This window comes from Aeromonas sp. R3-1 (assembly GCF_040908345.1).
Classification (GTDB): domain Bacteria; phylum Pseudomonadota; class Gammaproteobacteria; order Enterobacterales; family Aeromonadaceae; genus Aeromonas; species Aeromonas veronii.
This window is the reverse complement of sequence record NZ_JBFODN010000273.1, coordinates 1-52,298: the sequence shown is the minus strand read 5'-3', so window position 1 is coordinate 52,298 and position 52,298 is coordinate 1. Positions and strand designations below refer to the sequence as shown.

Here is a 52,298-nt window from a genome sequence, read left to right as displayed (position 1 = left end):
GCGGTAGTTCAGTCGGTTAGAATACCGGCCTGTCACGCCGGGGGTCGCGGGTTCGAGTCCCGTCCGCTCCGCCACTAATTTGAAGGCCTTCCCGATTGGGAAGGCCTTTTTGCTATGGGCGGTTTTGTCCATAAGACCCACAGGTTTGCATACCAGAACGAATACAAAAGCCCGGCTTCATGACCTAATGCCAGTCAATTAAGCACTTTTATGACTAAATATTCGAGATGTTGAATATCAAAGGTAGCTCCATGATTAAAGAGTCAATTTGGCTCCAACCCTTGCCCTGACTGGCATGCAATAAAAAGAGGGAGGCATCATGCCTCCCTCACTCGTTAGCCCTTATACCACGCGGGTTGGGACTCAAATTCTCTTAACTGACTTGCATTAAGCTTCATGACCTAGCTTTGGTGTTTTTAGCCTGCTGGTAAGCTGCCGGCATCCCACCACGATGCCAATACCTTCCCCTATTGGCGTTCTTGCCACTGTTTCCACCTCTGTATCGCAGCACATCCCATCTTGCGACTGTACGTCATCGCTTCCGCTTGTTTGTGTAATCCTCTAGTTTGTTTATGGATTTATTCCATTAAAACAGTCCCTTATCAAGAGTGAGCTGTTCTGCGGCAGGAATACTACATGGATTAAATGATAATGATTATTGTTTGAAAGATCGGGGCTGGGTCGTTACAATGCGGGCTGATTAATAAAGTGCTTTTCAAATGAGCCTTTTCTAATACTGCGCGCGGCCGGATGCCAGGGCGTTGTAATAAGTGAAGTAAGGGAATACGTCACCTTCCTACTAAAAATGTTCAGGCTAAAACATGACAACAGTGAAACCGAACAAGCTTGCCTTGCTGGTCTGCTCCCTTCTTGCTACCCAAGCCCACGCTGCCAAACAAGAAGTGATGGTTGTTACCGCCTCGGGTTTTCAGCAAAAAATCGAGGATTCTGCAGCCTCCATCTCCGTGATTACCCGTGAGCAGCTGGAAAAACGGGCATATCGCGATGTGACCGATGCCCTGAAGGATGTTCCCGGTGTTGTGGTGACTGGCGGTGGCAGCAGCAGTGATATCAGCATTCGCGGTATGGGTTCGAAATACACCCTGATGCTGGTTGATGGCAAGAAGGTGGATAGCCGTGGCACTCGCCCGAACAGCGATGGTCCGGGTATCGAACAGGGCTGGCTGCCGCCACTGCAGGCGATCGAGCGAATTGAGGTCGTCCGTGGCCCCATGTCATCCCGTTATGGTTCAGATGCCATGGGGGGCGTGATTAACGTGATTACCCGCAAGACCACCGGTCTGGCTTGGCAGGGCTCGGTTCATGCTGATTCTACCTTCCAGGAGAACAAGGATGCTGGCAACAGTTTCCAGACCGATGCCTATACCGCAGGTTCACTGATCGATGGCGTGTTGGGGCTGCGTTTCAATGGTCAGCTCGCACATCGTGGTGAAGACAAATTTATCCAGGGTTTTGCCGAGCAGGAGACTCGCAGTGGCACGGCGGTGCTCAGCTTCAAGCCTGATGACCATAACCGCTTCGATCTGGAAGCCAGTCGCAGCCTACAGGATCGGAATCGCACGGCCGGCAATTCACTGGCTGCCAAGGCGAAAGATAACCTTTATCGCTACGAGCGCACCAACTATGCGCTGACTCATGATGGCCAGTATGATTTCGGCTCTTCCAGCAGCTATCTGCAGCAGGAGACCAACAGCAACCCCGCTCGTAAGATGGAGCTTACCAACACCATCGCCGATACCCATACCCAGTTTATTCTGGGGGATCACTACCTGAGTGTCGGTGGTCAGTATCGCTATGAGGATCTGCACGACCAGGGCAATAACCTGAAAGTCGCCAACCCTGCCGAGCAGCTGACCCGCTGGAGTTGGGCGATGTTTGTCGAGGATGAGTGGTCACTCACTGACAGTTTTGCCCTGACAGGGGGCGCACGCATGGATCGAGACCAGAACTACGGTTCTCACTGGAGCCCGCGCCTCTACGGCGTCTGGCATCTGGATGACAGTTGGACCCTGAAAGGGGGCGTATCAACCGGTTACCGCTCCCCTGACTTGCGGATGTCGGCGGCCAACTGGGGCCAGGTCACCGGTGGTGGCAGCCTGGATGGCATGCTGGTCGGTAACCCTGATCTCAAACCCGAGACTAGCGTGAGTGAAGAGATCGGCCTGCTGTGGAACGGTCATCAGGGCTTTAACGCCGGTGTTACCCTGTTCAACACCGACTTCAAGAACAAGATCTCCGAAGTGCGTCGCTGCACCAGCAAGAGTGATCCCGCCTGTACCCTCAATGGGTACAGTTATGACTTCATAAGTGATCGGGTCAACGTCGACAAGGCGAACATGCGCGGTGTCGAGGGGATGATGGATTGGGCCATCAATGAGGATTGGTCGGTCAGCTCCAGCTACACCTTTACCCAGTCCGAGCAGAAGAGTGGTCCACTGGCGGGTCATGCCCTCAACCAGATGCCTCGTCACATGTTCAACGGCAGTGTTGACTGGCAAACCACCGAGGATCTCAGCCTTTGGTCACGGGTAAACTTCCGTGGCGAGACCTCCGAGTACCTGAGCCGGGTCAAGATGGCGGAGGGGACTCCTTCCTACACCTTCTTTGACATGGGCCTGGTCTACAAGGCCAACAAGCATCTGGATCTGACCGCCGGGGTCTACAACCTGTTCGACAAGACGGTGGATTACAGCAGCTATGGCACTGTGCTGGATGGTCGCCGCTACAACCTGGGCGTGACCTACAACTTCTGATAGGGAACCTGTCATGCGGCCGCCATCTTCCGATGGCGGCCGTTTTTATTGCGTGTCCGTCAGGGGGGCTATGCCTGATAGGGGGCGGCTTGCCAGGTATTGCGCCCCAGTCCCTTGGCCTGATACATGAGGGCGTCAGCCTGCCGTAGTAGTTGGTCGGCATCAGCCTCTCTCTCTGCGGCTACCCAGACTGCCCCGGTGCTGATGGAGAGGGTCACTTCGCCGCTGCTGGTGTGCAGGGTCTGCCGGTTGCTCTCCAGGCAAATGCGCTCTGCCCATTGTTCTGTCTCGGCCAATGTGGCCAGCGGCAGCAGCAGGCAAAACTCTTCGCCGCCGATGCGAGCCAGCAGAGCCTCTTCGGGCAACAGGTTGCTCACAGTAGTGGCCAGCTTTTCCAGCAACAGATCCCCGATGCCATGACCAAAGCGGTCATTGGTCTCCTTGAAGTGATCCACATCGAACAGCAGTAGAGCACAGGGCTCCCCGCTTGCCAGTCGTTGCTCCATGGCGGGCATGAATGCCCGTCGGTTGAGCAGGCCGGTCAGGGGGTCGGTACTGGCTTGTTTCTCCAGTCTGGCGTTGGCGCGGCTCAACTCGGTGGTGCGGCTGGCAACAGCGCGACGCAGTTGCACTATATAGGCCACCATGATTAACACTCCGGCAAACAGTAGCCAGGGACCGAGATGGATAGGGTAGACGGTTTCGACATGCATCCATTTGCGGATGATCCGCTCCCGATCGCTCTCTTTGAGCTTGGCGAAGCCCTCTTCCAGTCGGTTTAACAGGGCAAGGTCGCCTTATTTCACCGCAAAGCGGATCTGGTCGGTATAGAGGTGGCGAACCGGAATAAAGCGGGTGGGATCGTCCGAGGTATAGATGTAGAAGTTGGCGACCTGCAGATCGGCGATAAAGGCCTTTATGTCGCCCCGAAAGGCCGCCGCCAGCAGGGTGTCATTGTCGTCGAAGGTCTGCAGTCTGGTGCCGGGGAAGTAGCGTCTGGCGTAATACTCCTCGTAGCCACCGGCTACCACACCGACCGTTTCATGGAGCAGGTAGTAATGTACATCGGTGCCGCGCAGTTCGCTCGAGAAGAAGAGTTGGGAGTCGAGCTGGGCGAGAGGCCGGCCATAGTCGAACAGTTTGTCCCGCTCCGGTGACCAGAGCAGTCCGGCGTGAACGTCCGCTTTCCCCTCATGGAGCAGGTCGAGGGAGCCTTGCCAGTCGACCAGCCTGAACTCGATCTTCTGGCCGGTGACCCGGGCATATTCACGCCACAAATCGATCAGCAGGCCATCCGGCTGGCCCGACTCATTGATATAGGAGAAGGGCTGCCAGGCTTTGGAGTTGGTAATGATGAGCGGCTCTTCCGGGGCTTTGGCCCAGGCAGGCAGGGCAAGGGAGAGCAGCAGGAGCCCCCACCCGATACTGACTATGACTCCTGTCCTGGAAGAGGCCATCCTTGCTCCAATCCGTTGCCGTATACCGTCCCGTGGTCACCGATTATCACCGTCTTTCTGATCGAAGAACAAGCGCTCAAATGATGAAGTTTGCATGATGCAAATGGCGCCATGACAAGGCTGGCGGATAGAGTAACTACTTACAGCGGCAGGCTGATCCGCGCCTCCAGTCCCCCCTGTGGCCGATTGAGCAGGGTCAACTCGCCGCCGTGCTGATGCACCAGAGTGCGGGCAATTGAGAGCCCGAGCCCCACGCTGCCGGACTCGGTGTTGCGCGCTTCATCGAGCCGCACGAACGGCTTGAACACATCCTCGAGCCGCGCCGGATCGATCCCCGGCCCGTTATCGCAGACCCGGATCAACAGCTCCTCCTTGCGCCGCTCCAGCGACACTTCGGCGCTGCCGGCATATTTGATGGCGTTGCCGATCAGGTTCTGCAGCACCCGGCGCAGGGTGTTGGCCCGGCAGGCGTAGACCTCTTTGCCCTCCGCCAGACAGGTGACCGGCTGGCCGGTATCGGCATAGTCATCGCACAGGCTGACCAGCAGGCTGACCAGATCCAGCTCGCGAGTGGCCTCCTGCTGCCCCTCCTCGCGGGCAAAGCTGAGGGTGGCCGCCAGCATCTGCTCCATCTGTTGCAGGGTCTGCTGGATGCGCTCCTTGTCCTCGCCATCGGCCAGAAACTCGGTGCGTAGCCGCAGGCTGGTGATGGGGGTGCGCAGGTCGTGGGAGATGGCCGCCAGCATCCGGGTTCTGTCCTGCACGAAGCGGTCGAGCCGGGTGTGCATCCGGTTGAATGCCTGAATCGATTCGCGGATCTCGGTCGGCCCCTCCTCTTTCAAGGGCTCGATATCCTCGCCCCGTCCTAGCCGCTCCGCATTGCCTGCCAGCTGCTTGAGCGGGCGGGTGGCACGACGAAACAGCAGCACCATCAGCCCGATCACCAGACTGGCGACCAGCATCAGGTTGAGGGTGGTCTGCCACGACCAGCTGCCAGCCTCCTTGTCGACCAGCGAGCTGAACTGCAGCCAGCCCCCCTGCGGCAGTTCGATGGAGCCGTAGAGCCGCATATCCCGCGGCGGGGGCGGTCCCTTGCGATCCCGCATCATGCGGGCATGATGTTCCCACGCCTTGCTGCGCTGGGTATCCTCCTTCAGTTCGGCACTGATCTCGACGGTGAGGCCGGGGGGATAGTTGAGGCGCGAGCGCACCAGCTGCTCGAAGCGGGGGCTGCGGTTATCCGGTTGCAGCGGCTCGTCAGAGAGGCGCAGCAGCAGGGTTTCGCTGCGGCTCGCCTTGAGGATCTCGTCATAGAGAGATGGGGGTGATAGAGAGAGCAGCCTGACCACCGAGATGATCCGCTGCATGGCGTTGCGGCTGTTGACGAAGCCAAGCGCCTCCTCCCGATCCGAGCGGTAGATCTGGATACTGAGCAGCTGGATCAGGATCAGCCCTGCCAGCGCCACCAGAATGATCTGGCCTGTCAGCCCCTTGGGCCATATTTTTGCCCACAGTCGTTTCAAAAAGGTCACCGCTTATGCCTGCGTCACGTCGGCGGAGAACATATAGCCGCCACCCCAGATGGTCTTGATCAGCTCCGGATTCTTGGGATCCCGCTCCAGCTTGCGGCGCAGTCGACTCACCAGAGTATCGATGGCGCGATCAAAGGCTACCGCCTCGCGGCCACGGGCCAGGTCCAGCAGTTGATCCCGGCTCAGCACTCGCTGCGGTCGCTCGAGAAACACCTTGAGCAGATCGAATTCGGCGGTGGAGAGGCTCAGGCCCACCCCATCCTCATCGACCAGCTCCCGGCGATTGACGTCGAGCAACCAGCGATCGAAGCGCAGATCCCGGGTCAGGGTTTCGGCGGCGGGCTGGGTCTCGGCCTGGGTGCGGCGCATCACCGCCTTGATGCGCGCCAGCAGCTCGCGCGGGTTGAAGGGCTTGGCCAGATAGTCATCGGCCCCCATCTCCAATCCGATGATGCGGTCGGTCTCTTCCCCCATGGCAGTGAGCATGATGATGGGCAGGTTCGATTTGACCCGCAGCTCGCGGCAGAGGGTCAGACCATCTTCACCCGGCATCATCAGATCCAGCACCAGCAGGTCGAACTCCCGCTCCTCCAGCAGTCGCTTCATCTCCTTGCCATCCCGGGCGCAGCTGACCCGCAGGCCGTGCTGTTCCAGAAAGCGTTTCAAGAGATCGCGGATCTCGCTGTGGTCGTCGACCACCAGAATGTGGGTGTTGCCCTGGTTCATGAATACCTCCCCTGCTTGGCGTTGGCACGAGTATACGAAAATCCGCCCGGCGGTTTGTGTCAAAGTGTGCCAGATCCGCACGATGCCACACTCTGCTACAAAAAAGGGCGATGCTGGCAAAGTTCAGACACCGATAGGGTGTTTACTTGAGGGCAAGGCAAGAGCGCCGAACCAGAATCATCCCTACAGGAGATAGACCATGAAAAAGCTGACCAAAACCCTGCTGACCGCCACCCTGATCCTTGGCCTGCCGCTGGGCGCCTATGCAGCCAGCGAAGCAGCCCCCACCGGCCAGCCCGGCGCCATGGTGGATTGCCCGATGGACGGTGGTGGCATGATGGGTGGTAAACACCACGGTGGTCGCCACGACAAGATGGCTCGTATGCAGAACATGACCCCGGAGCAGATCCAGGCCAACTTGCAGCAACGTTATGATCGCATCGAGGATCCTGCCAAGAAGGCGGAGTTCATCAAGAAGCTCAACGAGCGTGCCGCCGCTATGACCAAGCACGCCGAAGCGATGAAGCAGTTCGCCGAAGCGAACCAGTAACAGCTCCAGCTGTTATCAACCCAAGGGTGGCCGAGGCCACCCTTTTTGTGATCGTATCGATCCATTTTCGCTCGAATCCTTATCTTGCTGTCGCTTATGTGAGCGATGGCAAACGCGCCGTGAGCGAATTGCAAGATAATGCCCGCTCATATAACAAGCTGCAGTTAGCAGTGGCCGAAAACAGGAGAGGGTATGGGTTGGGATCTGGGGACAATCAAGGGGCGATATACCGCCGTTTTTCTGGGATTCATGGTGGCGGTCTGTGTGCTGACCGTAATCGGCATCCAGTTATGGGTCAAACCCGAGCTGCAACGGGCGGGTGAGCAGAATCTGGTGCTGCGGGTCAGCGAGATTGCGACCGACATTCGCGATCAGCTCAACGGGGTGCAGAGCCAGTCACGCAGTATCACTCAGCTGGTGGCCCAACTGCCGAGCGAGCAAATCGATGCCGTTCTCCCTGCTCTGATCGATCAATATGGCAATGCGATGGTGTTTGGTGGCGGCATCTGGCCGATGCCGGATCAGCGGGAAGTCGGTCGCATCAAGTTCAGTACCTTCTTTCATCGGGATGATGCCAACAAGCTGATCCCCAACACCTACTGGAACTCGGCCGAGGCGCCCAACTATTTCGAGCAGCCCTGGCACAGAGCCGGGCAGCAGGCGGAGAAAGGCATGTGTGTCTGGGCGGCGGCTTACAAGGATGGTGCCAGCCAACAGCCGCGCACCAACTGTGCCATGGGGATCTATCGTGACGGTTCCCTTTACGGGGTGTCCACCATCGATGTGACGCTGGGTTTCTTCAATGATCTGGTCGCCAAAAAAGAGCAGGAGGTCGGTGGTCAGGTGATGATCGTCGAGGCCGACGGCAAGATCCTCAGCAAGAATGGTCGTTTGAGCGGGGATGTGGTGCTGGGCAACCTCTCATCTCACGGGGACTATCCCTTTGCCAGCGCCATCGCCAGCCTGCTGGGGCCGGGTAATGGCGCCGCGTTGCAGCGCACTACCTTTCAGGATCTGGGTGAAGAGCAGACATTGCTGATGCAACCCATCGAAGGAACCCCCTGGCTGTTGGCGGCGGCGCTGCCGACCAGCACCCTGACCCACGACAGTCAGGAGGTGCTCAAGACGCTGGCAGCGATCCAGCTACCGCTAGTGGTGCTGCTGTTTGCGCTGATGTTGATGGCCATCAATCAGCTGGGCAGTCGACTCGACACCCTCAAGCAGAACATCGATGCGCTCTCGGCCGGAGATGCTGATCTGACTGCCCGGATCCGGGTCAAGGGGCACGATGAGCTGGACCATATCGCTCAATCGGTGAACCGCTTTATCGCCTATCTGCAGCAGATGATGTTGCAGGTGACCGAGACCACAGAGCTGATTACCCGTGAATTGGCCCAGCTGGATCAGCAGACGGGGCAGGCCAGACGCATTCTCGGTGAGCATGCCGCCGAGACCGATCAGATAGTGACAGCCCTGACCGAGCTCAGCTCCACTGCCGACAATGTGGCGCACCACGCGAGCGATTCCGCCAGCTTTACCGAGTCTGCAAATGGTCAGGCGATTCAGTCCCGTCAGGTAGTGGGTCAGGCCTCTGCCAGTGTGGCGGCGCTGATCGATGAAGTGGATCTTGCTGCGACCAAGGTATTGGGGATGCAGGAAGATGCTCGCCAGATCAGCAGTGTACTCAGCGTGATCGGCGATATTGCTGCCCAGACCAACCTATTGGCACTCAACGCGGCCATCGAGGCGGCGCGGGCCGGTGAGCAGGGGCGCGGTTTTGCCGTGGTTGCTGATGAGGTGCGCGCACTGGCGGCGAGAACCCAGAATAGCACTGCCGAGGTGGGGAGCATGCTCTCCCGGTTGACGCAGGGGGTGGCCGAAGCCGTGGTGGCCATGGAGCACACCAAGCAGAGCTGTCAGGCGGCGACCGAGAATACCGAGCAGGTGACAGGCGGGCTCGACAAGATGGCGGATGCCGTGGTGCAAATAAACGATCTGGGTACCCAGATTGCGACTGCGGCAGAGGAGCAGAGCCGGGTGACCGAAGAGATCAACCGCAACATGGTCACCATCCGCGACATGGTCAATCTGCTGGTGGATAACGGTCAGAATACCGAACAGAGTTCGGCCACCCTGCTGGAGTCCAATCGCCAGCTGGTGGCGTTGGTACATCGCTTCAAGGTGTAACAAACCGATAATGAAAGAGGGGGAGCCCGGTGCTCCCCCTCTTGCTATCTGTGCCGATACGGGCGTGCAGCCCACTCCACCGGACGATCGAACTTAGCCCTGAGCCTTGTCGGTCAGGTCTACTTTCTTGACGGTATCACCTTCGAACTTGATAACGACGTTCTTCTTGGCTGCGTCGGTATCTTTCAGCAGGGTTTTGGTGGTTTCTGCCAGCAGCGGAGAGGCCTTCTTCAGGGCATCCAGATCATAAGTCCACACTTCCAGACCGGATTCGGTCTTGGTGGTGGCAGGAGCACCCAGCTTCTCTTTAATAGCCTGCTTGTTGGAGCCGCCTTCCTTGATATCCAGTGCCTTCTTGATGGCTTCGTTGGATGCGCTGTCCACTGCACCGGATACGGCGGTATTAGCTGCATCCTTGACGCTGCTGGTGACGCTGTCGGTCAGCGAGTCCATCAGGCCAGCATTGGCAAACAGGGGCAGGGTGGTGAGGGCAACCAGCAAACTCTTTTTCATTTTTTACAGATTCCATTGGTTCAAATGAGGCGGCTATGGAACCAATAAAAGAGCTGGGTGTCAAGTGAGGCAGCTATTGAGAGGTCTGTTAACTGTGTCTCATTTTTCACCAGCCGCAAATAGTTTTGGTATCTCCCGCACCAGCCAGCTTTTGGCTTTGCCCATGGTGTCTCGCCGCCAGGCCAGCACCACCTGCAGCTGATGGCGGTACTCGGGGCTAATCACCTTGAGCCGACCGGCCCGGATGTCCTCCTCAATCCAGCTCTGCGGCATGGTGCCGATGCCGAGCCCGGCCAGCAGGGCGTCGCGCTTTTCCGCCATGGTGCTGACGGTGAGGCGCGGCTGCTTGTCGAGCAGGCGGTAGGTGAGCACCGGTTTGCGAAGGGCGGTATCGGCGACCGCGATAGCGCGGTAGCGGCGCAGAGTCTCGTCAGCCAGAGGCTCCGGCTCCTGATGCAGCGGATGATCGGGATGGGCGACGTAGAGCATCACCTCGTCCTTGATCACCTGATGCTTGATGCCGGTCATCATGATGTCCGGGTTGATGGAGGAGATCAGCAGGTCGGCGCGACCATCTTCCAGACACTCCCAGCTACCCGCCAGCACCTCGGCCCGCAGCCGCAGTCGGGTATCGGTCTGCTCGGCCAGCTTCTCCACCAAGGGGTAGAGGGCCTGCACCGGGACCAGCGCATCGACGGCGACTGTGATGTCGGTCTCCCAGCCACGGGCCAATGCCCGGGTCTCTCCCACCAGATGCTCGGCTGCCTCCAGCAGCACCCGGCCGCGCTCCAGCAGCATGCGTCCCGCCGGGGTGAACTTGGTGCGGTGGCCGCTGCGGTCAAACAGCATGGCATCCAGTTCGTCTTCCAGCTTCTGCACCGTATAGCTCAATGCCGAGGGCACCTTGCCTAGCTCGTCGGCCGCCGCCGCGAAGCTGCCACGGCGGTCGATGGCATCCAGTACCCGGATCGCTTCCAGGGTCAGCGCCCGCTCCTTGTTCGATTCCTTGGCCATTCCTCACCTTCAATTTTTTTGAATATGTTTGCCAGTTTATCTCGCTAACAAGTTAGGTCATGTCACTTTAATATTCAATCAACGCTTAGGCAGGAACGTCGAGCGGCCAAATATGCGGGTAGTTCCGCACTGTGACAGACCAAATCGGTTTGTATGATGTCGGTGAAAGAACAACACACTATTTGAATGATCTCTTGTATGGATGCATTGATTCTGACCGAGCTGACTGGCACGCGAACAAATTCGTATGCCGCTGCGTACTCAAGGCACAGTTACCGTCAGCCTGGCTGACCAGAGCAGCGAATACCGTATTCCGTTCGGTATCGGTAGCGGCAAACAGCGTTAATCAACCGTCCCGGTAGATGAGGAGCAGACCATGATGCAATTGAGAGCCGCAGAAGCGCGGGGCAAGGCCAACTTTGGCTGGCTGGACGCGCGCCACAGTTTCTCCTTCGGTCACTACTATGACCCGGAGTGGATGGGACACTCGGTACTGCGGGTGATCAATCAGGATCTGGTTGCGCCGGGTGGCGGATTCGCCACCCACCCTCACGCCAATATGGAGATCCTCACCTGCGTGCTGCAAGGCACCATAGAGCACAAGGACAGCCTCGGCCATGCCGAGCAGATCCCGGCAGGGGATTTCCAGCTGATGAGTGCAGGTAGCGGGATCCGCCACAGCGAGTACAACCCCTCGCAGACGGAACCCCTCTCCCTGTTGCAGATCTGGATCGAGCCGAACGAGTTCGGCACGCCACCCGGGTATCAGCAGAAGAAGATCGAGTCCAGACCGGGCATGACGCTGGTAGCGTCACCGGATGGCGAGGCGGGATCGCTGCGGATCCGCCAACAGGCCCGCGTATGGCGGCTGGAACTGGCCCCGGGCGAGACGCTCGAATGGGCACTGGCTGGCCGACACGGTTACCTGCAGATGATTTCAGGTACGCTTGCCGCCAACGGTCTGGCTGCCCGACCCGGCGACGGGGTACTCAGTCGTGATGAATACCGGTGGGAGCTGGTTGCGACCAGTGCCAGCCAAGCCCTGTTATTTGACCTACCCTGAAGCAGTCAGCGGTGATGTGACACAAACGAGGAATATGAAATGGACAAGATGAAAGATGTAGCGCTGCTGGCGGGTCGTGTACTGCTGGCGCTGATGTTCGTAATGGCGGGCTGGAGCAAGATCGGCGGCTATGCCGGTACTCAGGGCTATATGGAAGCGATGGGTGTGCCGGGCTTTATGTTGCCGCTGGTGATCCTGCTTGAGCTGGGTGGTGGCCTTGCCGTCGTGCTGGGTCTCTTTACCCGCAGCCTCTCCGTGCTGCTGGCCGGTTTCACCCTGATGGCTGCCTTTATTTTCCATTATCAGCCTGCAGAACAGATGCAGATGCTGATGTTTATGAAGAACGTCTCCGTTGCCGGTGGTTTCCTGGCGCTGGCGGCGGCCGGAGCAGGGGCTTTCAGTCTGGATGCCCGTCTCGGCAAAAACTGGTAATGCCCTGAAGAGTCAAGTTTTCCAATGCTTTTTGGCCGGTGCAACTGCACCGGCTTTTTTCTGTCTGCGTTTTCCGGATAGGTGAGGCGGCGCGTCAAATCTGCGGCGCCCCTCATGGTTCGGCGGTTTACCCGCCTGCTGGCCACAAGAGCCTTTTGCATCTTCCCCCTCGATCCCCGACAATTCTCACTCTTGTGAAGTGACGGAAATGGCTCGCCTTTTCCCTCGCCCCCTCTCATCCACAGGCGGGAATTGCTCATGTTTACCCTCTACCACTCCAATCAGCTGGATCTGCTCAAAGAACTGCTGGTGAGCCGCATCCGGCAGGCCCCTCTCTCTCACCCCTTCGATCGGGAGCAGATCCTGGTGCAGAGCCCGGGCATGGCCCAGTGGCTCAAGCTGGCGCTGGCCAAAGCGTTCGGCATCGCTGCCAATATCGACTTTCCGCTGCCCGCCAGCTTTATCTGGGAGATGTTCACCCGGGTGCTGGCGGATGTGCCGCGTCAGAGTCCCTACAACAAGGGTTCCATGAGCTGGCAGCTGATGACCATTCTGCCCGCCTTGCTGGAGCGCCCCGCCTTTGCCCCGCTCGCCGCCTATCTGGGCGGGGGAGATGAGGTGGATCCTGCCCAGGATCCCGAGCAGGTGCGGTTGTGGCAGCTCTGCCAGAAGGTGGCGGATCTCTTTGACCAGTATCTGGTCTACCGGCCGGACTGGATCGCCCGCTGGGAAGAGGGGGAAGGATTGAGTCAGGAGCTGGCCGGGGTGAGCGGTCAGGACTGGCAGCCGGAGCTGTGGCGCGAGCTGGTGGCTCGCACCCTGGCGCTCTCTCCGAGCGGTTACCACCGTGCCAACCTCTACGAGGAGTTTATCCACGAGCTGGCGCGTACCGCCGATCTGCCGGGCAAGCTGCCGCAGCGGGTCTTCGTGTTTGGCATCTCGGCGCTGCCGCCGCGCTATGTGGAGGCGCTGCTGGCCCTCGGTAGCCGACCGGAGGTGGAGGTACATCTGTTCGTCACCAACCCCTGCCGCTACTACTGGGGGGATCTGCTGGATCGCAAGACCTTGGCGCGCCTCGAAAACAAGCTCAAACCCGGCACCGATATCGAGACATTGCAGGGCCCCGCCAACCCGCTGCTCGCCTCCATGGGCAAGCTGGGGCGCGACTACCTGCACCAGCTGATGGAGCTGGAGGTGCCGCAAATCGAGGCCTTCGTCGATATCGACGAGGTGGATGGCAAAGGCAATGTCAGCCTGCTGCGCGCCATCCAGAAGGATGTGCTGGAGCTGGCCGAACGGGGCGCCGGTCAGTTCGATCTCGACAGCAGCCACCACAAGAGCCCCATCAGCCCGGCGGATGGATCCTTGCAGATCCACGCCTGCCACGGCCCGATGCGGGAGCTGGAGGTGCTGCACGACCGGCTGCTGGCGCTGTTCGAGCAGGACCCGTCCCTCACCCCGAAAGACGTGGTGGTGATGATGCCGGATGTGAACAGCTACGGCCCCTATATTCAGGCGGTGTTTGGCGCGCGCGGTCAGATCCCGTTTGCGGTCTCGGATCGGGCTGCGAGTCAGGAGAGCCCGCTGCTGCAAAGCTTCCTCGCCCTGCTCAGGCTGCCCAACGCCCGCTTCGGGGCGGGGGAGCTGCTCGCCATTCTCGAGGTGCCCGCCGTGCTGCGCCGCTTCGAGCTGGATGACGACGAGTTCAACCAGCTGCGGGTCTGGGTGCAGGAGACCGGCATCCGCTGGGGGCTGGATGACAGCTACCCCGTCCGTTTCGATCTGCCGCCCATGTCCGGCAACAGCTGGCTGTTCGGCCTGCGCCGCATGCTGCTCGGCTTCGCCATGGGGGATGGCGAGCCGGTGGCGGGCATCTTGCCCTACGCCGACATCGAGGGTCAGCAGGGGCTGGCACTCGGCAAGCTCGCCTGGTTTGTCGATTCGCTGGCAGAATTCCTGCCCCGCCTGCAACAGGCGCAGCCGCTGGCCGATTGGAACGCCTGCCTGCTGGCGCTGCTGGAGCGCTTCTATCTGGCCGACGAGGATGAAGAGCGTCAGCTCCAGCTCATTCGCAGCCAACTGGCCGAGTGGCAGACCCGGCTTGGCGAGGCCCGCTTCGAGCAGCCCATCACCGCCGATCTGTTGCAGGACTACCTCGGCAGCGTGCTGGGAGAGTCCCGCTCCAGCCAGCGCTTCCTCGCCGGTCAGGTCAACTTCTGCACCCTGATGCCGATGCGCTCCATCCCCTTCAAGCAGGTCTGTCTGCTCGGCATGAATGACGGCGTCTACCCGCGCACCCTGGCCCCCATGGGGTTCGACCTGATGGCGGTGGCGGGCCGGCGTGGGGATCGCTCCCGTCGCGATGATGACCGCTACCTCTTCCTTGAGGCGCTGCTCAGCGCCCAGCAGGGGCTCTATATCAGCTATCAGGGCTTCAGCGCGCAGGACAACAGCGACAAGGTGCCGTCGGTGCTGCTGGCGGAGCTGATCGACTATGTGCGGCAGGGCTTTGTGCTGGCGGGGGATGAGGATCTGGACGACGAAACTTCCGGCAAGCGGTTGCTTAACCACCTGATGGTGGCGCACCCGCTCACCCCCTACAGTCGCGACTACTTCTACCCGGCGGCGGGTTCACGCCTCTTTACCTATGCCGCCGACTGGCTGCCCGCTCTCAATCCGGTGCGCGGCGCGGCCAACTTCCAGAGCGGCGAGCTGCCTCTCCCGCCCGAATGGGGCAAGGAGCAGGGGCTGGAGCTGGCGGAGCTGCTGCGCTTCTATCGCCAGCCCACCAAATATTTCCTCAACCGTCGCCTCAAGGTGTGGTTTGAGCTGAACGAAGCCAACATCGAGGACAGCGAGCCGTTCGAGCTGGATGGCCTGCAACATTATCAGCTGAAAGATCTGCTGCTCGATGCCCATCTGGCGGAAGGTGAAAGTACCGAGCGTCGCGAGCGGTTGCAGCTCACCGGCCTGCTGCCGCAAGGGTGGTTCGGCAGCCTGCTGCTGGACGATCTGGATGCCGAGATGGGCAAGCTGGCGGATCGGCTGCGGCCATGGGTTGCGGCCAATGAGTCAGAAAAACAGGCGGTGGAGATCGATATCTCCCTCACTCAGGGCCAGCTGCAAGGGTGGATCGACACTCAGAAGGGGCGCTTGCTGGTGGTCAAACCCGGCAGCTTCAACGGCAAGGATCTGCTGCTGGGCTGGATCCAGCACCTCTGCCTCTCATTGAGTGGCGCCCCCGGCGACACCCTGTTGTTCGATGCCAAACAGAGTCTGCGACTGCCTGCTCTTGCTGCCGACGAGGCGCGCCCCAAGCTGGCGGCGCTGGTGGCGTGCTGGGCGCAGGGGATGAAGCGGCCGCTGCCGTTCTTCCCCAACACCGCATGGGATTGGCTCAAGGCGATCGAGAAGGATCCCGACAAGCCGGAGGCGGCCGACAAGGCGGCTCTCACCCGTTTCAACGGCGGCTGGATGATCAATGGGGAGGGGCAAGACGTTTACGTCGCCCGCTGCTTCCCCGAACTCGATGACGAGGTGCTGGGGCAGTTGCAGGCGCTGGCCCGCGAACACCTGACCCCGCTGCTTAAGACCCTGGAGGAGCTGAAATAATGGCTAACCCGCTCAATACATTGCGTTTTCCCCTCCATGGTGAACGACTGATCGAAGCCTCCGCCGGTACCGGCAAGACCTACACCATCGCTGGTCTCTACCTGCGCCTGCTGCTGGGCCACGGCCCGCTCATCGAAGAGGGGGCCGATTCTGGTCAGCCGAGCGCCCACGAGCGGCCGCTCTCGGTGACCGAAATTCTGGTGGTGACCTTTACCGAAGCGGCCACCGCCGAGCTGCGCGGACGGATCCGTGGCCGCATCCACGAGGCGCGCCTCGCCTTTATGCGCGGCCATAGCAATGATGCCCTGCTGGCCCAACTGTTGGCAGAGGTGGCGGATCACGAGCTGGCGGCCCGTCGCCTGCTGGCTGCCGAGCGGCAGATGGACGAGGCGGCGGTCTTTACCATCCACGGCTTCTGCCAGCGGATGCTCAAGCAGAACGCCTTCGAGTCGGGCGCCCTCTTTGAAACCGAATTTCTTACCGACGATAGCCAGCTCAGGTTGCAGGCGGTGAGCGACTACTGGCGAGCCGAGTTCTATCCGGTGGATAAAGCCCTCGCCAGCGCCGTGCGCGCGCTCTGGCCAAGCCCCGCCGCCCTGCTGCGGGAGATGGGCAGCTGGCTCGACAACAGCGAGCTGGAGATCCACCCCGCGCTGGGGGACGAGACCCTCGCCACCCGCCATCAGGCGGCCATGAGCCGCATCGCGGCGGTGAAGAGTGAATGGCTGGCGCAGGTGGACGAGATCCGCCGCCAGACAGACGGCCAGATCAGCCGCTACACCGGCAAGAACTACGAAGGGTGGCTTGCCAAGATAGCCGACTGGGCGCAGGACGAGAGCAGTGGCTACGCCATCCCCAAGGAGCTGGAGCGCTTCGGCCAGACGGTGCTGGAGGAGAACCTCAAGAAGGGGGGCGCCGTGCCGACCCTGCCGCTGTTCAGCCAGATCGACCAGCTGCTGGCGAGCCGCCCCGGCATTCGGGATCTGATCCTGCAACGGGCGGCCAAAGTGGTGCGCAGCCGGATGCAGGCCAGCAAGCGCCAAGCCCATCAGCTCTCGTTCGATGACCTGCTGAAAGACCTCGATGGGGCGCTTGGCTCCAGCCTTGGCGAGAGGCTCTGCGAGCGCATTCGCGCCACCTATCGGGTGGCGATGATCGACGAATTTCAGGATACCGATCCCCAGCAGTACCGCATCTTCCATCGCCTCTACGGCGGCCATAGCGACACGGCGCTGTTGATGATCGGTGACCCCAAGCAGGCCATCTACGGCTTTCGCGGCGCCGACATCTTTACCTACATTCAGGCGCGGCGAAATGTGAGCGCCCACTACACCCTCGGGCGCAACTGGCGCTCCAGCAGTGCGCTGGTGGGGGCGGTCAATGGCCTGTTCGAACGGGCCAAGGATCCCTTTATCTACGAAGCGGATATCCCCTTCCTGCCGGTAGAGGCGCAGGGCAAGAGCAAGGCGCTGCTGCTCGATGGTGCCACCGCGCCGGTGCTCCACTGCTGGCAGCTGACCGGCCAGCCCACCTTCAACCGGGGGGATTACCAGAGCAAGATGGCCCGCGCCACCGCCGCCGAGATCCACCGCCTGCTGACCCTGGCCCGCGAGGGCAAGGCATTGATCGGCGACAAGGCGGTGAAGGCCGGGGATATCGCCGTGCTGGTGCGCACCGGCGCCGAGGGCAAGCTGGTGCAGCAGGAGCTGGCGCGGCTCGCCATCGCCTCCGTCTATCTGTCGAACCGCGAGAGCGTGCTGGAGCAGACGGAGGCGCGGGAGATCTTGCTAATCCTGCACGCCTGCCAGAACCCGAGCGAAGAGCGCAGCCTGCGGGCGGCGCTCGCCACCGGGCTGTTTGATCTCGACGCCAAGGCGCTCGATGGGCTGGCCAGCGACGAGCGGGCGTGGGAGAGCGCGGTGCAGGAGTTTATGGAGTACCGCAAGATCTGGCATCGCCGTGGCGTGCTGGCGATGCTGCGGGCCCTGCTGCACCGGCGCAATCTTGCCTCTTCGCTGTTGGCGAGCCCCTATGGCGAGCGGCGGCTGACCAACTTCCTCCATCTCGGCGAGCTGCTGCAACAGGTGAGCAGCGAGCTGGACGGGGAGTACGCCCTGCTGCGCTGGCTGGGGGAGGCGGTGAGCCGCCCCAACGGGCAGGATGCGGAGCAGGTACTGCGGCTCGAATCCGAGCGCAAGCTGGTGCAGATCGTCACCATCCACAAATCCAAGGGGCTGGAGTATCCGCTGGTGTTCCTGCCCTTTATCTGCAGCCACAGAACCGCCGAGACCCCGCTCTATCACGAGGCGGACGAGGCGGGCAATCGCACCATTCTCGATCTGACCGGCGCCGACTCGTCGCTCGCCGAAGCGGACAGGGAGCGCCTTGCCGAAGATTTGCGGCTGCTCTACGTGGCGCTGACCCGGGGCGTCTACGCCACCTGGCTGGGGCTGGCGCCGGTGCGGGCCGGGGCGGGCAAATCGGAGAAGACCGACCTGCACCACACCGCCATCGGCTACCTGCTGCAAAAGGGCGAGGAGGGGGATGCGCAGACGCTGGCGACCGCCTTGACCGAGCTGGCACAGGCGCTGCCCGGGGTGGCCGTCGGTGAGCCCTCGCTCACCCGCCCGGCCCCGCTGCCGCCAGAGGAGGAGCAGTTGGGCGAGCCGCAGGTGCGCCACTTTAGCGGCACCCTTGAACGGGACTGGTGGATCAGCTCCTACTCCGGGCTGGCAGCGCAGGGTCACGGTCACAGCAAGGGTGTCTTGGCCAATCCCGGCTTCGATGACGAGGTCGTCACCGAGGCGGCTGCATTGGCTGCCGAGCAACCGGAGGAGGCACCCCAGCCCTCCATCTTCACCTTCCCGAAGGGGGCGCGCCCCGGCACCCTGCTGCACAGCCTGTTCGAGACCATCGATTTTCAGAGCGCTGCGGGTGAGCCGCTGGCAGAGCATATCGCCACCCTGTTGGCTCAGGACGGCTTCGACGAAAGCTGGGCTCCGGTGCTGCAACAGCAGGTGGAGGCTGTGCTGGATACCCCGCTGGAAACAGGCTTTGGCGAGCCGGTACGGCTGCGGGATCTGGCGCCCGAGCGCAAACAGGTGGAGCTGGAGTTCTTCCTGCCCATGGGGCGGGTGACGGCACCGGCGCTGACCGCCCTCTGCCAGCAGCACGACCCGCTGTCGCGGGGCAACAAGCCGCTCAGCTTTGCCACCGTGCAGGGGATGCTCAAGGGCTTTATCGATCTGGTGTTCGAGTGGCAGGGGCGCTGGTATCTGCTCGACTACAAATCCAACCACCTCGGCATGAGCCCCGCCGATTACAGCCGTCCGGCGCTGGAGCGGGCGATGGCCGAGCACCGCTACGACCTGCAATACCAGCTCTACTCGCTGGCGCTGCACCGGCTGCTCACTTTGCGCCTGCTGGGCTACGACTTCGAGCAGCATTTTGGCGGCGTTTTCTATCTGTTCCTGCGCGGCATGCCGCAGGGGGGCATTTTCCATACCCGCCCGAGCCGTGAACTGGTGCTGGGGCTGGATAAGTTGTTTAGCGAAGGCAGTGAGCTGCCAGCAGCGGGATCCCAAGCATTAAACGAGGTAGAGGCATGAGCGGCACCATGATCAGCACCGCGACCAGCGCAATGATGGTTGAACGGTTGAAAACACTGGCGCTGGCTGGCCGCATCCGCCAGCTGGATCTGCAATTTGCCCGGCTGGTGGCCGACCTTGGCGGCAGCCCCGAGCTGGTGCTGGGGGCGGCGCTCACCTGCTTCGAGCTGGGCCGCGGCCATGTCTGTTTGCCGCTGGAGATGCTCGCTGCCGGATCCCTGCGCCCGTTCGGGCTGGATCCCCAGCAGAGCCGGGATCTGCTGGGGGATCTGGCGGATCCTTCCCGCTGGCCCGCTCTGTTTGCGGCTAGTCCCTTGGTTGGAACCGAGCAGGATGAGGGGCTCGCCCCGCGCTGGCCGCTGCGGCTGTGGCACGGGCGGCTCTACCTCACCCGCTACCACGATTTTGAACTGGGGGTGGCCCGCCATCTGCGCGCTTTGAGCGAGCGAGCCGAATGGCCGGAGATAGCTCCCGCTCTGTCGCGGCTGTTTGCCCGCGACTACGGGCTGGTGTTCGCGGCGCTGCTCAAGACCCGCCTCGCCCCCGACTTCTCGGCCCGCCACTTTATCGAGAAGTATCTGGATCTGGTGTTCCCGAACGAGGTGGACTGGCCCGCTATCGAAGGGCTGCTGGCCAGCGCCCAGGCGGCGAGCGATTTGAGCAAGCTGGATGCGCTGGTGCCCGAGGCGCTCTGCTGCAACGGCCAGAAGCTGGCGGCGGCCACCGCGGCGGCGCGCCCCTTTGCGGTGATCTCCGGCGGCCCCGGCACCGGCAAGACCACGACTGTGGCAAAACTGCTCGCCATTCTGGTGGAGACCGGCCTGCAAGCGGGCAAGGCCCCGGCGATCCGGCTGGTGGCCCCCACCGGCAAGGCGGCGGCGCGCCTCACCGAGAGTATCGGCTCTGCCCTGCAGGCCCTCGATCTGCCCCCCGAGTGGGTCGAGGCGATCCCCACCGAAGCGGGCACCCTGCACCGGCTGCTCGGGGTCATTCCGGGGCGCAGCCAGTTCCGCCACCACGCGGGCAACCCGCTGCACCTCGACCTGCTGGTGGTGGATGAGGCCTCCATGGTCGACCTGCCGATGATGGCGCGCCTGCTCGATGCGTTGCCAAGCCACGCCCGCCTGATCCTGCTCGGCGACAAGGATCAGCTCGCCTCGGTGGAGGCGGGGGCCGTGCTCGGCGATATCTGCAGCTTTATCGAACAGGGCATCAGCCCGGCGCAGGCGGACTGGCTCTCCCGTCAGACCGGCTACCGCTTGCAGGGCACGCCCGCGGGGGCCCCGGTGCGCGACAGCCTCTGCTTGCTGGCCAAGAGCTGGCGCTTTGATCAGCACTCTGGCATCGGCCAGCTGGCGCGCGCCTGCAACAGCGGCGATGCCGCGGCGGTGGAATCAGTCTGGGGCATGGGCTTTGCCGATATCAGCCTGCATCCCTGGGCGGGAGAGGCCTACGATGCCCTGATTGCCCAGGGGGTGGCCGGTTACGGCAGCTATCTGAAGGCGGCCCGCGCGGGGGAAGCGCCCGCCGCCGTGTTCAAGGCATTCAACAGCTTCCAGATCCTCTGCGCCCTGCGCGACGGCCCGTTCGGGGTGCAGGGGTTAAACGAGCGGCTGGAACTGGCCCTGTCACGGGCAGGCCTGATTGCCCGCGATGGCGACTGGTATGCCGGTCGCCCGGTGATGGTGGTGCGCAACGATCACGGGGTCGGCCTCTACAACGGCGATATGGGGCTCTGCCTGCCCGATGAAAGCGGGCGGCTCAAGGTCTGGTTCGAGCAGCCGGATGGCTCTCTGCGCGCCCTGTTGCCCAGCCGCTTGCCACCCCACGAGACGGTCTACGCCATGACCATCCACAAATCCCAGGGCTCGGAGTTTGCCCATACCGTGCTGGTGCTGCCCGACAGCCCCAGCCCGCTGCTGACCCGTGAGCTGGTCTACACCGGCATCACCCGCGCCAAGGCGCAGCTCGATCTCTACGGTGATCGCGCCCTGCTGGCACAGGCAGTACGGAAAAAGACCGAGCGTTATTCCGGATTGGCGGAGAGGTTGGGGGAGTGAGGACTGTAAAAATGAGGTGGGAGCCTGCATAGATTTACCCCATACCCCGTGAGCACATCGAGCACACCGAGCACGCTGAGCACATTGAGCACAGCGAGCACAGAAATGGTCTCTAAGTTATTGATTTAAAATGGCTGGTTTGTGGCAAAATTTTCAACTCAAAAATGAGTTGGGGGTGGGTTAACTTTCTCGGTTATGGTTTCAAGCATTTATGGGTATGTAAATCATGAAAGGTAGATTCTAAGTCATTGATAATGAAGGTGTTTTTGAAATATCTTAGTTGTTAGAAGGCTCAGGCTGCTTTCACATACTCAAGTGGCCTCTTCTGAGCCCAACAATAAGAGCGCAACATAGGAAATTAAAATGACGAACAAACAAGCTGACTTATCTTCAGAACTGCAACCCACAGCTACTGTGCCAGCTTTAAAATTAGATCCATCTCTGTTATTGAGTTTTACAAAAGCTCAGAAGACTAAAAAAAAGAGTAAGGCCCATCGAAATGTAATGAAGATGAGAGAAAAGATGTGGCCGGATCTTGATGAGGACATCCTTTGGCAGAGGAATCTTCATGATGGTTACTCATCTATTCCTAGAACTATGTCAATAATGATGAATATCATCGATGACTTGGCAAAAAAACATACCGGGAAATCAGTTCCTGCGGGTAAGACATATTTTGGTCTGTGGTGTAGGGTGTGGGATGAAAATATGTTGATTATTGAAAATGAAGCTAGTTATGCCGTAGAAGCAGGGTATCTAGGCGAAAGAAATGTCAGTACTTGGCGTAAGCATATGAAGACTTTGCATGAACTTGGTTTTATTGATGTGAGGTCTGGTGCATACGGGCCATATAATTTCATTCTTTTATTAAATCCATACTTAATTATGAAGAAGTTAGAGAGTGAAATTTCTACACAGTCGTTCAACCTGCTATTACAAAGAGCGATTGAAATCGGTGCAGATAAAGATCTTGCCAAATAAATAGAGAGGTAGTCATGAAAGAAAATTATAGGCTTATTCTTTTACTCGGAATTGAAATTGTTCGCTTGGTTCGACTTATATTTATCATGTCTAAGTAAATTTAATCTGTGAACATTAATGTTATGTCTCGTATGTTGGGCTTCGCAGGCTCAGCACCAACCTACCGATTGTGTAGGTTGGTGCTGAGCGTAGTGAAGCCCAACGTTTACCGCGAAATCTCTTTTTCCTTTCCCTCATCCCCAGACCTTCTCATCCTTTTCTAATAAATGGGAGAAGGGAGCAATGCCGTTACCGCAGTCCGATTACGCTTCGCTAATCGAACCTACACGGCTGACGATCATATTACCGGTGCCGCTTTATCCCCTCTCCCTCTGGGAGAGGGTTAGGGTGAGGGGCGCAGGTTGGCACAATGCCAATTTTGCCCGCTTCGTGAAATCCGGTAGGGTGCAAAGAACGAAGTGAATTGCACCGCTGCTATTTATCTGCCAAAAGGTGTAATGCGCTGCGCTTATTACACCCTACATCGAACCAACACACGACAGGATGTCATTGCTTGAAACTTGAATTTAACACCATCGACCTGGATCGGGATTACGAACTCTGTGTGCAGGCACGCAGGGATGCCTATTCTTGCAGCTTTCATACCCATGACGGTTTTGCCGACTTTATCGACGGCTATCGGGAGCGGATCCGCGCAAGGCTGGGGCAAGCGCAATGGCACTACCTCCATGTCTGGGCGGGTGAACAACTAGTGGGGCAGCTGGAGTTTCGCAGCTTTTCCGATGAGCCCGAGACCGGTTATGTGCAGCTGATTTATCTGTTCCCCGAATATCGTGGCACCGGTTTGGCTGCCGTGTTGCAGGCCTATATTCGCCAGCAGTTGCTGGGGGCTGGCTGCAAATGGGCGATCCTCTCCGTGAGTCGCACCAATGTGCGGGCCTTGAATCATTACCGGCGCTGTGGCTGGGTATTTCTACGCCCCAATCCGAAACATCAGGAGACGGATTTTTATCGACTGACTTTGGCCGAGTGACCTCTGTGATGGCCTCTGGGTATCCCCTCATTTATTCCCATCCCCCAAATGACTGAATCGTGAGTTAAATCCGGTAAATGGGGCGCGCTTGAGCCACACTTATGGCCACTCTGATTCAGCCTGCGCCGTGAGTGGCCGATAACCGGGGAAGCGGTGGTTCGGTGGGGTTCTGGCTGACAGATCTGTTGCAATATGCCAAGGTAGCGCCTCACGACAACAGCGCGATTCCCCGTGGTGGCGCGGGGCGGAAGAACAAGGATAACTGCTATGGTGCAGGACAGTGACACGATCAGGATCTCGGATGTCAGCGAGGCCGTGGTGCATGGCATTCTGGAGGTGACCAGCGATGGCATTTGGGATTGGCATGCCAATACCGGTTTTGTCTATCGCAACCCGGGCTGGTATCGGATGCTGGGTTACGAGCCTCACTCCCTCGGCAATACCGTCTTCACCTGGGAGAACGTGATCCACCCCGACGATCTGGCGGCGGTGATGGCGAAGTTCGATCTCTGTCTGAGCGGCAGCGCCCATGAGTATCGCGCCGAGTACCGTTGCCGCTGCCGGGATGGCAGTTACCTCTGGATTGAGGATTGCGGCCGCATCATTGAGCGCAATCCCGATGGCTCTGTGGCGCGGATGATCGGCGCCCATCGCGATATCCACGCCAGCAAGTTGTTGCTGGAGCAGCTGGAGCGGCGCAATCAGTCGCTGGAGCAGCAGGTTGCCGAGCGTACCGCCGAGCTGGTGCGACTCAACGAGGCGCTGCAACAGAAAGCCGAGGAGAACCGTCTGCTGGCAGAGACCGATGCTCTGACCGGCGCCGCCAGTCGCTATCGGCTGGAGCGGGCGTTGCAGCTGGAGTGCGAGCGGGCGCGCCGCTTCCATCAGCCGTTTACGGTGATCGCCATGGATGTGGACAACTTCAAGCAGATCAACGACAGCTATGGCCACAACGCCGGGGATCAGACCCTGATCAACATAGTGGCGCTGGTGCGCCGCCATATCCGCGAGATCGATCTGCTGGCCCGTTGGGGCGGTGACGAGTTTATGGTGTTGTTGCCCAACACCGGCCGCGAGGATGCGCTGGTGGTGGCGAGCAAGTTTCAGGCATTGATGGTGAGCGAGCCCATCTGCCCCCACGCGCCCGCTACCATGAGCTTCGGGCTGGCGGAGTATCAGCAGGATGAGCAGAAGGAGAGCCTGATGGTGCGCGCCGATCGGGCGCTCTATCAGGCCAAGCAGCTGGGTAAAGACCAGATCTGCTAACGCGCAGGGCACGGAAAGAAGAGCAGTAAAAAGGGCCGCAGGTTTGAAACCTGCGGCCCTTTTGCATTGTTACTGACGCGGCGCGACTTAGAAGTGGTAGCGCAGACCCAGCTTGAAGGTATCCAGAGAGTAGTGCTCGTCACCCAGGCTCAGGGCGTTGAACTGGCGCTCGTAACCGATACCTGCAGAGAAGTGGTCGTTGAAGGCGTAGTCCAGACCTACTTCCAGATTGGGGTGTACCTTGCTCTTGGTTGCGCTCTCGTTTACCTGACCGCTGAAACCGAGGAGGGTGGCGTTGCCGACAACCTCCACTTCGGTGCGGGTGTAGGCGATGCCCGGTTTGGCATAGGCGCTGAAGCCCCAGGCCAGCGGCTGGCTCAGCTTGGCGGCCAGGCTGATGCTGCGGGTTTCGATGGTGGTGTCGGCAAAGCCGGTTGCAATCGGGGAGGTCACCCAGGTCAGCTGATCCATCTGTTGGGCGTGCAGGCCACCTTCAACCGCCAGCCAGGGTTTGAAGCTGTAACCCACGATCAGGCTGCCGCCGTCGAGTTGGTCATCGATGAGCTTGGCGTCATAGGCGTCTTTGGCTGCACCATCGAGATCCATCTTGGAGGTAGTCAGATCCAGACCTGCATACCAGCCTTCGGCATGGGCGCCGCCATTCATGGCCAGAGCAAGCAGGGAGAAAGCGGCAATTTTATTAAACTTGTTCATGGATAAATAACCTTGTGTTGCGTGAACTGCGTGTGATTTATATTGCTCAATCCATGAAGCTTTTTATATTTCCATCATTGCTCTGCTTTCACAGAGGGGCCGCAGTATAGTCAGCACATTTCTGAATAACAAGAGAGTGATTTCCCCATTTTTCTAAATATGACTGGCTGCAAGTAGGGGCATTTTGTTTAATAAATGGTGTTATTAGAGTTTTAGCTTTATTGAGATTTAAATAATTAACTGGTGAGGCAAATGACAGACTACGAGCTCGCTTTTGATTCTATATGATTGATTTGTATCGGCATTTAATTTTCATTCTATCGTGGCCATGATGAGCTGTCTAAAAATTGGCATCTCAGATGTCACTGATTGGCATCAGGTTCTTTTCGATGATTTTTTGAACGCATCACAAGGTGAAACCGTGAGAAAAAAATCTATCTTTTTGCCTGTTTTTTGCTCTTTTTGAGGTTTGGGATTGTTCCCATTGAGGGTTTTGGTGGTCTTTTGAGGCTGTTTTTACGTGGGCCATGTTGCCCATCAGATACGCGAATGGGCGCTTATGGGTGGCTTTTCTCTTCACCCGGTAGCAGTTGTTGGGGTGGGCATGAGGCGCGATAAGCAGATATGGGTCGTGCGGCCTGATTAATTTTGTCTGCTTATATACACAAGCCATTTAAAAGATAGATTTTTGGAGTTTTAAATAACTTTATTATATTCGTTTTTATATTTAATGAAGCTTTCCAAGCAAGCCATTTAAATATATTGCATGGCAATAACACGGTATTGATGGCCGTTTAGGATACCTTGCCAGAACGGTCGTGGTGGCTGGCGCATCAGTGGGCGGCGGGTGGCCTGTGATACTTCCCCTTGTCGGGGCCCTTGACCTGACCTGCGAATTCAGGGAAAAGAAAAGGGCGGTGCTATCAGCGCCGCCCAATGCCAGGAAAGAGAAAAAACCTTACGGTTTAAAAGATAAAAATTTGGAAGCAAACAATCGATTTCTCAACCAGGAAGGGTCTTGAATTCGATACGTTTCGATTATGCGCGATGTTCTATGCAGCACTAGCAAAATGTTTGCGGGTTGAAAGATATGCACTGTCTGGTGTCAGATTTTGCGACCTCATCGTTCAACTGGTCTGTCCTGATGGGCGTTATAGGCGATTTTTTCTCTAGGCTGTTTTTTCGGTGTCAATATCTGAGCCTTGAAGGTAAAAACAGGTCAGAAGCTGACTCGGCATAACCATGCAATGAAAGTGCGATAACAAGGAAGAGTGGCATGACCTACAGCCAGACCCTGGCCAACAATATTCTCGACACCCTGAAGAAGACCCTGACCGACAAGGGGATCCGCTATCAGACCCTGGCAGAAGCCATGGGTGTCTCCATCGCGACCGTGAAACGGATGATGAACAAGCCCTCGCTGCCGTTCGATACCCTGCTGGAGATCTGCCATCTGGTGGGGCTCTCGTTCGAGGAGTTGCTGGATCGCACTCAGGACGCCCAGAGCCGCCGCGCCGTCTTTACCCAGGAGCAGGATGAGGCGTTTCACAACGAGCCGGGGCTCTACGCCTTTCTCGCCAATATCTTCTGGCGCGACAAGACGCTGATCGATCTCAAGCGGGAGTACGGCCTGACCGATGCCTCCTGCTACCTCTATCTGCGCAAGCTGGAGAAGCTCGGCATTTTGCAGCTCGGTATCGACAACAGTTACCACTTCCTGATCAGCGAGCGGATCAGCTTCGAGCAGCACAGCCGCTTCGCCCGTCAGCAGGCGCGGCAGGCGATGTCAGTGCTGGGGGAGTATCTGGTGGAGAACATGCACAAGTCGAACAACTATATGGCGCTCTGTCAGCTGCACCTCAACGAGGGGGAGGCGATGGCGCTGATCGACCGGATGAAGGAGTACTGGCATCAGGAGATCAAGCTCAACCGCCCCGCTATCGGTCAGCAGGAGCATGCCAAGACCTACACCATGTCGCTGCAACTGGCAGACTGCGGCTACCAGAGCTTTGACGACATGATCCCCAATATCGACAACTGATCCCGGCGGATCCTGCGGGATCCGTGTCTGCTCGTGAGTCTGAGAGTGGTTACTCTGCCAGTTGCATGGGCTGCGCTTTGGCAATGATGGGTTGCAGCGCCCGGGTATTGAGGCCGATGCGGATCGCCACTGTGCTCGGCAGTGCTCTGGATATTTTCCCTAATCGGCGACCCGTGTTTGTTGCAGCTTGCCTGCGATCGGCTGCAATGCTCGCGTATCCAAACAAATGCGGATCGCATCCGGCCGCCAGTGCTCGATATCGCAATCCACCAGACCGCCTCGCTCGTCGTAGTTGACCCGCACCAGCCGTAGCACCGCGCTCCCCTCCGCCAGATTGAGGGCGCGGGCGATGGCACCGCGCGCCGCCGAGGGGGTGATCTCGAGACTCGCCCCACCCTGGCCTATGCCATAGCGCTGCTGATAGAGCTCGGTGAGGGAGCTGGCCAGCGGCGCGCTGGCGATATCGGGAAAGCGGCTCGCCAGCAGGTGATGGCTGACATGAAGCACAGGGCGGCCGTCGATCAGCCGCTGGCGGCGGATCTCATAAAGTGGAGTGAAGGGTTCCAGCCCCATCCAGCGGCACAGCTCGCTGCTGGCAAGCTCGCTGCCGTGGGCCAGCACCCGGGTTTCGGCGGTGCGTTGCTGCTCGCCAATCCACTGGTGAAAGTGGGTGTGGATGGCGGGATCGTAGGTGAGGCGGGGTGGCGCCACAAACCAGCCGCGCCGCTCGGCCCGGTAGATAAGGCCGTCCGCTTCGAGGCTGGAGAGCGCCTCCTTGATGGTGATGCGGGTGGTGGCGAAACGCTCGCTCAGGGCCCGTTCGGCGGGCAGCTGCTGCCCGGCCCCCAACTGGCCGCTGCCGATATAGCGGCGCAGAGTATGGCAAATCTGTTCGCACTTGGAGGAGGAGCGGCCATCGGCCATGCTCTGTTCGTTCACTCTCTGCTCGCTCAATCTCGGCTCGGTCACACTCTTGTCCCTGTTGCTTATTCAGAAGGCGGATGACTGGAGTAGTCCAGCCTCACTCGGGTTCAGAGTTGTAACTGCTGTGGATGACAGCGCCATGACAGGGTGATTGTCATCAAACTGCCATTAAAGCGCCCCGCCACCGTCACAATTCCCCTCTAGCATCCCTCTCGAACCTTAACTGACCTAGTCCAGAGGGATGGGATGATGAAAAGCGTGATCGCAAGTGCACTGGCCATGGTGGCCATCAGCCAACCACTTTTTGCAGCTGAAAATATCGCGGATCTCGAAAAGGCCGCCCGTGGCGAAGGCCAGCTCCACAGCATCGGCATGCCCGACAGCTGGGCCAACTGGAAGGATACCTGGCAGCAGCTGGGCAGCATCTACGGCATCAAGCATCAGGATACCGACATGAGCTCTGCGCAGGAGATCGCCAAGTTCGCCGCCGAGAAGGCCAACGCCACCGCCGATATCGGTGACGTGGGCGGCGCCTTCGGTCCGGTTGCGGTCAAGCAGGGTGTTACCCAGCCCTACAAACCCTCCACCTGGGCTGATATTCCCAACTGGGCCAAGGACGCCGACGGTCACTGGATGCTGGCCTATACCGGCACCATCGCCTTCCTGATCAACAAGGATCTGGTCAAGGCCGCCCCCACCAGCTGGCAGTCCCTGCTGGGTGGCGACTACAAGGTGACCCTGGGTGATGTGGGCGTAGCCTCCCAGGCCAACAACGGCGTGCTGGCGGCGGCCTATGCCACCGGCGGCAGCGAGAAGAACCTCAAGCCCGCGCTGGAGCTGTTCGGCCAGCTGGCCAAGCAGGGTCGTCTCTCCCTGAACGATCCGACCATCGCCAACATCGAGAAGGGTGAGGTGGAAGTGGGTGTGCTGTGGGACTTCAACGCCCTCAACTACCGCGACCAGATCGACCCCAAGAAGTTTGATGTGGTGATCCCGAGTGACGGCTCCGTCATCGCCGGTTACACCACCATCATCAACAAGTGGGCCAAGAACCCCAACGCCGCCAAGCTGGCCCGTGAATACATCCTCTCCGATGCCGGTCAAATCAACCTGGCCCGCGGCTACGCCCGCCCGATCCGCAGCAACGTGACTTTGCCGGATGATGTGAAGGCCAAGCTGCTGCCAGCCGAGCAGTACGCCAATGCCAAGCCGGTGCAGGATCACGCCGCCTGGGAGCAGAGCTCCAAAGCCCTGCCGCGCCAGTGGCAAGAAACCGTCATGATCAACATGCAGTAAGGGAATCCAGTGCAACACAAGGTGATAGTGGTACTTGTGGATGGTCTGGCAGCCGAGGTAGCCCACACCATGGGCTACCTCGGTGGCATGGTGGAGGCGGGGCGGGGCCTGCATACGACCCTGAATGCGGCCCTGCCGTCTCTCTCCCGACCCCTCTACGAGTGCATCCTGACCGGCGTGCCGCCGGTGGTGAGCGGCATCACCCACAACGGGGTGAGTCGCCTCAGTCTGCATGACTCCATCTTCCATCTGGCCCGCGCCGCGGGCAAACGCACCGCAGCGGCGGCCTATTACTGGGTGAGCGAACTCTACAACCGCAGCCCCTGGCTGGCTGCCCGTGATCGCTTTACTCATGACGAGCAGTTGCCGATCCAGCACGGCTGCTTCTACTGGGATGACAACTATCCCGACAGCCATCTGCTGATGGATGGGGAATGGCTGCGAACCCAATACGATCCCGATTTTCTGCTGATCCATCCGATGGGGGTGGACGATGCAGGCCACAAGTTTGGCCTCGATTCCCGCCAGTACCGCAATCAGGCGCGCCGCATGGACAGCCTGCTGGCCGATCTGCTGCCCCAGTGGCTGGCAGAGGGGTATCAGGTGGTGATCACCTCGGATCACGGTATGAACAACGACCTGAGCCACGGCGGCACCCTGCCCGAGGAGCGCACCGTGCCGCTCTGGCTGTTTGGCGATGCCTTTATCGAACGCTGGCCGGATGGGGTAGTGATCGCACAGAACCAGCTCTGCGCCCTGATGGCCGATCTGCTGGGGGTTTCCCACGACAAGCCGGCAGCGCCACCGCTGCTCAAGGCCGCCTTTATGCGCGAGGTGCACTGATGATGCCTGCCACCACCGAGATCCTCGTGGATCAACCCGTGGCCACCAAGCACAGGGTGCGCCGCCACTGGCTGCCCGCACTGGTATTGCTGCCGTTTATCCTCTTGATGATCCTGTTCCAGCTCGCCCCCATGGTGTGGGTGCTGGTGGGCAGCTTTCAGACCCCAGATGGCTGGGGCCTCGACTACTACCGGGAGATTTTGAGCTCCCCCTTCTACCTGCAATCGTTCGGCAACTCATTGCGCATCGCCGGTATCGCCAGTCTGGCGGGGCTTGCCATCGGCACCTTCGGGGCGGCGGCACTGCGTCACAGCGGTGAGCGGGTCAAGCGGCTGCTGCTGGCCTTCGTCACCATGACCGGCAACTTCAGCGGGGTGCCGCTGGCATTCGCCTTTATCATCATTCTCGGCATCAATGGTGCGGTGACCCTGCTGCTGAAATCCTGGGGATTGATCGACGGCTTCAACCTCTACTCGGGGTCGGGCCTTATTCTCATCTACACCTACTTCCAGATCCCGCTCGCCCTGCTGTTGCTCTACCCGGCCTTCGATGCGCTGCAGGATGAGTGGCCGCAAGCGGCCGCGCTGCTGGGGGCGAGCAAGGGGCAGTATGTATGGCACGTGGCGCTGCCGGTGCTGACGCCTGCGCTGCTCGGCACCCTGATCATCCTGTTTGCCAACGCGGTGGGGGCCTATGCCTCTGCCTACGCCCTCACCACCGGCAACTTCAATCTGGTGACCATCCGGGTGGCCAGTCTGGTCTCCGGAGATATCTTCCTCGAGCCCAATATGGCGGCGGCGCTGGCGGTGATCCTGATGGTGCTGCTGGGGGTGGTGACGGCCGCCAACCAGTGGCTGCTGAAAAAGAGCTATGTGAACAAGGGGCAATCCCATGCATGATTTGACGCCGCGCTGGCCCAAGTGGGTGCTGGGTGGGCTGGTTGCCACCCTGCTGCTGCCGCTGTTGGCCACCTTTCTCTACTCCATCTCCACCCGCTGGGGGGCGACCCTGCTGCCGGATGGCTTCACCCTCGACTGGTATCTCAAGCTGTGGGGCGATCCGCGCTTTCTGGCGGCGTTTGGTCGCAGCCTCCTGGTCTGCTTCGCCACCCTGCTGCTGGGCACCCTGGTGCTGGTACCGACCGTGCTGGTGGTGGCCTACTACTTCCCAAAGCTGGATCCCTGGATGAACCTGTTGATCCTGCTCCCCTTCGCGGTGCCACCTGTGGTCTCCTCGGTGGGGCTGTTGCAGATCTACGCCGACGGCCCGCTGCCAATTATTGGCACGCCGTGGATCCTGATCGGTACCTGGTTCACCGTGGTGCTCCCCTTTATGTATCGGGCGCTGGCCAACAGCCTGCAAGGGGTACCGCTCAGGGATTTGATGGATGCCGCCCATCTGCTGGGGGCAAGTAGTCGGCGCGCCTTCCTGCTGGTGGTGATCCCCTGCCTGCGCAAGGGATTGCTGGCGGCGCTGTTTCTCTCGCTCTCTTTCCTGCTCGGCGAGTTCGTGTTTGCCAACATGCTGGTGGGCACCCGTTACGAGACCCTGCAGGTCTACCTCTACAACATGCGCGCCACCTCGGGCCACTTCACCAGTGCGCTGGTGATGAGCTACTTCCTGCTGACCCTGCTGCTCACCTGGGCGGCCAACAGATTTCATCGGTGATCCAAGATGTTTCATTTAGAAGTCAATCAGTTGCATAAATCCTACGGCGATACGCCGGTGTTCGAGGGGATCGAATTCGGCATCCGCAAGGGGGAGCTGGTGACCCTGCTCGGCCCCTCCGGCTGCGGCAAATCCACCCTGCTGCGGGCGCTGGCGGGGCTCACTCCGGTGGATGGCGGTCAGGTGCGGGTGGCCGGTGAGGAGATCACCTGGCAGGCGCCCCAGAAGCGGGGCATCGGCATGGTGTTCCAGAGCTATGCGCTGTTCCCCAACATGACGGTGTGGGACAACGTCGCCTTCGGCCTCAAGATGAAACCCCAGCCGGGGCGGGAGCTGGCGGCCAGCGTGCAGGAGGCGATTGAGCTGGTGGAGCTGACCGGCTTCGAGCGCCGCTATCCGGCCGAGCTCTCCGGCGGTCAGCGCCAGCGGGTGGCACTGGCCCGGGCTTTGGTGGTGCAGCCGCGGATCCTGCTGCTGGACGAGCCGCTCTCGGCACTGGATGCCCGTATCCGTCGCAGCCTGCGCCAGCAGATCCGCGAGATCCAGCAGCGCCTCGAGCTCACCACCATCTTCGTGACCCACGATCAGGAGGAGGCGCTCACCATGTCGGATCGGATCTTCCTGATGAACAAGGGATCCATCGTCCAGAGCGGTACACCGGAGGAGATCTATACCCGTCCCGCCAGCGAGTTTGTGGCGGGCTTTATCGGCAACTACAACCTGCTTGGCGCCGAGCAGGGCAAGTCGCTGTTCGGCCCCCGTTTTCAGGGCAAGCTGGCGCTGCGGCCGGAGTCCATTACCCTGCTGCCCGCCGGGGCGACCAGCAGCGAACCCAGCCTGCCCGGCATCGTTCGCCAGCAACAGCTGCTCGGCAACGTCATCCGCTATCAGGTGGAGTGCGAGGCGGGGTTGTTGACGGTGGATTGCCTCAACCGTTCGGCTGGCGATCTGCTGGCCACCGGCAGTGCCGTGACCCTGGCGGTGGCCCGGGATCAACTCTGTGAGGTAGCATGAGGCCGCATTTCATTTCCATTTTCACTGCAAGGAGCCCTCATGGCACTGGCACTGTTTGATCTGGACGAGACCCTGATTGCCGGGGATTCCGCCAGCCTCTGGCTGGAGTACATGGTGGCCGAGGAGCTGGCGCCCGCCAGCATGATCGCCGAGGAGCAGGCCATGATGTCCCTCTACCATCAGGGCAAGATGGATATGCACCAGTACATGGCCTTCACCCTGCAACCGTTGGCGGGCAAGACGCGCCAGTGGCTCGACTCGCTCTGTGCCCGCTTTGCCGAGCAGGCGCTGCGCGAGCGCCTCTACCCCGAGGGGTTGGCGCGCATCGAATGGCATCGGGAGCGGGGCGACGATCTGGTGCTCATCTCCGCCTCCGGCGAGCATCTGGTGGCCCCCATGGCGAAGATGCTGGGGATGGATCACTGCGTCGCCATTTTGCTCGATGAGGAGGAGGGGATGCTGACCGGCCAGACCCGCGGCACCCTCAGCTTTCGCGAGGGCAAGGTGGCCCGCATAAACCAGCTGTTTGCAGGCAGGGACCACCTCTGGCAGGGGAGCTTTGGCTACAGCGACTCCCACAACGATCTGCCCATGCTGCGGGCGGTGAGCCATCCCCATGCGGTCAATCCTGCCCCCGCGCTGCGTCAGCAGGCCGAGGAGCTGGGCTGGCCGGTGTGGGAGTGGCAGCGCTGAGCCGCGCGCCACACAGGCTTAACGTGCGGCAAGAAGCACGAAAAACAAAGAGAGAGGCAGGAGCCTCTCTCTTTGTTTTTGCGGACAGCGTTGTGGATGAGGCTGGCCGCTGGGGCTACCCTTCGTTGGTTTGTTGTCGGGGCTCGCCAAAGGCGGGAATGTCCTCCTCGGCACTCTGGTGAGGGGCGTGGCGCAGCGGGAAGCAGATACGGTTTTTCCCCTCCCGCTTGGCCTGGTAGACCCCCTTGTCGGCCAGCTCCACCAGTTCTTTGGCCGAGAGCCCGGAGCGGCTGAAAGCCACCCCGCCGCTGATGGTGATGGTGAGATCGGGTTCGCGCCACTCCAGCTGCTCCACCCCGAGCCGGAACGCTTCCAGCAGGGAGGGGAGCATCGGCTGCTCTTCGCCGTAACGGAAGATCAGCACCAGCTCCTCGCCGCCATAGCGGCAGAACCAGCCCCACTCGTGGAACAGATTCATGCCCAGCTTGCTCACCCGCTTGAGCACCACATCCCCCGCCTGATGGCCGTGGGTATCGTTGACTCGCTTGAAATCATCCAGATCGAACATCACCACCCCGAAGGGAGCGCCACTGTTGAGCTGCTTCTGCAGGCACTCGTCGAAGAAGCGACGATTGTAGAGCCCGGTGAGCTTGTCCTGATTGGCTTGCAGCCGGATCTGGGCAAAGTCCTGGCTGGCGGCATCCATCTCTTCATAGACCTTGGCCAGCTCCAGCATGCGGCGGCCGTTGTAGGCGATACCGCCGGAGCGGCTGGCGCGGATCAGCAGGGTGATCTCCCCCAGCATGCGGCGGAAGTAACGGGACCAGAGCAGGGCCAGCAGCAGATAGAGAATGCAGGCGACGGCAATCATCAGCTGCACGTTGATGGAGACGCTGTCGATCACCTGTTGCATGCTGGCAGTCGGCTCGACGCTGAGCAGGATCCAGCGCTGCTCGGGGATGCGGTAGTAGGAGACCATCAGGCCGCTGGCATCATCGAGGAAAAAGCCCTGCGGCTGTTGCATCCGGGCCAGCCAGTCGGGGTGGGCGAGGGGTTTGAATACCCGTTCGCGATCCGGATGGGCCAGCACCAGCCCGTCATGGTTGAGCAGGAGCTGATAGCCATTACCCAGATGGTGACTCTGAGCATGCCGACTGTTTAGCCAGCTGGCGAGGGGGGTGAGCTGGGTATCCAGCGAGAGTACGCCAACCCGCTTGCCGTCAGGATCTTTAATTACCCGAGCCAGCGCCATGGTGAGAGTGCCCAAGGTGTAGTCGTAATAAGGATCAGTCCAGACAATCTGTCCGGGATGGCTGGCGGCCAGCAGATACCAGGGGCGGGTTCTGGGATCGAACTTCTCGTCGGCCTGCCAGGATGGGTGGATCAGCATCTTGCGATGCTCGGTGCCCACGTAGACGTAATCGAGCTCCATCACCTTGTGATAGGCCTGCCACTGTTGCAGGTAGCGCTCGCCGTTGCGGATCTCCGGACCGCTGAAATCCCGATAATTTACCTGCTGATAAATGAGCGTAAACTGGCGTTTGAGGGTCGCCAGATAGGGTTCTATCAGGGTATGGAAATACTGGGTGTTGCGAGCAATCAGATATTGTTGCTGCTCGTGGCGCAGGGTGCGCTCCATATGCAGGTAGTAGATGCTGCCGAGCAGCAACACAGGGATAAAGAGCAAGAGGAAGCCCAGCCGCATGCGGGTGATCAAAGACCAAGTGTTCTTGGGCTTGGCGGGGGACATGAACAGATCCTTTTCGTCTCGGGTGACACCAGCATATATGATGCTGTGCGGCTCGTCTAAAGGCAGAAAATGAGATGTTTCCGATGCTGAACCACACTCTGCTCTCAATGATTCATTATGGCAGCATAGCGGTGCTGATCCTTGCCCTCTGTGTCGAGTATCTGATCTTTCGGCGCGGCCTGAACATGCTGCGAGTGCGCCGCCTGCTGCTGGCAGATGGGGTGGCGGCGCTGGCGCTCTTCTCCATCTTTGCGACCGGGTGTCTGCTGGCCCTCGAGCATGCCAGCTCGGTGGCAGAGATCTTTGCCCATCCTTCCCACGGCCTCAAGATGGGGCTGTTTCTGCTGATTGTCGGCTCCCTCGTTTATCCCAGCCGCCTCTTCTATCGCTGGCGTCGCGCCCTGCGTCTGGGCAAGGCGCCGATGATCTCCATCCAGCAGCACTTCCGGGTGGTGTGGATCCTGCGGGGCAATCTGCTACTGATTGCCCTGTTGGCCGTGTTCACCAAGTCCTCGCTGCTGTAACACTCGCGGTGCTCAAAAGCAGTGCAAGGCAGAGCGTTGAGAGCGAGAGCGAAGACAAAGAGTGGAGACAAGAGGATAGGGAGGCGGGTATCTTGGATCAGATAACCCGTCACGCGCCGATTTAAGGAAGAATCGCCATGCGCTCCAATCTGATGTTGCTGATGGCTGCCACCATCTGGGGTATGGGCTTTGTCGCCCAGCGCCTCGGGATGGAGCACATGGGGCCCTATACCTTCAATGGCCTGCGCTTTCTGCTCGGCGCCCTCTCCCTGCTGCCGCTGCTCTGGTGGCTCAAATCCCGACAACCTGTTGCCGTCGCGGGTGACCATCGCCAGCTGCTGATCGGTGGTGTGCTGGCCGGGCTGGTGCTGTTCTGTGCCGCCTCCCTGCAGCAGGTGGGGCTGCTCTACACCACGGCCGCCAAGGCCGGTTTCATCACCGGGCTCTACATCATTCTGGTGCCGGTACTGGGGCTGCTGCTGCGCCACAAGAGCGGGCTCAATACCTGGATCGGCGCCATCATCGCGCTGGCCGGTCTCTATGTACTGAGCGTCACCGACGAGTTCACCATCGGCTTTGGCGATCTGTTGCAGGTGGTCGGCGCCCTGTTCTGGGCTGTGCATCTATTGCTGGTGGATCACTATTCCAACCGGGTTGCCCCCATCAAGCTGGCTGGAGTGCAGTTCGTGGTCTGCGGCCTGCTCAGCCTCGCCACCGCCTTTGTCATCGAAACCCCGACTGTGGCTGGCGCCGTGGCCGGTTGGCAGGCGCTGCTCTACGCCGGGCTGGTATCGGTCGGGGTGGGTTATACCCTGCAGGTGGTGGGGCAGCGGGGCGCCCATCCTGCCCATGCCGCCATCATCCTCAGTCTGGAGACCGTCTTTGCCGCCGTGGGTGGCGTGTTGCTGCTGGGGGAGACGCTGGACGAGCGCGCCATTGCCGGTTGCGCCCTGATGCTGGCAGGGATGCTCATCTCCCAGATCCGCTTGAGATGGTGGTGGAAATCGCGTCGGGACAAGGTGCCCGCGACCAAGTAAACCGCAGCCCGCTGCATAACAAAAACGCCCCGACTGTCGGGGCGTTTTGCATGATGGCGACTCAGATCAGGGGCGCTGATCCAGCTCGCGCTCCAGCTCTACCGCCTTTTGACGGGCTGGATGGGTATTGAGGCGCTGCCAGTAGGCTTGCAGATGCGGGAAGTGGGCCAGCTGATCGCTTTGCGCCAGCAGATCCACCAGGAAGGAGTTCATGATGTCGGCGCCGGAGAGGCGATCCCCCACCAGATAGTGGCGATTCGCCAGTACCTCGTTGAGGTAGCCCAGCACCTTGGCACACTCCGCCTTGGCGTAGTCCGGCAGGAAGCGCATCGGGCTGCCATCCTTGCGCACGAACATGTCGAGCAGCAGCGGCAGAATGCCGGAGCTCTCGGCAAAGTGGAGCCACTGCAGATATTCGGCATACTCCGAGCTGTCTGTGGCCGGCGCCAGCCGATCCGGGGCGTAGCGGGCAATCAGGTACTCGGTGATGGCGCCCGATTCCGCCAGCACCCGGCCGTCGAACTCGATGACCGGCGACTTGCCGAGGGGGTGGATGGCTTTTAGTTCGGGCGGTGCCAGAAAGGTGGTGGCATCGCGCTGATACGCCTTGATCTCATAGGGCAGGCCCAGCTCTTCGAGCAGCCAGATGATGCGCTGGGAGCGGGATTTGTTCAGGTGGTGCAGGACTATCATAACGACCTCGATTCGGTGGCAGGATGGGGTATACGAGCGGACGAGGGGGGCGGTTCACCGATGGCTAAAAAAGAGCGGGCTGATGCCCGCTCCCTCGATGACTGACTCAGGCCTCCAGCGCCTGATCCAGATCCGCCAATATGTCCTCGATCGCTTCGATCCCCACCGACAGCCGGATCATCTCGGGTTTCACGCCAGCCTTGGCCTGCTCCTCCTCGCTCAACTGGCGATGGGTGGTGGAGGCCGGGTGGCAGGCCAGCGACTTGGCGTCGCCGATATTGACCAGCCGCTTGAAGATCTTGAGCGCATCGTAGAAGCGCACGCCCGCCTCGTAGCCATCCTTCAGACCGAACGAGAGGATGGCCGAGGGGCGACCGGCCATGTACTTCTCTGCCAGCAGATAGTGGGGATGACCCGGCAGACCGGCATAGCTGACCCAGGCCACCTTGGGGTGATGCTTGAGGTGGTTGGCGACCCGCAGGGCGTTATCCACGTGGCGCTCCATGCGCAGGCTCAGGGTCTCCAGCCCCTGCAGCAGCAGGAAGGCGTTCATCGGCGCCAGCGCCGCGCCGGTATTGCGCAGCGGCACGGTACGCACCCGCCCGATAAAGGCAGCCGGGCCAAAGGCCTCGGTATAGACCACCCCGTGGTAGGAGGGCTCTGGTTTGGTCAGCTGGGGGAAGCGCTCGGCGTGATCCGCCCAGGGGAACCTGCCCGAGTCGACGATGACGCCACCCAGCGAGTTGCCGTGGCCGCCGACATATTTGGTCAGGCTGTGAACGACAATGTCGGCGCCATGTTCGATGGGCTTGCAGAGCACTGGGGTGGCGACCGTGTTGTCGACGATGAGCGGCACACCACGGGCGTGGGCGGCCTTGGCCAGCGCGGCCAGATCGACGATGTTGCCCGCCGGGTTGCCGATGCTCTCGCAGTAGACTGCCTTGGTCTTGTCGTCGATGAGGGCGGCGATGGCTTCGGCGCTGTCATCCTTGGCGAAGCGCACCTCGACCCCGAAACTCGGCAGCATGTGGGCGAACAAGGTATAGGTACCACCATAGAGCTGGGGCGTGGAGACGATGTTGTCACCGGCGGCGGTCAGCGCCTGAATGGCGTAGGTGATGGCGGCGGAACCTGCCGAGACCACCAGTGCGGCGATCCCCCCTTCCAGCGCGGCCATCCGCTGCTCCAGCACATCGTTGGTGGGGTTCATGATGCGGGTGTAGATGTTGCCCGGCACCGCCAGATTGAACAGATCCGCCCCGTGCTGGGCGCTCTCGAACTCGTAGGCCACCGTCTGGTAGATGGGCACGGCGACCGCCTTGGTGGTGGGGTCGCTGGAAAAGCCGTGGTGCAGGGCCAGGGTCGCATCTTTCATCACACACTCCTTGTTGGATGTTGCTTGTCGCAGTTATAGATGGATAGACGTCCAATCTATCAGGCCCGTGGCCGATGTAAACAGCAAGATCCGGCAAAGCAATGTCGCCCGCAGGGGATGCGTGTCCCGAGTGGTTGGCATGGCCCGCACTCAGAGACGACGGCGATACTCCTTGTCATCGATCTGGTTCATATCCCACTGCATCAGGCGGTTGAGCTGCTGCATGGGATCCTCGATGAGCGGCAAGGGGCGTGGCAGGATCCGCTTGAAGTAACGGCGCAAGGTCTGCTGGATCCGGTTCGGTTTGATGGGATTGGCGTGGCTCATGATGGTGCTCCTCTGCTGTGGTTCTCACGTTCATCAGCAGTATTGAGCTAAAATGCGGAAGTAAAAACTGATGACTTACAGCAACAGGATTTCCTCTTTTATGCCGACCGGTCGCCTTTACCAGCAATTTCAACGACTCGCCCAGCTGCTTGGCAGCGACGAGCGGGAGATCAGCCTCGCCGAGGTGGCGGATCTGCTCTGCTGCACCCCGCGCAACGCCCGCCTGCTGCTGCGGCGGATGCAGGATCAGGGCTGGCTCAGCTGGTCGGCGGAAGCGGGGCGGGGGCGGCGCTCCCGGCTCACCCTGCTCGACAGTCAGGAGAGCCTGACCCGGCGCCGCTTGCGGGATCTGCTCAGTCAGGGCCAGCTGGCGCAGGCGGTACGGCTGGCCGAAGATCGCCTCGATCTGCTCACTCCGTTGCTGATCGAACAGCTCGGTCAGGCCACCCGCGAGGGGCGCCAGATCCTGCGGGTGCCCTACTACCGGCCGCTGCCGCAGTTGCTGCCCACCGGCCCGATGCGCCGCTCCGAAATCCACCTGAGCCGCCAGATCTTCAACGGCCTGACCCGGCGAAATGAGGAAAATGGGGAAATCGAAGGGGATCTCGCCCACCACTGGGAGTGTCTGGGCCCCTGCCACTGGCGCTTCTACCTGCGTCCGGCGGTGCGCTTTCACCACGGCCGCGAGCTGGTGGTGGAAGATGTGATGGAGAGTCTGCTGGCCCTGCGGGATCGCCCGCTGTTCGCCCATCTGGATCGGCTGGAGAGCCCCTGGCCGCGCACGCTGGATCTCTATCTCGACAGCCCGGATCCCTGGCTGCCCAATCTGCTGGCGGAGCCGGTGGCGACCATATTGCCGCGGGAGCTCAAGGGGGAGGCGGGCTTTGCCCTGCAACCGGTGGGCACCGGCCCTTACCGGGTGGCTGCCAACGATCCCCTGCATCTTTGCCTTGCGGCATTCGACGACTACTTCGGCCTGCGCGCCCTGCTCGACGAGATCGATATCTGGATGCTGCCGGAGCTGGCGGAGCGACTGGAGACCCACCTGCAGCTGGGGCGCGACAGCCCCGAGCTCGGCACCATGCGCGGCGAGTCGGAGCTGGAGTCGGGCTGCTACTTCCTGCTGCAGGACGATCGTTCCGGATCCTTGCAGGATCCCGCCCTGCGGCAGTGGCTCGGCCAGTTGCTCAATCCGGTGGCTCTGATGGGGCGGGTCGCCCCCGAGTTGCAACGGGGCTGGACCAGCGCCCTCGGCCTGCTGCCCCACTGGCGCGAAGTTCTGCCCGCGCCCTTGCCCACACCGGCGCAGTTGCCGACGACATTGGTGCTTGCCTGCTTCAACCAGCATCTGGAGTTCAACGAGTGTGCCAACGCCATGAGCAGCCTGCTGGCCGAACAGGGGATCAGGCTGGAGGTGCGCACCCTCGATTACGGTCGCTGGGTGAGTGGCGAGGATGAAGACGTGGATCTCTGGCTCGGCACCCTCAACCTCGAACATGCCGGCCCCTTTGCCCCCTACGCCTGGTTGCAGGGCACCCCGTTGCTGCGCAAGGTGTGGAGCAGTCAGCATGAGTTGTGGCAAGGGTTGACGCAGTGGCGCGCCAGCGGTGAGGAGCCTGGCCCCCGCGTCCTGCTGGCAACTGTGCAGCAGCAGAGCTGGTTTGTGCCGCTGTTTCACCACTGGCTGGAGCTGGAGAGCCGGGTCGGCGTGCACGGGGTGCGGATGACGGCGCTCGGCTGGTTCGATTTTCGCAGTGCCTGGCTGCGGCCCGAGCCGCCCCATCAGCCCGCAGAGGCGCCATAGTTCATCCAATTTCTGTCGCGGCCGATGGGCGCTCCGCGGCCGCTTGCGTGAAAGATCCGTAAATCGGCCGCTGCTGCACAGTTTGTGTCACGCCTCTGTGCCATGCTGTTTCAGGTTATGGACAGCAGAGCAAATGAGGAAAACGATGAGCAACAATTCAGACAGTTCCGCAGGGAAATGCCCGGTCATGCACGGGGGAACCACCTCCGTCGAGACGTCCAGAATGGAGTGGTGGCCGAAGAGCCTCAACCTCGACATTCTTCACCAACACGATACCAAGACCAATCCGCTGGGGGCCGGTTTCAACTATCGGGAAGCCTTGAAGGGGCTCGATATGGCGGCCCTCAAGCAGGATGTGACCGCCCTGATGACCGACAGTCAGGAGTGGTGGCCCGCCGACTGGGGCCACTACGGCGGCCTGATGATCCGCATGGCCTGGCACTCGGCCGGGACTTACCGCATCGCCGATGGTCGCGGCGGTGGTGGCAGCGGCAACCAGCGTTTCGCCCCCCTCAACTCCTGGCCGGATAACGCCAACCTCGACAAGGCCCGTCGCCTGCTATGGCCCATCAAGAAGAAGTACGGTAACAAGATCAGCTGGGCCGATCTGATCATTCTGGCGGGCACCGTGGCCTATGAGTCCATGGGGCTCAAGACCTTTGGTTTCGCCTTTGGCCGCGAGGATATCTGGCACCCGGAGAAGGATATCTACTGGGGGTCGGAGAAAGAGTGGCTGGCGCCCAGCGGTAAGCTGGGCGGTCGTTACTCCGGCGAGCGGGATCTGGAAAACCCGCTGGCGGCGGTGATGATGGGGCTTATCTACGTCAACCCGGAAGGGGTGGATGGCCAGCCCGATCCCCTGAAAACCGCGCAAGATATGCGAGTCACCTTCGCCCGCATGGCGATGGATGACGAAGAGACGGTAGCGTTGACCGCCGGTGGCCACACCGTCGGCAAGGCTCACGGCAACGGCGATGCCAAACAGCTTGGGCCCGAGCCGGAAGGGGCCAGCCTCGAGGAGCAGGGGCTGGGCTGGATCAATCACCACAGCCGCGGCATCGGCCGCAACACTGTGACCAGCGGCATCGAGGGGGCCTGGACCACCCACCCGACCCAATGGGACAACGGCTACTTCGAGCTGCTGTTCAAGTACGACTGGTGGTTGCAAAAATCTCCGGCGGGGGCCCATCAGTGGGAACCGATCAATATCGCCGAAGAGGATATGCCGGTGGATGTGGAGGACCCGTCGATCCGCTGCAAACCCATGATGACGGATGCCGACATGGCGCTCAAATTCGACCCCGAGTATCGCAAGATTGCCGAGCGCTTCCGCGATGATCCGGCGGCCTTCTCCGACGCCTTCGCCCGCGCCTGGTTCAAGCTGACCCACAGGGATATGGGGCCGAAGAGCCGCTATGTCGGCCCCTATGTGCCGACAGAAGATCTGATCTGGCAGGATCCGGTGCCTGCCGGACGTGCCGATTATGACGTGGCGGCGGTCAAGGCCAGGATCGCCGCCAGCGGCCTCTCCATCAGCGAGCGGGTCACTACCGCTTGGGATAGTGCCCGTACCTTCCGAGGCTCCGACAAGCGGGGCGGAGCCAACGGCGCCCGCATCCGGCTGGCGCCCCAGAAGGATTGGCCGGGCAACGAACCGGCGAAGTTGGCGAAGGTGCTGGCGGTCTATGACAAGCTCGCGGCCGAGTGTGGCGTCAGCGTCGCGGATCTCATCGTGCTGGGGGGCAACCTCGCCATCGAGCAGGCTGCCCAGGCCGCCGGGGTGACGGTGAGCGTGCCGTTTGCGCCGGGCCGGGGGGACGCCACTGAGGCTCAGACCGATGTGGCCTCGTTCGAGGTGCTGGAGCCGTTGGCCGACGGCTTCCGCAACTGGCTGAAGCAGGACTATGTGGTGACGGTGGAGGAGCTGCTGCTGGATCGCGCCCAGCTGATGGGGCTCACCGCCTGCGAGATGACGGCGCTGGTCGGCGGGATGCGGGTGCTCGGCACCAACCACGGCGGTACCGGGCACGGGGTCTTTACCGATCGGGTCGGGGTACTCAGCAACGACTTCTTCGTTAACCTGACCGACATGGGCTACCAGTGGCTGCCGAAAGCGAGCAATCTCTACGAGATCCGCGATCGCCGCAGCGGCGCCCTGAAGTGGACGGCCACCCGGGTGGATCTGGTGTTCGGCTCCAACTCGGTGCTGCGCGCTTATGCCGAGGTCTATGCCCAGGATGACAACAAGGAGAAGTTTGTCTGTGACTTCATTACCGCCTGGAACAAGGTGATGAATGCGGATCGCTTCGATCTGCTCGGCTAGTCCCCAAGCCGTTTGGTTATCTGCACCAGCCCCGCACACCCAAGATGTGCGGGGCTTTTTACTGCCCGCTTTTCTGTGCAGCCCTACAATCCGCCGCGCTGTGACACCCGCTGGCCGGTCGCGCAGGGCCGCTGGCATCCCTGTGCTTGGGCCAGCAGTATCATGTAACATGCTGATCCGCTGGTGATGCCCGGCGGCCACCCATTGGCCACTGATGTCCCATGAACGGACAAGGACAGAAACAAAGAGACAAGGAGTCAACCCATGCTGGAAATTCAGATCCAACCCCGCTTTCAGGAGACGGATGCCCTCGGCCATATCAACAATACGGTGCCGGCGGTCTGGTTCGAATCGGCGCGGGATCCCCTGTTCCGGATCTTCTCCCCCGATCTGGATGTGCATAACTGGCATCTGATCATCGCGGGCTATACGGTGCAGTTCAAACGGGAGCTGTTCTACGGCCAGCCGGTCACTATCAAGACCGGCGTACGCCGCATCGGCACCAGCTCATTTACGGTCTGGCAGGAGGCCTGGCAGGGCGGCGAACTGGCCGTCACTGCCGAAACGACCCTGATCCATTTTGACTACCGGGCCCGCCAATCCCTGCCCCTGAGCGATGCTCACCGGGAAGGGCTGCGGGCCTGGCTGACAGAGAGTTAACCACGGGCCGGATGGCCCATCACAGGAGTGTTATGTACAACTCAATGCGCAACACAGCGATCGCGCTGACCCTGGGATTCTGCTCCCTCCCTTCTCTGGCCGCTTCTCTCGCCGAGCAGTTTACCCTGATGGAGAAGGGGGCCGAGAGCGCCCTTGATACCCGTCAATTCAGCCATGACGGCGTCGATATCAAGGCCTGGATCGATGGCGCCCCCGTTATCATCGCCGTGCCCATCATGAACGAGCTGGGCAAGCTGGAAGGGGAGAGCCGCTACTACTTCAAGGGCGGCAAGCTGTTCGGGGTCAAAGAGCCCGCCGCCCAGTTCGCCTTTGACGACAGCGGCAAGCTGACCCAATGGCTGGACGAGAAGGGGCAGCCCGCCGAGTTCGTCAGCAAGATGAGCATGCAGCAGCGTCAGGAGTGGCTCACCAAGCGGGCTGCCGAGCTGAGCAAGCTGTTTGTGGTGAGCGCGGCCGAGCAGAAGGCAGCCAAGGGTGGCGTCAAGCTGAAGGGGGCGGATCTCGCTCACTGGCTCTGCAACGGCAAACTGATGGAGCTCGCCCACGGTGACAAGGTGATCTTCGAGCAGGATAAGCTGAAGATTGGTGAGCAGGGGATCGAAGGGGAGGTCTCCCTGCGTCAGGATAAGGGGTGGCAGGAGCTGAGCCTCAAGTGCGAGGTGCAGGGCACCCAAGTGACCCGCCTCACCTGGCAGCCGCTGCCGGGTGCCAACAAGCCGCAATAAGCGCAGTAGCAAGGGGGCCCATCACGGGCCCCCTTCTCATTCGGTGTGTGGCTCCCCCAGCTTGAGCCGGGTGAGTGCCTCGACCCGGCGCCACTGTCCGGGTTCGAACCAGCGTGCCAGCAGTTCCTGCTGCTGTTCGGCCCGGGCCTCGTTCGGCAGTTGTCTGAGCTCGGCCAGAAAGCCGCTGAGCTGCTCCTCGAACCCTTGCCGGTTCTGCTCCAGCTGGCGCATCCGATCCACCGCTTCCGGCCCCCCCGTCTCCAGCAGCAGAGCCTCCCGTTTGGCCGGGTCCATCTGCGCCAGCCCTTGCAACTCCTCAAGCAGGCGGCTGTTGGCCTCCGCCTCGCGAAACCAGCCCGGTTGCTCCGCCAGCCAGAGATCCAGCTCTCTGGCCAGCTGCGACTTGTCGCTGTCTCTTGCTTCCGCCAGCGCCCTGCGGCGCAGGGTCAGCTGCTCCATCAGCCGATCCTCGGCAAACAGCTGGGCCTGCTCGGCCGGAGTAAAGCTCTGCTGGCGCAGCTGCTCCCGCTCGTCAAACAGGATCTGCAAGCTGGCGAGGGAGATCTCGGTGGGCACCGTCAGGCTGCTCTGGGCGGAGACAAAGGTGCGATAGCGCGCCTGCAGGGCATCGGCGGCCTCCTGCTCGGGATCGTGCGGGTGGCTCTGTGCATGCTGATTGGTTTGAGCCTGTGATGAGTCTGCCGTCGGTGCCGTGGGCCAGAGCAACACCCCGCCAAGCAGCAGGGTGATGGCGCAGGGTACGACGAGCAGGGTGGCGATCTTCATAGTCCCAGCTCCTTGAGACGGTTGGCATGCTGGCGATAGAGGGTGACCGGATCGGTCTCGAACAGATGGTGGATGCCGAAGGACTGGTTCACTTCGTCCAGATGGTTCATCCGGTAGTCGGTGCCGATCACCTTGCCGAGGTGGCTGCTGCAAACCCCGACCAGTCCATCATTGGGCTCCTTGAAGAAGGCGCCGGTCAGCGCCAGCGCAGGATCCACCGGATCCAGCAGATTGGTCAGGTTGCCGCGTCCGCTCCAGGAGAAGTAGTAGACGCCGTTGCTGGCCTGCATCGGCCCCTCGCCACAATAGCTGCTGGGCAGCCCCTCCGGGTAGCGATGATTGAACTGGCTGGCCCCCTTGCTGGTGAGGGCATCGAGGGCGGCGACCGGATCTTGCGGTAGCTGGCTCCCGCCCGAGAGCAGTGAAATCATGCCGGAGAGGGCGTGGGCCGCGGCGGCAGCCAGCTTCTCGGCGGCGCTGCCGGGGGCGGCATTGGCCCGCACCAGATCGGCAATCTCGGAGCCGTAGTTGACCCCGCCGACGCTGGTGGCGGAGGCGACCAGCTCGGGGGCGACCGAGGCGACATAGCGAATGGTGGGGCCGCCGTGGGAGTGGCCGATCAGGTTGACCTTTTCGGCGCCGGTGGCTGCCAGCAGTAGCTCAACCTGGGCGAGCAGTTGCTCCCCCCGTTGTTCCGAACTGGCGGTGGCTGATACCTGAGCCACGTAGACTTTGGCACCACCCCGGCTCAGGGCCTGGGGAATGCCGTAGAAGTAATCGACCCCGAGCAGCTTGTCGAAGCCGAACAGGCCGTGCACCAGCACTATGGGGTAGCGGGTCTGGGTGTATCCGCTGGCGTGTGCCAGCATGGGCAGGGTGCAGAGCAGCACCAGAAGCCATCTCTTCATCATCAGCATCCTTGTTGATTCGTGAGGAACAGATTGTGTGGCGTACTCCATGTTCGCCGGTGCCAGTATGGTGGCTGCTGACGGGAGAGGCTGTGAGGGGGATCGCAACTCGGGATTCAAAAGGGATTCATGGTGCGGGCGGGGAGGCTGAACTCCCCGCCCTGCGGCTTATTGCCACGCCACCAGGTGATACTGCTTCTTGCCCCGGCGCAGCAGCAGGTAGCGGCCAAACAGCCGATCAGTGGCACTCAGCTGATCATCCTGCTTGAGCACACCATTGAGGCTGATGGCGCCCGCCGCCAGCAGTTCGCGGGCGATGCGCCTGGAGTTGGCCAGACCGCAGCTGACCAGCAGGCTGACCAGATCAGTCTCGCCGCTGACGGTGCTGCTCGGCATGCCATCCTGCGCCAGCTGGGCCAGATCGCTCTCGCCGAGGCGGGCCACATCGCCGCTAAACAGCAGCTCGCTGATGCGCTGCACCGCCGCCAGCGCCGCCTTGCCGTGTACCAGCTCGGTCAGCTCGTTCGCCAACACCTGCTGGGCCTGCTTGCGCCCCTGCCGCTTTGCGTCTTCCGCCTCCAGTGCATCAATCTCGCTCAACGACATAAAGCTGTAGTAGCGCAGGAAGCGGTAGACATCCTCATCCGCGGTGCCGAGCCAGAACTGGTAGAAGGCGTAAGGGGAGGTGAGCGCCGGATCGAGCCAGACCGCGCCCCCCTCGGTCTTGCCGAACTTGGTGCCGTCTGCCTTGGTGATAAGGGGCAGGGTCATGCCGTGTACCTGCGCCTGATGGAGGCGACGGGTGAGATCCATGCCGCTGGTGATATTGCCCCACTGGTCGTTGCCGCCAATCTGCAGGGTGCAGCCGAGTCGCTGGTGCAGCACCGCAAAGTCGTAGGATTGCAACAGAGCGTAGGAGAACTCGGTGAACGAGATGCCCTGATCCGGGCGGGCCAGCCGCTGGCGCACCGACTCCCGCGCCAGCATGGCGTTGACCGAGAAGTGCTTGCCGATATCCCGCAGAAAGTCGAGGGCGGACATCTGCCCCATCCAGTCGCCATTGTTGACCAGTTGCGGGGCCGACAGGCCATCATCGGCGGGCAGCAGCGCCCTGATTTGGGCAGACAGGCTGGCGACCCAGCCCTGCACGGTATCGGTACTATTGAGGCTGCGCTCGGTCGCCTTGAAGCTGGGATCGCCGATAAGACCGGTCGCCCCGCCCACCAGTGCCACCGGGGTGTGGCCCGCCAGCTGGAAGCGGCGCAGCATCAAGAGCGGCACCAGATGACCGATATGCAGGCTGCCGGCGGTGGGATCGAACCCGCAGTAGACGGTACGCGGGGTGGCGAGATGAGCTGCCAGGGCCGCCGGGTCGGAATTCTGGGCCACAAGGCCGCGCTCGGTCAGCTCATCGAGCAGGTGGGGGTTGATCATGGGTGCTCCAACAACAGGGGAAAAGCCGTCATCCTCGCCGTTCTGGCCTGTGGCGGATATGTCCCCTGAGGGACAGTTTTGCCACTCTCGTGCTAGCATTCAGCCATAGCGGGGAATCGCTCCCCGTCACCGGAAACGTGCCACCATGACCCAGCCATTCACCACAGATGCCTTGATCCGCAGCATGACTGGGGTGGTCGATGCCCTGCACAGCAGCGCCTTTGCGGCGGCGCTGGTGCGGCTGATCCAGCAACAGGTGGCGTTTGATTGCGCCCTGCTGCTCGGGGTGGGGCAGCGGCCCGTCTACCTCTACGACAACCTCAACCATCAGCGGGCTCTGCTCTTTGATCGCTACCTCACCAGCCACTTCAGTCAGGATCCCTTTATGCAGGCGCTGGAGCAGGGCTTGCCTGCCGGCGTCTGGACCCTGGCGCAGGTCTCCCAAGGGCGGCTCGATCCCGAATATCGCCACCACTTCTATCAGGCCACCGGCTGGCAGGAGGAGGTTGGGCTGATCCTGCCGGTGCGAGACGGGCTGACGCTGATGCTGTTTCTGGGGCGGCTCGACAAGCGCAGTACCCTCAGCCGTGACGAGCTGGCGAGGCTGGAGCAGCTGTTCCCGCTGGTGCATTCGCTCTGTCGTCAGCAGTGGCGGCAGAGCCAGCCGTTGTTGGCCCAGAGCACGGCACTGCCAGATAGCGCCAGCCTCAAGATCGCGGTGGAGCTGGCGATGGCGAGTGTCGGGGGCGATAGGCTTACCCGGCGCGAGCGGCAGGTGGCGGAGTTGCTGCTGCAGGGGCTGGATACCGAGGCGATTGCCGCAGCGCTCGGGATTGGCAGCGGCACGGTGAAGAATCACCGCAAGCATCTCTATGGCAAGCTGCGACTGGGCTCGCGGGCCGAGCTGTTCACTCTCTTTTTGAACCACCTCATTACGGCGCCGGTGGAGGCATCCCCCGTTTCATCGATGGGAGATACAACGAGCCCGCCATATGGCGGGCCGGAGTTACTCTAGGCGCGGGAGGGTGGGAGTGGTTTCGGGCAGGATACTGAGCAACTGGTAGCGCTTCATCAGCTGCTTGTATTCATCCCCCTGTCTGACCTTGTCCAGCGCCTGTTGCAGGCGGGCAACCTGTTGCTTGTTTGCCCTCAGGTTGAAGGCGAAGCAGTTATCCTGCTCTTCAATGATCGCGACGGTGACAAAATCCTCGCTGGGGAAACCCAGCTCTTTGGCCTGATGGCGCAACATCACCTCGTTGCCCGCCACCAGATCGGTGCGTGCCATGATGAGCTGGCGCACCACCTGATCCATGCGCTCCACCGACATCATATTGCCCGGGCTGATCCCGCGGTTGAGCAGCAACTGCTCCCCGACATCCGCCTGCATCACGCCGATCTGAAGCTTGGCGAGATCCGCTTTGCTGGCCACTTTGGGGGCATCCTGCTTGCGGCCGACCAGCGCGACCCTGGAGTGGCTGATGGGGCAGACCCAGAGGAAGTGGGGATCCCGCTCCTTGGTGTGCGCTGTGGTAAAGAGCACGGCCTCTTGCTGTTGGGTCAGCAGATACCAGCCGCGGGCCCAGGGCAGAAAGTGGATGGGTTGCTCCGGCTCCCCCATTTCGCGCCACATCAGGCGCAGCAACTCGACCGCCAACCCCACAGGCTGACCATTTTTATCCTGGCCATTGAGTGGCATGTTCTGCTCCGAATAGTAGATAAGTGCCGGAGCAGGGAGCGCGATAAACAGGGCGAGAGAAGCGAGAGCAGGGAGCAGACGACGCATGATGCACTCCTTGTGCGGGTAGTTACCTAACAGTCTATGTGGCCTTTTCCATAACGTCATGATCCGGTAGCGGGATAAAAAACAGGCCACCTTGCGGTGGCCTGTCGGTTTATTTGAGCAGGGCTTCCATCTCCGCCTCTGCCTTGGCGCGAGCCTTGGCTTCCGCCGCTCTGGCGGCATCGGCGACGCTCTCTCCGGCCGTATGAGAGGCAGCACTGACAGCCTGTTTGGCTGGATCGGCAACGGCCTTGGTTGCCTCTTGCGTCACGGTAGCGGCGGCACTGCTGACTGCCTGTTTGGCCGGAGCGGCAACGGCTTTGGTCGCTTCTTGTGTCGCGGTTGCTGTAGCGCTGCTGACGGTCTGTTTGGCCGGAGCGGCAACAGCCTTGGTGGCCTCTTGCGTCACGGTCGCAGCGGCGCTGCTGACGGCCTGTTTGGCAGGAGCGGTAACGGCTTTGGTGGCTTCTTGCGTTGCGGTCGCAGCGGCGCTGTTGACGGTTTGCTTGGCAGGAGCAGCAACGGCCTTGGTAGCTTCTTGCGCCGCGGTCGCAGTGGCGCTGCTGACGGCTTGCTGGGCAGGAACGGCAACGGCTTTGGCCGCTTCTTGCGTTGCGGTCGCAGCGGTGCTGCTCACCGCCTGTTTGGCGGGTGCAGTGGCAGCGGTGGTTGCACTACGGGTCAGATCGGTCGCGCTTTGGCTTACCGCTTGGGTGGCCTGCCCTGTGGCGTTGGCGGCTGCGCCGCTGATAGCCTGACTTGCACTGTTGGTCAGCGAGCCGGTGACGCCGCGGGTCACTGTGCCCAGCGCGCTGCCAAGGGAGAAGGGGGAGGCGCCACTCTGACTGGTTGCCGTACCGGTCAGGGCATTGGCCGCCGGGGTGAGCTGGTTGGTGGGGGTCTGCCAGCCCTGCATGGCGGTTGGCCAGGTCGGTGCCGTGCCTGCCAGATTTTCGCCGAAGGTCAGGGTGGTGCCATCCCCTTTTTGCAGCAATACCGACATCTGGTTGGTTTGCGAGTTCCACACCATCCCCGCCTGCTTGGCGATATCCGGCACGGGCGCGTACTCGGAGACCACATAGAAAAGCGGCCCCTCCTGCTGTAACTTGTCGGCAGTCTTGAGCAACTGCATGGTGCTGTCGTAATTGGGGCCAAGGATGGCGGTCATCCGATCCTTGATCAGGGGTTGTTCGAACAGATTGACCTCGTTCGGGTCAAAGCCGACCAGCGGCTTGAGCAGGGCCCACATCAGCTGGCTGGTGGGGCTCATCATCAGCAATGGGGCAACGCAGGCGGACAACATCAGGCTCAGGCAGGCCGCCTGAAGCAACGGCATGATACGCATTGGGATAATATCCAAATAACGATTTGATAAATAAGGTTATATTTTGTCAGGACGTGACAAATTCACCAGAAGTTTGCGCGTGGCAGCGAGAGACTGCCCGCAGGCGCTGGCAGGCTACCATATTGGTTCCACAATGCCAGCAGGCAGTATGATTGTCAGTCAAGTAAACCCCGGGGCTGGTCGATTCTTCGAGAGTGCCCCCCATCGCAACAGGATCCCTCTCATGAAAAATGTACTGCTCTGCCTGCTGGCCTCCCTCTGGCTCGCCCCCGCTCTGGCCGCGTCCAAAACCACTGTGGTGGGCGAGTCTGTCAGCCCCGAGCTGGTGTTGCCGCTGGGCTCATTGCCCGAGCGGGTCTGCTGGTTTGCGGATCAGAAATATTCCGAAGGGGCCCGCATTCTGCAGGGAGATATCTGGCTGGAGTGCGGCCCGCAGAACGACCTCGAGAGCAATGGCCCGTTGGCCTGGCGCTCTCCTGCGGTGGTGTTGCCTGCCACCCGTGGTGCGAAAGATCAGAGGACGATTTCCGTGGGTCAGTGAGGCTTTTCTTGATCCAGCTAAAGACATGGACGTGATCCCTGTCGCATAATGCAGCTCCTTTCTTCTCTTGGCTGGAACCTAAGAAATGGCTCGTCGCTCTTCCAATGCACAACGTCGTCGCAGTAGCTGGTGGTACAAACGCTTGTTGGCAAGGGAGCGGGAAGAGCGCGAAGCGCGTTCCGTAAGGGATTGATACTGCATTGAAAAACGGAGCCTCGGGCTCCGTTTTTGCGTTTATTACTCTTAGCAGAATAACAATGGGGG

41 protein-coding genes and 1 pseudogene are annotated in these 52,298 nt (G+C 61.0%); 26 read left to right on the top strand and 16 right to left on the bottom strand.

Going from position 1 to position 52,298, the window contains the following annotated elements; translation table 11 throughout:
• Positions 1 to 821 precede the first annotated feature (821 nt).
• Positions 822 to 2,774 (top strand): ligand-gated channel protein, encoded by a 1,953-nt coding sequence (locus AB5Y85_RS19645; protein ID WP_257686483.1) that lies wholly within the window; start codon positions 822 to 824, stop codon positions 2,772 to 2,774.
• A 68-nt stretch (positions 2,775 to 2,842) separates the two neighbouring features.
• Here AB5Y85_RS19645 and AB5Y85_RS19640 read toward each other — a convergent pair.
• The 3 genes and pseudogenes from AB5Y85_RS19640 to AB5Y85_RS19630 all read right to left on the bottom strand — a co-directional run bounded on the left by AB5Y85_RS19640 (position 2,843) and on the right by AB5Y85_RS19630 (position 6,489).
• Positions 2,843 to 4,231 (bottom strand): annotated as a pseudogene (locus tag AB5Y85_RS19640) (transporter substrate-binding domain-containing protein).
• Between the two features lie 140 nt (positions 4,232 to 4,371).
• Positions 4,372 to 5,763 carry an ATP-binding protein gene (locus tag AB5Y85_RS19635; RefSeq protein WP_101531507.1) on the bottom strand — a complete coding sequence of 464 codons (1,392 nt, stop codon included), beginning with the start codon at positions 5,761 to 5,763 and terminating at the stop codon, positions 4,372 to 4,374.
• A 3-nt stretch (positions 5,764 to 5,766) separates the two neighbouring features.
• On the bottom strand, positions 5,767 to 6,489 hold the full coding sequence (locus AB5Y85_RS19630) for a response regulator (RefSeq protein ID WP_005342708.1): 723 nt from the start codon (positions 6,487 to 6,489) through the stop codon (positions 5,767 to 5,769).
• Positions 6,490 to 6,688: 199 nt separating this feature from the next.
• Between AB5Y85_RS19630 and AB5Y85_RS19625 the strand changes: the two genes are divergently transcribed.
• Entirely contained in the window at positions 6,689 to 7,039 is a 351-nt protein-coding gene (locus tag AB5Y85_RS19625; protein ID WP_047435092.1) for a hypothetical protein, read from the top strand.
• A 192-nt stretch (positions 7,040 to 7,231) separates the two neighbouring features.
• Positions 7,232 to 9,226: a methyl-accepting chemotaxis protein gene (locus AB5Y85_RS19620; protein WP_257686484.1), complete on the top strand. Its 1,995-nt coding sequence runs from the start codon at positions 7,232 to 7,234 to the stop codon at positions 9,224 to 9,226.
• A gap of 93 nt (positions 9,227 to 9,319) precedes the next feature.
• On the opposite strand, the gene AB5Y85_RS19615 is transcribed toward AB5Y85_RS19620, so the two are convergent.
• Together AB5Y85_RS19615 and AB5Y85_RS19610 are read right to left on the bottom strand one after the other, a co-directional pair.
• Entirely contained in the window at positions 9,320 to 9,739 is a 420-nt protein-coding gene (locus AB5Y85_RS19615; protein ID WP_101531509.1) for a hypothetical protein, read from the bottom strand.
• A gap of 99 nt (positions 9,740 to 9,838) precedes the next feature.
• A complete protein-coding gene (locus AB5Y85_RS19610; protein WP_101531510.1) occupies positions 9,839 to 10,753 on the bottom strand; it encodes a LysR family transcriptional regulator in 915 nt (304 codons plus the stop codon).
• 376 nt (positions 10,754 to 11,129) lie between these two features.
• Between AB5Y85_RS19610 and AB5Y85_RS19605 the strand changes: the two genes are divergently transcribed.
• From AB5Y85_RS19605 to AB5Y85_RS19570, 8 genes are all read left to right on the top strand, one after another.
• Positions 11,130 to 11,816, top strand: a complete 687-nt coding sequence (locus AB5Y85_RS19605) for a pirin family protein (RefSeq protein WP_216952676.1) — start codon at positions 11,130 to 11,132, stop codon at positions 11,814 to 11,816.
• Positions 11,817 to 11,855: 39 nt separating this feature from the next.
• Positions 11,856 to 12,248 (top strand): DoxX family protein, encoded by a 393-nt coding sequence (locus AB5Y85_RS19600; protein ID WP_005342720.1) that lies wholly within the window; start codon positions 11,856 to 11,858, stop codon positions 12,246 to 12,248.
• A gap of 258 nt (positions 12,249 to 12,506) precedes the next feature.
• A complete protein-coding gene (gene recC, locus AB5Y85_RS19595) occupies positions 12,507 to 15,860 on the top strand; it encodes an exodeoxyribonuclease V subunit gamma (RefSeq protein WP_257686485.1) in 3,354 nt (1,117 codons plus the stop codon).
• Positions 15,860 to 19,468 (top strand): exodeoxyribonuclease V subunit beta, encoded by a 3,609-nt coding sequence (gene recB, locus AB5Y85_RS19590; RefSeq protein WP_257686486.1) that lies wholly within the window; start codon positions 15,860 to 15,862, stop codon positions 19,466 to 19,468. The genes recC and recB overlap by 1 nt, the downstream gene beginning before the upstream one ends.
• Entirely contained in the window at positions 19,465 to 21,528 is a 2,064-nt protein-coding gene (recD, locus tag AB5Y85_RS19585) for an exodeoxyribonuclease V subunit alpha (RefSeq protein WP_257686487.1), read from the top strand. Before recB ends, recD begins: the two co-directional genes overlap by 4 nt.
• Positions 21,529 to 21,891: 363 nt before the next feature.
• Complete coding sequence (locus AB5Y85_RS19580; RefSeq protein WP_257686488.1) at positions 21,892 to 22,509, top strand: hypothetical protein; 618 nt, start codon at positions 21,892 to 21,894, stop codon at positions 22,507 to 22,509.
• A 553-nt stretch (positions 22,510 to 23,062) separates the two neighbouring features.
• Positions 23,063 to 23,542 (top strand): N-acetyltransferase, encoded by a 480-nt coding sequence (locus AB5Y85_RS19575; protein WP_257686489.1) that lies wholly within the window; start codon positions 23,063 to 23,065, stop codon positions 23,540 to 23,542.
• Positions 23,543 to 23,809: 267 nt separating this feature from the next.
• Entirely contained in the window at positions 23,810 to 24,808 is a 999-nt protein-coding gene (locus tag AB5Y85_RS19570; RefSeq protein ID WP_257686490.1) for a sensor domain-containing diguanylate cyclase, read from the top strand.
• Positions 24,809 to 24,895: 87 nt separating this feature from the next.
• Here AB5Y85_RS19570 and AB5Y85_RS19565 read toward each other — a convergent pair whose 3' ends face one another.
• Positions 24,896 to 25,522: a porin family protein gene (locus AB5Y85_RS19565; RefSeq protein ID WP_257686491.1), complete on the bottom strand. Its 627-nt coding sequence runs from the start codon at positions 25,520 to 25,522 to the stop codon at positions 24,896 to 24,898.
• Between the two features lie 1,276 nt (positions 25,523 to 26,798).
• On the opposite strand from AB5Y85_RS19565, the gene AB5Y85_RS19560 reads away from it, so the two are divergent.
• A complete protein-coding gene (locus tag AB5Y85_RS19560; RefSeq protein WP_005336490.1) occupies positions 26,799 to 27,563 on the top strand; it encodes a helix-turn-helix transcriptional regulator in 765 nt (254 codons plus the stop codon).
• 159 nt (positions 27,564 to 27,722) lie between these two features.
• Here AB5Y85_RS19560 and AB5Y85_RS19555 read toward each other — a convergent pair whose 3' ends face one another.
• Positions 27,723 to 28,532 (bottom strand): UTRA domain-containing protein, encoded by an 810-nt coding sequence (locus AB5Y85_RS19555; RefSeq protein WP_368221997.1) that lies wholly within the window; start codon positions 28,530 to 28,532, stop codon positions 27,723 to 27,725.
• 204 nt (positions 28,533 to 28,736) lie between these two features.
• Between AB5Y85_RS19555 and AB5Y85_RS19550 the strand changes: the two genes are divergently transcribed.
• From AB5Y85_RS19550 to AB5Y85_RS19525, 6 genes are read left to right on the top strand one after another with little or no spacing between them, the layout of a single operon-like run.
• Positions 28,737 to 29,783 (top strand): ABC transporter substrate-binding protein, encoded by a 1,047-nt coding sequence (locus tag AB5Y85_RS19550; protein WP_204381692.1) that lies wholly within the window; start codon positions 28,737 to 28,739, stop codon positions 29,781 to 29,783.
• Between the two features lie 9 nt (positions 29,784 to 29,792).
• Complete coding sequence (locus tag AB5Y85_RS19545) at positions 29,793 to 30,626, top strand: alkaline phosphatase family protein (protein ID WP_257686492.1); 834 nt, start codon at positions 29,793 to 29,795, stop codon at positions 30,624 to 30,626.
• Positions 30,626 to 31,525, top strand: coding sequence for an ABC transporter permease subunit (locus tag AB5Y85_RS19540; RefSeq protein ID WP_257686493.1), 900 nt, complete (start codon positions 30,626 to 30,628; stop codon positions 31,523 to 31,525). Before AB5Y85_RS19545 ends, AB5Y85_RS19540 begins: the two co-directional genes overlap by 1 nt.
• The gene (locus AB5Y85_RS19535) at positions 31,518 to 32,294 is read left to right on the top strand and encodes an ABC transporter permease (RefSeq protein WP_042053433.1); all 777 of its coding nucleotides are present in this window, start codon (positions 31,518 to 31,520) and stop codon (positions 32,292 to 32,294) included. Before AB5Y85_RS19540 ends, AB5Y85_RS19535 begins: the two co-directional genes overlap by 8 nt.
• A gap of 6 nt (positions 32,295 to 32,300) precedes the next feature.
• A complete protein-coding gene (locus tag AB5Y85_RS19530; RefSeq protein WP_257686494.1) occupies positions 32,301 to 33,308 on the top strand; it encodes an ABC transporter ATP-binding protein in 1,008 nt (335 codons plus the stop codon).
• Positions 33,309 to 33,347: 39 nt separating this feature from the next.
• Positions 33,348 to 34,001, top strand: coding sequence for an HAD family phosphatase (locus AB5Y85_RS19525; protein WP_257686495.1), 654 nt, complete (start codon positions 33,348 to 33,350; stop codon positions 33,999 to 34,001).
• A 115-nt stretch (positions 34,002 to 34,116) separates the two neighbouring features.
• On the opposite strand, the gene AB5Y85_RS19520 is transcribed toward AB5Y85_RS19525, so the two are convergent.
• A complete protein-coding gene (locus AB5Y85_RS19520; protein ID WP_257686496.1) occupies positions 34,117 to 35,751 on the bottom strand; it encodes a sensor domain-containing diguanylate cyclase in 1,635 nt (544 codons plus the stop codon).
• An 83-nt stretch (positions 35,752 to 35,834) separates the two neighbouring features.
• Between AB5Y85_RS19520 and AB5Y85_RS19515 the strand changes: the two genes are divergently transcribed.
• Positions 35,835 to 36,275, top strand: coding sequence for a DUF2214 family protein (locus tag AB5Y85_RS19515; protein WP_047438803.1), 441 nt, complete (start codon positions 35,835 to 35,837; stop codon positions 36,273 to 36,275).
• A gap of 137 nt (positions 36,276 to 36,412) precedes the next feature.
• The gene (locus AB5Y85_RS19510; RefSeq protein WP_257686497.1) at positions 36,413 to 37,312 is read left to right on the top strand and encodes a DMT family transporter; all 900 of its coding nucleotides are present in this window, start codon (positions 36,413 to 36,415) and stop codon (positions 37,310 to 37,312) included.
• Between the two features lie 66 nt (positions 37,313 to 37,378).
• Here the strand turns inward: AB5Y85_RS19510 and AB5Y85_RS19505 are convergent, their stop codons facing one another.
• From AB5Y85_RS19505 to AB5Y85_RS19495, 3 genes are all read right to left on the bottom strand, one after another.
• Positions 37,379 to 38,005, bottom strand: coding sequence for a glutathione S-transferase family protein (locus AB5Y85_RS19505; RefSeq protein ID WP_257686498.1), 627 nt, complete (start codon positions 38,003 to 38,005; stop codon positions 37,379 to 37,381).
• Between the two features lie 106 nt (positions 38,006 to 38,111).
• Complete coding sequence (locus AB5Y85_RS19500) at positions 38,112 to 39,380, bottom strand: O-acetylhomoserine aminocarboxypropyltransferase/cysteine synthase family protein (RefSeq protein WP_100644860.1); 1,269 nt, start codon at positions 39,378 to 39,380, stop codon at positions 38,112 to 38,114.
• A gap of 150 nt (positions 39,381 to 39,530) precedes the next feature.
• The gene (locus AB5Y85_RS19495; RefSeq protein ID WP_005355239.1) at positions 39,531 to 39,707 is read right to left on the bottom strand and encodes a hypothetical protein; all 177 of its coding nucleotides are present in this window, start codon (positions 39,705 to 39,707) and stop codon (positions 39,531 to 39,533) included.
• Positions 39,708 to 39,807: 100 nt separating this feature from the next.
• Here AB5Y85_RS19495 and sgrR point away from each other — a divergent pair, with 100 nt between their 5' ends.
• From sgrR to AB5Y85_RS19475, 4 genes are all read left to right on the top strand, one after another.
• Positions 39,808 to 41,511 (top strand): HTH-type transcriptional regulator SgrR, encoded by a 1,704-nt coding sequence (gene sgrR / locus AB5Y85_RS19490; protein ID WP_257686499.1) that lies wholly within the window; start codon positions 39,808 to 39,810, stop codon positions 41,509 to 41,511.
• 145 nt (positions 41,512 to 41,656) lie between these two features.
• Complete coding sequence (gene katG / locus AB5Y85_RS19485) at positions 41,657 to 43,834, top strand: catalase/peroxidase HPI (RefSeq protein WP_257686500.1); 2,178 nt, start codon at positions 41,657 to 41,659, stop codon at positions 43,832 to 43,834.
• Positions 43,835 to 44,098: 264 nt separating this feature from the next.
• Positions 44,099 to 44,494, top strand: a complete 396-nt coding sequence (locus AB5Y85_RS19480; protein WP_100652402.1) for a thioesterase family protein — start codon at positions 44,099 to 44,101, stop codon at positions 44,492 to 44,494.
• A 44-nt stretch (positions 44,495 to 44,538) separates the two neighbouring features.
• Positions 44,539 to 45,240 (top strand): hypothetical protein, encoded by a 702-nt coding sequence (locus AB5Y85_RS19475; protein WP_100654736.1) that lies wholly within the window; start codon positions 44,539 to 44,541, stop codon positions 45,238 to 45,240.
• 36 nt (positions 45,241 to 45,276) lie between these two features.
• On the opposite strand, the gene AB5Y85_RS19470 is transcribed toward AB5Y85_RS19475, so the two are convergent.
• From AB5Y85_RS19470 to tyrS, 3 genes are all read right to left on the bottom strand, one after another.
• Complete coding sequence (locus AB5Y85_RS19470; protein WP_100652404.1) at positions 45,277 to 46,026, bottom strand: lipase secretion chaperone; 750 nt, start codon at positions 46,024 to 46,026, stop codon at positions 45,277 to 45,279.
• On the bottom strand, positions 46,023 to 46,934 hold the full coding sequence (locus AB5Y85_RS19465) for a triacylglycerol lipase (RefSeq protein WP_100652406.1): 912 nt from the start codon (positions 46,932 to 46,934) through the stop codon (positions 46,023 to 46,025). The genes AB5Y85_RS19470 and AB5Y85_RS19465 overlap by 4 nt, the downstream gene beginning before the upstream one ends.
• Before the next feature lie 168 nt (positions 46,935 to 47,102).
• A complete protein-coding gene (tyrS, locus tag AB5Y85_RS19460) occupies positions 47,103 to 48,368 on the bottom strand; it encodes a tyrosine--tRNA ligase (RefSeq protein WP_100652409.1) in 1,266 nt (421 codons plus the stop codon).
• A gap of 145 nt (positions 48,369 to 48,513) precedes the next feature.
• Here tyrS and AB5Y85_RS19455 point away from each other — a divergent pair, with 145 nt between their 5' ends.
• Positions 48,514 to 49,383 carry a helix-turn-helix transcriptional regulator gene (locus tag AB5Y85_RS19455; RefSeq protein ID WP_257686501.1) on the top strand — a complete coding sequence of 290 codons (870 nt, stop codon included), beginning with the start codon at positions 48,514 to 48,516 and terminating at the stop codon, positions 49,381 to 49,383.
• On the opposite strand, the gene AB5Y85_RS19450 is transcribed toward AB5Y85_RS19455, so the two are convergent.
• Positions 49,375 to 50,151 carry an ABC transporter substrate-binding protein gene (locus tag AB5Y85_RS19450; RefSeq protein WP_257686502.1) on the bottom strand — a complete coding sequence of 259 codons (777 nt, stop codon included), beginning with the start codon at positions 50,149 to 50,151 and terminating at the stop codon, positions 49,375 to 49,377. The genes AB5Y85_RS19455 and AB5Y85_RS19450 overlap by 9 nt on opposite strands.
• A gap of 109 nt (positions 50,152 to 50,260) precedes the next feature.
• The gene (locus AB5Y85_RS19445) at positions 50,261 to 51,493 is read right to left on the bottom strand and encodes a hypothetical protein (RefSeq protein WP_257686503.1); all 1,233 of its coding nucleotides are present in this window, start codon (positions 51,491 to 51,493) and stop codon (positions 50,261 to 50,263) included.
• A gap of 223 nt (positions 51,494 to 51,716) precedes the next feature.
• Here AB5Y85_RS19445 and AB5Y85_RS19440 point away from each other — a divergent pair, with 223 nt between their 5' ends.
• Positions 51,717 to 52,034, top strand: coding sequence for a YnjH family protein (locus AB5Y85_RS19440; RefSeq protein ID WP_257686504.1), 318 nt, complete (start codon positions 51,717 to 51,719; stop codon positions 52,032 to 52,034).
• The last annotated feature ends 264 nt before the right edge of the window (positions 52,035 to 52,298 follow it).

Bases quoted from the DNA above. Each gene is read 5' to 3' on its own strand.
- AB5Y85_RS19620 (WP_257686484.1), top strand. From the start codon at position 7,232: ATGGGTTGGGATCTGGGGACAATCAAGGGGCGATATACCGCCGTTTTT.
- AB5Y85_RS19645 (WP_257686483.1), top strand. From the start codon at position 822: ATGACAACAGTGAAACCGAACAAGCTTGCCTTGCTGGTCTGCTCCCTT.
- AB5Y85_RS19495 (WP_005355239.1), bottom strand. From the start codon at position 39,707: ATGAGCCACGCCAATCCCATCAAACCGAACCGGATCCAGCAGACCTTG.
- AB5Y85_RS19470 (WP_100652404.1), bottom strand. From the start codon at position 46,026: ATGAAGATCGCCACCCTGCTCGTCGTACCCTGCGCCATCACCCTGCTG.
- AB5Y85_RS19530 (WP_257686494.1), top strand. From the start codon at position 32,301: ATGTTTCATTTAGAAGTCAATCAGTTGCATAAATCCTACGGCGATACG.
- AB5Y85_RS19570 (WP_257686490.1), top strand. From the start codon at position 23,810: ATGGTGCAGGACAGTGACACGATCAGGATCTCGGATGTCAGCGAGGCC.
- recD (WP_257686487.1), top strand. From the start codon at position 19,465: ATGAGCGGCACCATGATCAGCACCGCGACCAGCGCAATGATGGTTGAA.
- AB5Y85_RS19540 (WP_257686493.1), top strand. From the start codon at position 30,626: ATGATGCCTGCCACCACCGAGATCCTCGTGGATCAACCCGTGGCCACC.
- AB5Y85_RS19560 (WP_005336490.1), top strand. From the start codon at position 26,799: ATGACCTACAGCCAGACCCTGGCCAACAATATTCTCGACACCCTGAAG.
- AB5Y85_RS19465 (WP_100652406.1), bottom strand. From the start codon at position 46,934: ATGAAGAGATGGCTTCTGGTGCTGCTCTGCACCCTGCCCATGCTGGCA.
- tyrS (WP_100652409.1), bottom strand. From the start codon at position 48,368: ATGATCAACCCCCACCTGCTCGATGAGCTGACCGAGCGCGGCCTTGTG.
- AB5Y85_RS19440 (WP_257686504.1), top strand. From the start codon at position 51,717: ATGAAAAATGTACTGCTCTGCCTGCTGGCCTCCCTCTGGCTCGCCCCC.
- AB5Y85_RS19515 (WP_047438803.1), top strand. From the start codon at position 35,835: ATGCTGAACCACACTCTGCTCTCAATGATTCATTATGGCAGCATAGCG.
- AB5Y85_RS19505 (WP_257686498.1), bottom strand. From the start codon at position 38,005: ATGATAGTCCTGCACCACCTGAACAAATCCCGCTCCCAGCGCATCATC.
- AB5Y85_RS19510 (WP_257686497.1), top strand. From the start codon at position 36,413: ATGCGCTCCAATCTGATGTTGCTGATGGCTGCCACCATCTGGGGTATG.
- sgrR (WP_257686499.1), top strand. From the start codon at position 39,808: ATGCCGACCGGTCGCCTTTACCAGCAATTTCAACGACTCGCCCAGCTG.
- recB (WP_257686486.1), top strand. From the start codon at position 15,860: ATGGCTAACCCGCTCAATACATTGCGTTTTCCCCTCCATGGTGAACGA.
- AB5Y85_RS19445 (WP_257686503.1), bottom strand. From the start codon at position 51,493: ATGCGTATCATGCCGTTGCTTCAGGCGGCCTGCCTGAGCCTGATGTTG.
- AB5Y85_RS19580 (WP_257686488.1), top strand. From the start codon at position 21,892: ATGACGAACAAACAAGCTGACTTATCTTCAGAACTGCAACCCACAGCT.
- AB5Y85_RS19500 (WP_100644860.1), bottom strand. From the start codon at position 39,380: ATGAAAGATGCGACCCTGGCCCTGCACCACGGCTTTTCCAGCGACCCC.
- AB5Y85_RS19625 (WP_047435092.1), top strand. From the start codon at position 6,689: ATGAAAAAGCTGACCAAAACCCTGCTGACCGCCACCCTGATCCTTGGC.
- AB5Y85_RS19565 (WP_257686491.1), bottom strand. From the start codon at position 25,522: ATGAACAAGTTTAATAAAATTGCCGCTTTCTCCCTGCTTGCTCTGGCC.
- AB5Y85_RS19600 (WP_005342720.1), top strand. From the start codon at position 11,856: ATGGACAAGATGAAAGATGTAGCGCTGCTGGCGGGTCGTGTACTGCTG.
- AB5Y85_RS19550 (WP_204381692.1), top strand. From the start codon at position 28,737: ATGAAAAGCGTGATCGCAAGTGCACTGGCCATGGTGGCCATCAGCCAA.
- AB5Y85_RS19450 (WP_257686502.1), bottom strand. From the start codon at position 50,151: ATGCGTCGTCTGCTCCCTGCTCTCGCTTCTCTCGCCCTGTTTATCGCG.
- recC (WP_257686485.1), top strand. From the start codon at position 12,507: ATGTTTACCCTCTACCACTCCAATCAGCTGGATCTGCTCAAAGAACTG.
- AB5Y85_RS19480 (WP_100652402.1), top strand. From the start codon at position 44,099: ATGCTGGAAATTCAGATCCAACCCCGCTTTCAGGAGACGGATGCCCTC.
- AB5Y85_RS19630 (WP_005342708.1), bottom strand. From the start codon at position 6,489: ATGAACCAGGGCAACACCCACATTCTGGTGGTCGACGACCACAGCGAG.
- AB5Y85_RS19455 (WP_257686501.1), top strand. From the start codon at position 48,514: ATGACCCAGCCATTCACCACAGATGCCTTGATCCGCAGCATGACTGGG.
- AB5Y85_RS19605 (WP_216952676.1), top strand. From the start codon at position 11,130: ATGATGCAATTGAGAGCCGCAGAAGCGCGGGGCAAGGCCAACTTTGGC.
- AB5Y85_RS19610 (WP_101531510.1), bottom strand. From the start codon at position 10,753: ATGGCCAAGGAATCGAACAAGGAGCGGGCGCTGACCCTGGAAGCGATC.
- AB5Y85_RS19535 (WP_042053433.1), top strand. From the start codon at position 31,518: ATGCATGATTTGACGCCGCGCTGGCCCAAGTGGGTGCTGGGTGGGCTG.
- AB5Y85_RS19615 (WP_101531509.1), bottom strand. From the start codon at position 9,739: ATGAAAAAGAGTTTGCTGGTTGCCCTCACCACCCTGCCCCTGTTTGCC.
- AB5Y85_RS19520 (WP_257686496.1), bottom strand. From the start codon at position 35,751: ATGTCCCCCGCCAAGCCCAAGAACACTTGGTCTTTGATCACCCGCATG.
- katG (WP_257686500.1), top strand. From the start codon at position 41,657: ATGAGCAACAATTCAGACAGTTCCGCAGGGAAATGCCCGGTCATGCAC.
- AB5Y85_RS19475 (WP_100654736.1), top strand. From the start codon at position 44,539: ATGCGCAACACAGCGATCGCGCTGACCCTGGGATTCTGCTCCCTCCCT.
- AB5Y85_RS19525 (WP_257686495.1), top strand. From the start codon at position 33,348: ATGGCACTGGCACTGTTTGATCTGGACGAGACCCTGATTGCCGGGGAT.